The 56,933-nt window shown below is 72.6% G+C and carries 51 protein-coding genes and 1 pseudogene (2 of these 52 only partly in view); 32 read left to right on the plus strand and 20 right to left on the minus strand.

The annotated features are described in order from the left end of the window. The 4 genes and pseudogenes from uvrB to ACN267_RS02605 all read left to right on the plus strand — a co-directional run. Nucleotides 1-1,614 carry the 3' portion of an excinuclease ABC subunit UvrB gene (gene uvrB, locus ACN267_RS02590; RefSeq protein ID WP_204959181.1) on the plus strand. It extends 495 nt beyond the left edge of the window, so only the last 1,614 of its 2,109 coding nucleotides appear in the window; its start codon lies beyond the left edge, outside the window; the stop codon is at nt 1,612-1,614. Then, complete coding sequence (locus ACN267_RS02595) at nt 1,611-2,528, plus strand: helix-turn-helix domain-containing protein (protein ID WP_421487827.1); 918 nt, start codon at nt 1,611-1,613, stop codon at nt 2,526-2,528. Before uvrB ends, ACN267_RS02595 begins: the two co-directional genes overlap by 4 nt. A gap of 23 nt (nt 2,529-2,551) precedes the next feature. Further along, complete coding sequence (locus tag ACN267_RS02600) at nt 2,552-2,920, plus strand: VOC family protein (RefSeq protein WP_281895737.1); 369 nt, start codon at nt 2,552-2,554, stop codon at nt 2,918-2,920. A gap of 161 nt (nt 2,921-3,081) precedes the next feature. Beyond that, nucleotides 3,082-3,939 (plus strand): annotated as a pseudogene (locus ACN267_RS02605) (helix-turn-helix domain-containing protein); the annotation flags it as partial. Between the two features lie 108 nt (nt 3,940-4,047). On the opposite strand, the gene ACN267_RS02610 reads toward ACN267_RS02605, so the two are convergent. Further along, on the minus strand, nt 4,048-4,809 hold the full coding sequence (locus tag ACN267_RS02610) for an SDR family oxidoreductase (protein ID WP_204959178.1): 762 nt from the start codon (nt 4,807-4,809) through the stop codon (nt 4,048-4,050). Between the two features lie 497 nt (nt 4,810-5,306). Next, the gene (locus ACN267_RS02615) at nt 5,307-5,600 is read right to left on the minus strand and encodes an antibiotic biosynthesis monooxygenase family protein (protein ID WP_204959177.1); all 294 of its coding nucleotides are present in this window, start codon (nt 5,598-5,600) and stop codon (nt 5,307-5,309) included. Nucleotides 5,601-6,067: 467 nt separating this feature from the next. On the opposite strand from ACN267_RS02615, the gene ACN267_RS02620 reads away from it, so the two are divergent. Beyond that, nucleotides 6,068-7,066 carry a TerC family protein gene (locus tag ACN267_RS02620; RefSeq protein WP_421487828.1) on the plus strand — a complete coding sequence of 333 codons (999 nt, stop codon included), beginning with the start codon at nt 6,068-6,070 and terminating at the stop codon, nt 7,064-7,066. 52 nt (nt 7,067-7,118) lie between these two features. Here ACN267_RS02620 and ACN267_RS02625 read toward each other — a convergent pair whose 3' ends face one another. Both ACN267_RS02625 and ACN267_RS02630 read right to left on the minus strand, forming a co-directional pair. Continuing rightward, complete coding sequence (locus tag ACN267_RS02625) at nt 7,119-8,027, minus strand: C40 family peptidase (RefSeq protein WP_204959175.1); 909 nt, start codon at nt 8,025-8,027, stop codon at nt 7,119-7,121. Nucleotides 8,028-8,088: 61 nt separating this feature from the next. Next, nucleotides 8,089-9,201: a mandelate racemase/muconate lactonizing enzyme family protein gene (locus ACN267_RS02630; RefSeq protein ID WP_421487829.1), complete on the minus strand. Its 1,113-nt coding sequence runs from the start codon at nt 9,199-9,201 to the stop codon at nt 8,089-8,091. Between the two features lie 44 nt (nt 9,202-9,245). Between ACN267_RS02630 and ACN267_RS02635 the strand changes: the two genes are divergently transcribed. Beyond that, on the plus strand, nt 9,246-10,043 hold the full coding sequence (locus ACN267_RS02635; protein ID WP_281895747.1) for a tyrosine-protein phosphatase: 798 nt from the start codon (nt 9,246-9,248) through the stop codon (nt 10,041-10,043). A 7-nt stretch (nt 10,044-10,050) separates the two neighbouring features. Here the strand turns inward: ACN267_RS02635 and ACN267_RS02640 are convergent, their stop codons facing one another. The 3 genes from ACN267_RS02640 to ACN267_RS02650 all read right to left on the minus strand — a co-directional run bounded on the left by ACN267_RS02640 (nt 10,051) and on the right by ACN267_RS02650 (nt 15,488). After that, nucleotides 10,051-10,902 carry a serine hydrolase gene (locus ACN267_RS02640; protein WP_421487830.1) on the minus strand — a complete coding sequence of 284 codons (852 nt, stop codon included), beginning with the start codon at nt 10,900-10,902 and terminating at the stop codon, nt 10,051-10,053. A gap of 194 nt (nt 10,903-11,096) precedes the next feature. Continuing rightward, nucleotides 11,097-12,965, minus strand: coding sequence for a translational GTPase TypA (gene typA / locus ACN267_RS02645; protein WP_421487831.1), 1,869 nt, complete (start codon nt 12,963-12,965; stop codon nt 11,097-11,099). Between the two features lie 390 nt (nt 12,966-13,355). Further along, nucleotides 13,356-15,488 carry an MMPL family transporter gene (locus tag ACN267_RS02650; RefSeq protein WP_421487832.1) on the minus strand — a complete coding sequence of 711 codons (2,133 nt, stop codon included), beginning with the start codon at nt 15,486-15,488 and terminating at the stop codon, nt 13,356-13,358. 148 nt (nt 15,489-15,636) lie between these two features. Between ACN267_RS02650 and ACN267_RS02655 the strand changes: the two genes are divergently transcribed. The 3 genes from ACN267_RS02655 (at nt 15,637) to ACN267_RS02665 (ending at nt 18,872) form a co-directional block, all read left to right on the plus strand. Then, complete coding sequence (locus ACN267_RS02655) at nt 15,637-16,152, plus strand: MarR family winged helix-turn-helix transcriptional regulator (RefSeq protein ID WP_204959622.1); 516 nt, start codon at nt 15,637-15,639, stop codon at nt 16,150-16,152. 5 nt (nt 16,153-16,157) lie between these two features. Next, entirely contained in the window at nt 16,158-17,819 is a 1,662-nt protein-coding gene (locus ACN267_RS02660; protein WP_421487833.1) for a CocE/NonD family hydrolase, read from the plus strand. Nucleotides 17,820-18,014: 195 nt separating this feature from the next. Then, nucleotides 18,015-18,872 carry a hypothetical protein gene (locus ACN267_RS02665; RefSeq protein ID WP_204959169.1) on the plus strand — a complete coding sequence of 286 codons (858 nt, stop codon included), beginning with the start codon at nt 18,015-18,017 and terminating at the stop codon, nt 18,870-18,872. 100 nt (nt 18,873-18,972) lie between these two features. On the opposite strand, the gene ACN267_RS02670 is transcribed toward ACN267_RS02665, so the two are convergent. Continuing rightward, on the minus strand, nt 18,973-19,272 hold the full coding sequence (locus tag ACN267_RS02670) for a flavin reductase (RefSeq protein WP_281895756.1): 300 nt from the start codon (nt 19,270-19,272) through the stop codon (nt 18,973-18,975). A 237-nt stretch (nt 19,273-19,509) separates the two neighbouring features. On the opposite strand from ACN267_RS02670, the gene ACN267_RS02675 reads away from it, so the two are divergent. Next, nucleotides 19,510-20,088, plus strand: coding sequence for a DUF5753 domain-containing protein (locus ACN267_RS02675; RefSeq protein WP_421487834.1), 579 nt, complete (start codon nt 19,510-19,512; stop codon nt 20,086-20,088). Further along, nucleotides 20,079-20,267 (plus strand): DUF397 domain-containing protein, encoded by a 189-nt coding sequence (locus ACN267_RS02680; protein ID WP_281895757.1) that lies wholly within the window; start codon nt 20,079-20,081, stop codon nt 20,265-20,267. Before ACN267_RS02675 ends, ACN267_RS02680 begins: the two co-directional genes overlap by 10 nt. Before the next feature lie 188 nt (nt 20,268-20,455). Here the strand turns inward: ACN267_RS02680 and ACN267_RS02685 are convergent, their stop codons facing one another. Beyond that, nucleotides 20,456-20,659 (minus strand): cold-shock protein, encoded by a 204-nt coding sequence (locus ACN267_RS02685; protein ID WP_067314937.1) that lies wholly within the window; start codon nt 20,657-20,659, stop codon nt 20,456-20,458. Nucleotides 20,660-20,839: 180 nt separating this feature from the next. On the opposite strand from ACN267_RS02685, the gene ACN267_RS02690 reads away from it, so the two are divergent. Continuing rightward, nucleotides 20,840-21,523 carry a class I SAM-dependent methyltransferase gene (locus ACN267_RS02690; RefSeq protein WP_421487835.1) on the plus strand — a complete coding sequence of 228 codons (684 nt, stop codon included), beginning with the start codon at nt 20,840-20,842 and terminating at the stop codon, nt 21,521-21,523. A 127-nt stretch (nt 21,524-21,650) separates the two neighbouring features. Further along, nucleotides 21,651-22,268: a DedA family protein gene (locus ACN267_RS02695; protein WP_204959166.1), complete on the plus strand. Its 618-nt coding sequence runs from the start codon at nt 21,651-21,653 to the stop codon at nt 22,266-22,268. A gap of 36 nt (nt 22,269-22,304) precedes the next feature. Here the strand turns inward: ACN267_RS02695 and ACN267_RS02700 are convergent, their stop codons facing one another. Then, nucleotides 22,305-22,958, minus strand: coding sequence for an MBL fold metallo-hydrolase (locus ACN267_RS02700; RefSeq protein WP_281895762.1), 654 nt, complete (start codon nt 22,956-22,958; stop codon nt 22,305-22,307). A gap of 7 nt (nt 22,959-22,965) precedes the next feature. Beyond that, nucleotides 22,966-23,685, minus strand: coding sequence for a maleylpyruvate isomerase family mycothiol-dependent enzyme (locus tag ACN267_RS02705; protein ID WP_281895765.1), 720 nt, complete (start codon nt 23,683-23,685; stop codon nt 22,966-22,968). Between the two features lie 177 nt (nt 23,686-23,862). Between ACN267_RS02705 and rsgA the strand changes: the two genes are divergently transcribed. The 3 genes from rsgA to ACN267_RS02720 all read left to right on the plus strand — a co-directional run bounded on the left by rsgA (nt 23,863) and on the right by ACN267_RS02720 (nt 28,772). Beyond that, the gene (gene rsgA / locus ACN267_RS02710; protein ID WP_421487836.1) at nt 23,863-24,942 is read left to right on the plus strand and encodes a ribosome small subunit-dependent GTPase A; all 1,080 of its coding nucleotides are present in this window, start codon (nt 23,863-23,865) and stop codon (nt 24,940-24,942) included. A 223-nt stretch (nt 24,943-25,165) separates the two neighbouring features. Continuing rightward, nucleotides 25,166-28,111, plus strand: a complete 2,946-nt coding sequence (uvrA, locus tag ACN267_RS02715; protein ID WP_204959162.1) for an excinuclease ABC subunit UvrA — start codon at nt 25,166-25,168, stop codon at nt 28,109-28,111. A gap of 199 nt (nt 28,112-28,310) precedes the next feature. After that, nucleotides 28,311-28,772 carry a Rieske (2Fe-2S) protein gene (locus ACN267_RS02720; protein ID WP_421487837.1) on the plus strand — a complete coding sequence of 154 codons (462 nt, stop codon included), beginning with the start codon at nt 28,311-28,313 and terminating at the stop codon, nt 28,770-28,772. A 48-nt stretch (nt 28,773-28,820) separates the two neighbouring features. Here the strand turns inward: ACN267_RS02720 and ACN267_RS02725 are convergent, their stop codons facing one another. Beyond that, on the minus strand, nt 28,821-32,063 hold the full coding sequence (locus ACN267_RS02725) for a penicillin acylase family protein (protein WP_421487838.1): 3,243 nt from the start codon (nt 32,061-32,063) through the stop codon (nt 28,821-28,823). 134 nt (nt 32,064-32,197) lie between these two features. Between ACN267_RS02725 and ACN267_RS02730 the strand changes: the two genes are divergently transcribed. Together ACN267_RS02730 and uvrC are read left to right on the plus strand one after the other, a co-directional pair. Further along, nucleotides 32,198-33,547: a jacalin-like lectin gene (locus tag ACN267_RS02730; RefSeq protein WP_204959159.1), complete on the plus strand. Its 1,350-nt coding sequence runs from the start codon at nt 32,198-32,200 to the stop codon at nt 33,545-33,547. Between the two features lie 10 nt (nt 33,548-33,557). Beyond that, nucleotides 33,558-35,507 carry an excinuclease ABC subunit UvrC gene (uvrC, locus tag ACN267_RS02735; protein ID WP_421487839.1) on the plus strand — a complete coding sequence of 650 codons (1,950 nt, stop codon included), beginning with the start codon at nt 33,558-33,560 and terminating at the stop codon, nt 35,505-35,507. Nucleotides 35,508-35,513: 6 nt separating this feature from the next. Here the strand turns inward: uvrC and recQ are convergent, their stop codons facing one another. Then, on the minus strand, nt 35,514-37,358 hold the full coding sequence (recQ, locus tag ACN267_RS02740; RefSeq protein WP_281895776.1) for a DNA helicase RecQ: 1,845 nt from the start codon (nt 37,356-37,358) through the stop codon (nt 35,514-35,516). 140 nt (nt 37,359-37,498) lie between these two features. Beyond that, a complete protein-coding gene (locus ACN267_RS02745; protein WP_281895778.1) occupies nt 37,499-38,011 on the minus strand; it encodes a hypothetical protein in 513 nt (170 codons plus the stop codon). A gap of 142 nt (nt 38,012-38,153) precedes the next feature. Between ACN267_RS02745 and ACN267_RS02750 the strand changes: the two genes are divergently transcribed. The 11 genes from ACN267_RS02750 (at nt 38,154) to ACN267_RS02800 (ending at nt 47,100) form a co-directional block, all read left to right on the plus strand. Then, nucleotides 38,154-39,002, plus strand: coding sequence for a DUF5753 domain-containing protein (locus ACN267_RS02750; protein WP_421490377.1), 849 nt, complete (start codon nt 38,154-38,156; stop codon nt 39,000-39,002). Nucleotides 39,003-39,024: 22 nt separating this feature from the next. After that, nucleotides 39,025-39,228 carry a DUF397 domain-containing protein gene (locus ACN267_RS02755; RefSeq protein ID WP_281895781.1) on the plus strand — a complete coding sequence of 68 codons (204 nt, stop codon included), beginning with the start codon at nt 39,025-39,027 and terminating at the stop codon, nt 39,226-39,228. 59 nt (nt 39,229-39,287) lie between these two features. Next, a complete protein-coding gene (locus ACN267_RS02760) occupies nt 39,288-39,773 on the plus strand; it encodes a hypothetical protein (protein ID WP_421487840.1) in 486 nt (161 codons plus the stop codon). 267 nt (nt 39,774-40,040) lie between these two features. Continuing rightward, entirely contained in the window at nt 40,041-40,952 is a 912-nt protein-coding gene (rapZ, locus tag ACN267_RS02765; RefSeq protein WP_204959154.1) for an RNase adapter RapZ, read from the plus strand. Continuing rightward, on the plus strand, nt 40,949-41,911 hold the full coding sequence (locus tag ACN267_RS02770; protein ID WP_281895784.1) for a gluconeogenesis factor YvcK family protein: 963 nt from the start codon (nt 40,949-40,951) through the stop codon (nt 41,909-41,911). The genes rapZ and ACN267_RS02770 overlap by 4 nt, the downstream gene beginning before the upstream one ends. Nucleotides 41,912-41,965: 54 nt before the next feature. Then, nucleotides 41,966-42,946 carry a DNA-binding protein WhiA gene (gene whiA / locus ACN267_RS02775; RefSeq protein ID WP_067304387.1) on the plus strand — a complete coding sequence of 327 codons (981 nt, stop codon included), beginning with the start codon at nt 41,966-41,968 and terminating at the stop codon, nt 42,944-42,946. 339 nt (nt 42,947-43,285) lie between these two features. Continuing rightward, the gene (gene gap / locus ACN267_RS02780) at nt 43,286-44,290 is read left to right on the plus strand and encodes a type I glyceraldehyde-3-phosphate dehydrogenase (protein WP_204959152.1); all 1,005 of its coding nucleotides are present in this window, start codon (nt 43,286-43,288) and stop codon (nt 44,288-44,290) included. Further along, nucleotides 44,287-45,486 (plus strand): phosphoglycerate kinase, encoded by a 1,200-nt coding sequence (locus tag ACN267_RS02785; RefSeq protein ID WP_421487841.1) that lies wholly within the window; start codon nt 44,287-44,289, stop codon nt 45,484-45,486. Before gap ends, ACN267_RS02785 begins: the two co-directional genes overlap by 4 nt. Further along, nucleotides 45,486-46,277 carry a triose-phosphate isomerase gene (gene tpiA, locus ACN267_RS02790; RefSeq protein WP_204959150.1) on the plus strand — a complete coding sequence of 264 codons (792 nt, stop codon included), beginning with the start codon at nt 45,486-45,488 and terminating at the stop codon, nt 46,275-46,277. The genes ACN267_RS02785 and tpiA overlap by 1 nt, the downstream gene beginning before the upstream one ends. Before the next feature lie 95 nt (nt 46,278-46,372). Continuing rightward, nucleotides 46,373-46,633 carry a preprotein translocase subunit SecG gene (gene secG, locus ACN267_RS02795; RefSeq protein ID WP_204959149.1) on the plus strand — a complete coding sequence of 87 codons (261 nt, stop codon included), beginning with the start codon at nt 46,373-46,375 and terminating at the stop codon, nt 46,631-46,633. A gap of 122 nt (nt 46,634-46,755) precedes the next feature. Further along, the gene (locus ACN267_RS02800) at nt 46,756-47,100 is read left to right on the plus strand and encodes an RNA polymerase-binding protein RbpA (protein ID WP_204926087.1); all 345 of its coding nucleotides are present in this window, start codon (nt 46,756-46,758) and stop codon (nt 47,098-47,100) included. A gap of 89 nt (nt 47,101-47,189) precedes the next feature. Here ACN267_RS02800 and pgl read toward each other — a convergent pair whose 3' ends face one another. The 6 genes from pgl to tkt all read right to left on the minus strand — a co-directional run bounded on the left by pgl (nt 47,190) and on the right by tkt (nt 54,374). Next, entirely contained in the window at nt 47,190-47,960 is a 771-nt protein-coding gene (gene pgl, locus ACN267_RS02805) for a 6-phosphogluconolactonase (RefSeq protein WP_088645094.1), read from the minus strand. 169 nt (nt 47,961-48,129) lie between these two features. Then, the gene (locus ACN267_RS02810) at nt 48,130-49,146 is read right to left on the minus strand and encodes a glucose-6-phosphate dehydrogenase assembly protein OpcA (RefSeq protein WP_281895794.1); all 1,017 of its coding nucleotides are present in this window, start codon (nt 49,144-49,146) and stop codon (nt 48,130-48,132) included. A 46-nt stretch (nt 49,147-49,192) separates the two neighbouring features. Continuing rightward, nucleotides 49,193-50,734, minus strand: coding sequence for a glucose-6-phosphate dehydrogenase (gene zwf, locus ACN267_RS02815; RefSeq protein ID WP_281902961.1), 1,542 nt, complete (start codon nt 50,732-50,734; stop codon nt 49,193-49,195). A gap of 11 nt (nt 50,735-50,745) precedes the next feature. Next, complete coding sequence (locus ACN267_RS02820; RefSeq protein ID WP_421487842.1) at nt 50,746-50,973, minus strand: hypothetical protein; 228 nt, start codon at nt 50,971-50,973, stop codon at nt 50,746-50,748. Nucleotides 50,974-51,049: 76 nt separating this feature from the next. Further along, the gene (gene tal / locus ACN267_RS02825) at nt 51,050-52,228 is read right to left on the minus strand and encodes a transaldolase (RefSeq protein WP_204959145.1); all 1,179 of its coding nucleotides are present in this window, start codon (nt 52,226-52,228) and stop codon (nt 51,050-51,052) included. 16 nt (nt 52,229-52,244) lie between these two features. Next, on the minus strand, nt 52,245-54,374 hold the full coding sequence (gene tkt, locus ACN267_RS02830; protein ID WP_421487843.1) for a transketolase: 2,130 nt from the start codon (nt 54,372-54,374) through the stop codon (nt 52,245-52,247). A 264-nt stretch (nt 54,375-54,638) separates the two neighbouring features. Here tkt and ACN267_RS02835 point away from each other — a divergent pair, with 264 nt between their 5' ends. The 3 genes from ACN267_RS02835 to ACN267_RS02845 form a co-directional block, all read left to right on the plus strand. Further along, nucleotides 54,639-55,598 carry a heme o synthase gene (locus tag ACN267_RS02835; RefSeq protein ID WP_204959143.1) on the plus strand — a complete coding sequence of 320 codons (960 nt, stop codon included), beginning with the start codon at nt 54,639-54,641 and terminating at the stop codon, nt 55,596-55,598. Between the two features lie 300 nt (nt 55,599-55,898). After that, nucleotides 55,899-56,231, plus strand: a complete 333-nt coding sequence (locus ACN267_RS02840; RefSeq protein ID WP_204959142.1) for a hypothetical protein — start codon at nt 55,899-55,901, stop codon at nt 56,229-56,231. 28 nt (nt 56,232-56,259) lie between these two features. Continuing rightward, a protein-coding gene (locus ACN267_RS02845) for an ATP-grasp domain-containing protein (protein WP_204959141.1) crosses the window boundary here: on the plus strand, nt 56,260-56,933 show its 5' portion. The gene runs 241 nt beyond the window's last position; 674 of the gene's 915 nt are visible here — the first part of the coding sequence; its start codon is at nt 56,260-56,262; its stop codon lies beyond the right edge, outside the window.

Genomic DNA, 56,933 nt, shown 5'->3' on the forward strand with positions numbered 1-56,933 from the left:
GTGCGGGTCGTCGTCGGGCAGGAACTCGACCGCGACCAGTTGCTGCGCCGCCTGGTCGACATCCAGTACACCCGCAACGACATGGCCTTCCAGCGGGGCACGTTCCGGGTCCGGGGCGACACCTTGGAGATCATCCCGGCATACGAGGAGCTGGCCGTCCGGATCGAGCTGTTCGGCGACGAGGTGGAGAAGCTCTACTACCTCAACCCGCTCACCGGGGACGTGGTCAGGGAGGTCGACAATCTGCTGATCTTCCCGGCCACCCACTACGCGGCCGGCCCGCAGCGGATGGAGCGGGCCACCCGGGACATCGAGGCCGAGCTGGCCGACCGGCTGGCCGAGCTGGAACGGCAGGGCAAGCTGCTGGAGGCGCAGCGGCTGCGGATGCGCACCACCTACGACCTGGAGATGATGCGGCAGGTCGGCTTCTGCTCAGGCATCGAGAACTACTCGATGCACATCGACGGCCGGTTGCCCGGCAGCCCGCCGCACTGCCTGCTCGACTACTTCCCCGACGACTTCCTCACCGTGGTCGACGAGTCGCACGTCACCATCCCGCAGATCGGCGGCATGTTCGAGGGCGACGCCTCGCGCAAGCGGATGCTCATCGACCACGGCTTCCGGCTGCCCAGTGCCGCCGACAACCGGCCGCTGCGCTTCGACGAGTTCCTGGAGCGGGTCGGCCAGTTGGTCTTCCTCTCCGCCACCCCCGGCCCGTGGGAGTTGGAGCAGGCCCAGGGCGAGTTCGTCGAGCAGGTCATCCGCCCCACCGGTCTGATCGACCCGGAGGTCGTGATCAAACCGACCAAGGGGCAGATCGACGACCTGATGCACGAGATCAAGCTGCGCACCGAGCGCGACGAGCGGGTGCTGGTCACCACGCTGACCAAGAAGATGGCCGAGGACCTGTCCGACTACCTGCTGGAGAACGGCATCCGGGTGCGTTACCTGCACTCCGAGGTCGACACCCTGCGCCGGGTGGAGCTGCTGCGCGAGCTGCGCAAGGGCGACTACGACGTGCTGGTCGGCATCAACCTGCTGCGGGAGGGTCTCGACCTGCCCGAGGTCTCCCTGGTGGCGATCCTCGACGCCGACAAGGAGGGCTTCCTGCGCAGCGGCCGGTCGCTGATCCAGACCATCGGCCGGGCCGCCCGTAACGTCTCCGGCCAGGTCCACATGTACGCCGACAAGATCACCCCCTCGATGGCGTCGGCGATCGACGAGACCAACCGTCGCCGGGCCAAGCAGATCGCGCACAACGAGGCGCACGGGATCAGCCCCGAGCCGCTGCGCAAGAAGATCCACGACATCCTCGACGACATCTACCGGGAGGCGGAGGACACCGAGAGCGCCCGGGTCGGCGGTGCCGCGCGGCAGCTGTCCCGGGGCAAGGCCCCGGTCAAGGAGACCCGCAGCCGCAGTCGGGCCACCGCCGGCACGCCGTCGCGGGAGGGGATGGCCCGCGCCGACCTGGCCCAGCTCATCCAGGAGCTCAACGACCAGATGCTCGCCGCCGCCCGGGAGTTGCAGTTCGAGTTGGCCGCGCGGATCCGTGACGAGGTCGCCGATCTCAAGAAGGAGCTGCGGGGGATGGACGCCGCCGGGGTGAAGTGACGGACGGGCCGGTGCTGGACGAGGTGCGTGTCGGCCTGCCGGCGGCACGGCTGCGTCCCGTCGTGGGCCGGTACCTGGGCTACCGGGAGGGTGCTCCGGTGGGCGTGGCGTCGGGGCGGGACGCGCCGGCACTGGTACGGCACGAGGCGGCCGGCGCGTTCGTGGTCCTCATCCTCGGCTGGGGCGCCCCGCTCGACGTGCTGAACCCGCGCTCGGCGGCGCACAGCGCGTACCGGGTGGACTCGTTCGTGGCCGGGCCGTACGACGGCTACTGCACGACCTCGACGGCCGGTGCCGGGGCGGGGGTGCAGTTGCTGCTCACCCCGCCGGCGGCCCGCCGGGTCCTCGGGGTGCCGTTGGGGGAGTTGACCAACCGGGCGGTGGCGCTCGACGGGTTGCCCGACCCGTGGCTTCACCGGTTGCGGGCCCGGCTGGCCGGGGCACCGGACTGGCCACACCGGTTCGCCCTGCTCGACGCGGCGCTCGACGCCCGGCTGGCGGACGCCGACCCGGTCGATCCGCATCTCGACCGGGCCTGGGAACTGCTCACCGGCTCGGCCGGCCGGATCGGCATCGGCGGGTTGGCCGACGAGTTGGGGTGGAGCCGCCGGCACCTGGCCGCGCGGTTCCGCCGGGAACTGGGGCTGGGCCCGAAGACGACCGCCCGGCTGCTGCGTTTCCAGCGGGCGTACGCGGCGCTGGGCCGGCAGGACGCGGTCTCCGCCGGGCCCGCCCCACCTGAGGGTCCCGGGTCGGTGGACGGCCGGACGGGGCCAATGGACGGCTGGGCCGGGCTGGCGGCACGCTGGGGGTACTACGACCAGTCGCACCTGATCCGGGAGTTCCGGGAGTTCACCGGGACGACCCCGGCGGCGCTGGGCCGGCCGGGTTCCCATTCGTCCAATCCGGGCTGACCGGTGGCCGGCACACTCGGCGCATGACGAACATCTACCCGACCTTCCGGTACCCCGACGCGCGGGCGGCGATCGACTGGCTCTGCGCCGCGTTCGGGTTCCGGGTCCACGCGGTGCACGACGGTCCGGACGGCACGGTGGCGCACGCCGAACTGGCGCTCGGCGACGGCATCGTCATGCTCGGCACCGGCCGGGGTCGACCGGACCGGCCGGCCGACGACGACTACGCCGTCTACGTGGCGGTCGACGACCCGGACGCCCACCACGACCGCGCGCGGGCGGCCGGGGCGGAGATCATCCGCGAGCCGTTCGACACCGACTACGGTTCCCGGGACTATGCGGCCCGGGACCTCGCCGGCAACGTCTGGTCGTTCGGCACCTACCGGCCCTGACCGGGTGCCCCGAACGGCAGCGGTGGAGAACGGGGGGCTGCCGTTCGGGACCGGACGACGACGGCGTCATCCGAGGACGACTCAGATAGGCGTTGCGGTGTGCAAGCAAAATGTTGCCCTGGGTGATGATCCTGCGTACCCTCCCTCGTGGGGAGGCTGGGATGCCATTGTCATCGAGTCCTGTCATTCGACGCGCGAGGCTCGGCGCCGAGCTGCGCCAGTTGCGCAGACGGGAGGCGCTGACCCTGGAACAGGTCTGCGCCCGGCTGGGCTGGGCCTCCACTTCCAAGTTGTCCCGCATCGAGCTGGGGCAGAGTCGACCCGACCTGGCCGACGTGCTCGACCTGCTCGACATCTACGAGGTTCCGTCGCCGCAGCGTGAGGCGCTGATCGTCATCGCCCGCGACGCGGCGACCGGGCGCGGCTGGTGGAAGGCGCTCGGCGAGATGAGCGAGCGGCAGCGCACCTACGCCGAGCTGGAGGCGGGCGCGGCGACCATCGTGGAGTACCAGCCGACGGTGCTGCCCGGCCTGCTCCAGGCACCCGGCTACGCCAGGTTGCGGATCACGGCCGGCCGGCTGCTGCACCCGGACGTCGACGTCGAGGCCGACCTGCGTGCCCGGCTCACCAGGCAGGGGCTGTTGCGTCGCCCCGAACCGCCGCACTACACCGCCCTGCTCGACGAGCGGGTCTGCGACCCGGCCGGCCTGCCCGCCGACGTCTGGCACGAGCAGTTGGAGCACCTGCTGGCCCTCGCCGAGCTGCCGCACGTCACCATCCGGGTGGTGCCGGGGACGGCGGCCCCGCGCGGTGGGGCGTACCCGTTGACCGCCTTCTCCTGTTATTCGTTCCCCGACCCGGCCGATCCGCGCACGGTGATGCTGGAGGCGTTGACCACCGACGTACGGCTGGCCTCCGACGTGGACGTCGGTCGTTACGACCGGATGACCGGCTGGCTGTCCGCCGCCGCGCTCAGCACGGCGGAGACGGTGGAACTGTTCCGCCGCCGGGTCGCCGCCCTGACCGCCGGGCCGGCGGTGGACGACGCGAGCGGCGGCGACGGTCGGGAGGCCCTCGGGACTGCGCCCCCGAGCCTGGACGGCGGTGGCCGGGCGGCCGGTCCGGGCTCACCGGTAGCGGTTGAAGCCACCCTCGGAGTCGATGACCTGGCCGGTGATCCAGTCCGCCTCCCGTGAGCAGAGGAACCGCACCAACCGGGCGGCCTCCTGCGGGGTGCCCCAACGCCCGGACGGGAAGAGTGCCGCCACCGCGGCGTGCGCCTCGGGCGGGGCGTAGCCGGTGTCGGTCGGCCCGGGGTTGAGGCAGTTGACGGTGATCCCCCGGGGCATCAACACCGGGGCGAGTTGCGTGGCGAGGTTCTCCACCCCGGCCTTGCTGGCCGCGTAGGCCAACTCGTCGGGCATCGGGCCGAGGCGCTGGCCGCTGGACAGGAGCACCAACCGGCCGCCCGACCCGGCGGTGAAGGCGGTGGCGAACGCGTCGGCCAGGAGCAGGGTGGCCCGCACGTTCACCAGCAGGTGCCTGTCGATCTCGGTGGCGTCCAACCCGCCCAGGCTGGTGCGGGTGGAGTAGGCGTGTGCCGCCACCACGCCGTCGAGCCGGCCGTGCCGGCGTACCGCCTCGGCGACCAGCGCGGCCGGGGCGGCCGGGTCGAGCAGGTCGGCGGCGGTGTGGGCGGCGGCGTCGCCCAGTTCGGCCAGCAGCGCCGGTACGCCCTGCGGATCACCGCCGTAGGGCTGCGCCTCGTCGTAGCCGGGTAGCCCGGTCAGCAACAGCCGGTGCCCGTCGGCGGCGAGGGTGCGGGCGACTGCCGCGCCGATGCCGACCCGTCGGCTCACCCCGGTCACCAGGAACACCCGTGCGGTCATCCGGGCAGTCAACCGGACGGTCGGTCCCGACGCCACGGATTAACCCCGCACGGCGGCCTCCGACCGCCCATCCCGCGTACGTCTCCGCAGGTCTGTCGCCCCGTGCGCCATCGGGCGGGGCATCGCTGGTGAGCCGCTCGTGGGGCGGCGTCGGCGGTGCGCCTGGGGGCGGACCTGCGGCGACTCCCCGCCGTGTGTGCCACTCCCGTCGGCGCACCGCCGGGGGTGGCCGACGGTGGCGCGCGACGGGGTCGGGCCGGTGGCCGGACCGTCGGAGGTGGGCCGGGCAGCCGGCGGCCAGGGGGCTTCGCCGCGCGACCACCGGACCCGGCACCCCCGAACGTGTCAGGGCCGGTTGCCGCGCGTGCGCCGCACGGTAACCCGGGGGTACGACAGAATCTGATCGACCAAGGTGGATTTTTTCGGGAAGTTGCCGGACGGCCGCCGGAACGCCGACGCAAGGCTGCCCGGCGGCGGGGACGCGCTCCCGGGCCGGCTCAGGCCGGTACGTCGAGGAAGTGCTCGACCCGGGGCGGGCCGGCGAAGTACGGGCCGATCAGCGCCCGCCACCTGTCGAACGCCTCGGTGGCCCGGAAGTTGTCCTCGTGGGCCTGTACCGAGTCCCACTCGACCAGCAGCACGAACCGGGAGGGGGACTCGATGCCCCGGGTCATCCGGACCGAGCGGCATCCCTCGGCGGCGACGATGATGGCGTGCGCCTGCGCGTAGGCGGCGGCGAAATCGTCCTCGTGTCCGGGCAGTACGTCGATGAGCGCGACCTCAAGCACCATGCTGACAGCCTGCCACGGAGCGGCGCGTCGGTGGTGTGCCGGGGCGACCGGTCACCCACCCGCCTACACCTAGCCTCCTAGGACGCCTTGCGCGGTGTGGCACGGCGCGCGGCGGTCCGGCACACCAAACACCGGGAGCAGGCAAAAAGCGGAACGGACGACCCGGCCCGGGGTGTCGGCCTGGCGTCGGAACGTGATGCTGCCGGCAATGCACGCCGCAGGAGATGCGCCCGCAGCCCTCGATGGTGAACAATGGCGGCCGAGGAGGGGAGTATTCCCCCGCGACGGAGTCGTCAGCACGGTCGAGCGTCCCCCGACAGCTCGACCCGGCTCCGCCGGTCAGCGCCCCGCCTGCGGGTCGCTGGCGGAAGAGACCTCCGACAGTCACCAGTGTGTGCGTCGTCGCCCACCTCGCCGTCACGCGGCGTACGGTGTGCCCGACGCCGCGTGTCTGCCGGAGGAATGGATTGAACGTGTCCGGAATGGTGTGGGCGGGAACCCTCGTCGCACTGACGGCGGTGCTCCTCGCCGACCTCTTCATCATCGGTCGTCGGCCGCACGAGCCCAGCGTCCGTGAGTCGAGCCTCTGGGTCAGCTTCTACGTCGGCCTGGCGCTGCTGTTCGGCGCGGGGCTGTGGGTCACCGCCGGTGGCGACGTGGCCGGCCAGTTCTACACCGGCTGGCTCACCGAGTACAGCCTCTCGGTGGACAACCTCTTCGTCTTCGTGATCATCATGGCCCGGTTCCGGGTGCCCCGGAAATACCAGCAGAAGGTGCTGCTCATCGGCATCGTGCTGGCCCTGGTCATGCGGGGTGGTTTCATCGCCGCCGGTGCGGCCCTGATCTCCCAGTTCTCCTGGGTGTTCTACATCTTCGGCGCGTTCCTCATCTACACGGCGATCAACCTGGCCCGGCAGGGCGAGCCGGAGGAGGACGAGTTCAAGGAGAACGTCCTGATCCGGTGGAGCCGCAAGGCGCTGCCGCTGTCCCGGGACTACGACGGCGCGAAGCTCACCACCCACGAGGCGGGCCGGCGGCTGTTCACCCCGATGCTGGTGGTGATGATCGCGATCGGCACCACCGACCTGATCTTCGCGCTGGACTCGATCCCGGCGATCTTCGGGATCACCAAGGAGCCGTACCTGGTCTTCACCGCGAACGTCTTCGCGCTGATGGGCCTGCGTCAGCTCTACTTCCTGGTGGGTGGGCTGCTCGACCGGCTGATCTACCTCAGCTACGGCCTGGCCGTGGTGCTCGGCTTCATCGGCGTCAAGCTGGTGCTGGAGGCGCTGGCCGACAACAACCTGCCGTTCCTCAACGACGGTGAGCCGATCGGCTGGGCCCCGCACATCCCGATCTGGCTGTCGTTGACGGTCATCATCGGCTGTCTCGCCGTGGCGACGGTGGCCAGCCTGGTCAAGTCGTCCCGGGACCGACGGCGCGAGCTGACCGAGGCGCGTCGCTGACCGTAGTGCCACCGACGGGCGTCACCGCACTGCCGGTGACGCCCGTCGCCGCTCAGACCCGGTGCGCGCCGACCAGGGTGGCGACCCGGTCGGGTGGCAGCGGCTCGGCCAGCACCCGCCGCTGCCGGTAGCAGGCGTGCAGCATCCGTGGCCCCCGGCCGGCGGTCACCAGGCCGACGTGGTGGATGCCCCGCCCGGGTCGGGCGAAGAAGTACAGGTCGCCCGGGCGTTCCTCACCGGCCGGCACGGGGGTGGTGGCCGCCGCCTGGTCGTCGGCGTCGCGGGGCAGCGTCACGCCGAGCCGTCGCCACACCAGGTGGACCAGGCCGGAACAGTCGATCCCGTGCCCGGAGAGCCCACCCCAGACGTACGCGACGTCGCGCAGCCGGGTGGCGACGGCGAGCACGTCGTCGGCGGTCGGCGGGGTGGCCGGAAGGTCGGTGACGTCCGCCTCGGGGACCCACAGCGGATCGGGCCGCCCGGGTACCCGTACCGGCCGCCACCCGTCGACGGCGGGACCGGCCGGGTGCAGCCGGGTGCCGAGGACGACCCCCGGCAGGGCCACCGGGCCGGCGGGGGCGACCCGTAGGCCGGTGCTGACGGCGTCGACGACGAGCGGGCCGGCCGGGCCGCCGTCGGGGGTGGCCGGGGCGAGCTGGGCGGCGGGCAGCCAGCCGGGGTAGCCGCGCGGGTCGAGCCGGGGCGCGGCCTGCTGCACGGCGACGACCCGGGCCCAGCCGTCGGGGTGCAGCGCGGTCACCAGCACCCGTTCGCCGAGCAGCAGTTGGCTGAGCACGCAGTCACCGACCCGCTGGTTGGCGTCCATTCCGGTGATCCAGCCGTCGGTGTCCGAGGGCACCGCCAGGGCGGGCCGGTCGACCGGGCGGGTCGCGCCGGGGTCGGTCCAGAGGGTGGCGACGGCCACCCGGACGAGGGCCTCGCGGCCCGGCTCCAACTTCACGTCGACCTCCGGCTCACGTGTCGGTGCCCCATCCGGACCATAGGAAGAAAATCTGCGATCATCAACCTCGGTGCTGAATCTTAGTTTCGTTCTCCGGGGTTGCGGTCACCGCGGTGACGCCGAGCCCCGGCGCGTCCGGCAGCACCACCGTGGCGCCCTCGTACCGCAGCCCGCCGTGCACCGGTGACCAGGCCAGCCACCAGGCGGCGTCCAGGTCGGACACGACGCTGGTCCGGTAGGCGGCGGCCAGGCTGGCCGCCGCGCCGACCCCGACCTGAGTCTCCATCATGGACCCGACGAGGGTGCCCAGCCCGTGTTCCCGGGCGAGTTCCAGCAGGGTCCGGGCCTGGCGCAGACCGCCGCACTTGGCGAGCTTGACGTTGACCAGGTCGGCCGCCCGCCGCCGGATCACCGCGACCAGGTCCCGTACCCCGAACACCGCCTCGTCGGCGAGGATCGGCACGTCCACCCGGTCGGCGACCCAGGCCATGCCGTCCAGGTCCCACCGGGCCACCGGCTGCTCGACCAGCTCCACGTCGAGGCCGGCGTCCTCGACGCCCCGGATCACCCGGACCGCCTCCCGGGGCGTCCACCCCTGGTTGGCGTCCAACCGCAGGCGCACCTGCGGGCCGACGGCCGCCCGGACCGCGCGGACCCGTTCCAGGTCGCCCGCCGGGTCGGTGCCGACCTTGAGCTTCAGCACGTCGAAGCCCTCGTCGCGCCGCTGCCGGGCGGCCACCGCCAGGTCCGCGCCGGCCCCGGCGGCCAGCGTCACGTCCGTCGGCACCCGCAGCGCCGTCCCACCGAGCAACCGCACCAGGGGTACGCCGAGCCGCCGTGCCGCCAGGTCGTGCAGCGCCACGTCCAGCGCGCCCCGGGCCGCCTCGTTGCCGGCCACCGCCGCCGCGACCTCGGCGCAGCGGGCCAGCACGTCGTCGGCGTCCCGGCCGACCACCGCCGGGGCGAGCACGTCCCGGACGCAGGACTCCGCGCCGGCCACCGACGCCCCGGTGACCTGCCACACCTGCGGGGCCTCGCCGAAGCCGGACCGCCCGTCGGTATCGGTCACCTCCACCACCAGGGTCTCCACGGTGGTGGTACGCCGCAGCGCGGTGACGAACGGGGTGTGCAGCGGCGCGGACAGCCGGTGGGTGCGTACCACGGCGATCGTCATGTGCGGCACCCTATACGCACGTCGTCACCGAAGGAGTCGCGCCGATGACTGTGGCAAGCTGGACGTTGGTGGGTGCGCCGAACGCCCGTGACCTGGGCGGACTCCCCACCCGTGACGGTCGGCGGGTGCGCCCCGGCCGGCTGATCCGCACCCCGGCGCTGGGCCGGTTGACCGAGACCGACCTGACGGTGCTGGGCCGGCTCGCCCCGGCCTGCGTGGTGGACCTGCGCGACGACGCCGAGATGGCGTCCGCCCCGCCGAACCGGCTGGTCGGGGACCCCTACCTGGTCCGATTGCCGGTGCTCGACCCGGCGCACCCGGGGTTCGGCTACCTGTCGGCGGTGCTGCTCGGTCACGACCTCACCGGTCACGACGAGGCGGCCCGGCGGGGTGCGGCGGTGGCGATGGGGGAGCTGTACCGGTGGTTCGTCAGCGGCGCGGTGGCCCGGGAGGGGTTCGCCCGTGCGGTGCGGCTGGCGGCCGACCCGGTCAACCTGCCGCTGCTGTTCCACTGTTCGGCGGGCAAGGACCGCACCGGGTGGCTGGCGGTGGTGCTGCTCACCGCGCTCGGCGTCGACGAGGAGGCGGTCCGGGCCGACTACCTGCGGCACAACGCGTTGACGGTGGAGCTGCGCGGGGAGGCGTTGGCGGCGATGCTGCGGCGGCGGCCGGAGCTGGACCCGGAGACGGCCCGGGCGGTGCTGGAGGTACGCCCCGAGTACCTGGACGCCGGCTACGACGAGGTGCGCCGCCGGCACGGGTCGTTCGACGCGTACCTGGCCGACGGGTTGGGGGTGACCCCGCAGCTCCGGGATGCCCTGCGGACCCACCTGCTGGACTGAGCGCCGGTCAGCCGGTGAGGTCGTGCCGGGCGGCCCAGGCCGTCGCGGAGACCTCCGCCAGCAGCCGGCAGGCGTCGGCGTCGTCGGGCGCGGTGGCGGGGTCGGTGGTGGCGCAGACGGCGATCACGTAGGCGGGGGCGTCGTCGGGCAGGACCACGCCGGCGCTGTGCCGTACGCCGCGTACCCAGCCGTTCTTGTGGGCGATCCGGGTGCCGGCGGGCAGCCCGGCGGCGAGGTCCTCGCGGTGGCGCTGGTCCAGCAGCACGTCGACCATGGCGGCGCAGGCCGCCGGGGTGGCCAGCGGGCCGGGCCGGTGCACGCCGAGGGCCAGCCCGCCGAGCAGGGCGGCCAGGTCGGCGGGGGTGACCAGGTTGGTGGTGCCGGCCTCCCGGGCGGCGGCGTCCTCGATGCCCCGGCCGGTGACGCTGTGCCGGGCCCCGGCGAGCCGCCAGGCTTCGGCGACGGCGGGCAGGCCGAGGAGTTCGATGATCAGGTTGGTGGCGAGGTTGCTGGACCGGGTGATCATCCGGTCGGCGAGCCAGCGCGGGGTGGCCCGCCCGCCGAGCCGCTGCCAGACGGCGTCGTCGTTGTCGTAGGCCCGGACGCAGGCGAACCGGGGTGCGTCCGGTCGGGCCGAGGTGAAGTCGTTGACCACCGGCACCGGGTCGTCCAGGTCGAGGAGGTCGGCTTCGGCGGCCCGGTGCAGGGCCAGCAGCACCGCCACCTTCATGGTGCTGGCCGCGTAGTGGGTGGCGTCGGGGGTGCGGGTCCAGGTGGGTGGGGCGTCGAGCCGACCCAGGTACGCCGAGACGGTGCCGGGCACCCGGTCCAGCCGGGCGTCGAGGTCATCCCAGGTCATGCCCGTGACGCTAGCCGAATCCGGCCCGCCGGGAGGGCCCGGCGGCTCCCGGGGCAGGGTGCCGGGGCGGCCCGGCGGCCCCCGGGTGGAGTCGGCCGGGCCCGGGGCGGAGGACGGGCGGAGCCCCGGTCCGGGTGAGGCGGACCGGGGCTCCGGGTGAGGCGGGGTGTGGCAACGGGTGCGACCCGGGTGGGTCAGCCGGCGTGCTTGCGGCGGGCGGCCATCCGGCCGCGCTGGGTCTGGTCCAGCACCACCTTGCGGATGCGTACGGCGACCGGGGTCACCTCGACGCACTCGTCCTCGCGGCAGAACTCCAGCGCCTGCTCCAGGGAGAGCTTGCGCGGGGGGATCAGCTTCTCGGTCTCGTCGGAGGTCGAGGCCCGCATGTTGGTGAGCTTCTTCTCCTTGGTGATGTTGACGTCCATGTCGTCGGAGCGGGAGTTCTCCCCGACGATCATGCCCTCGTACACCTCGGTGGTGGGCTCGACGAAGAGCTGGCCGCGCTCCTGGAGGTTGATCATCGCGAACGGGGTGACCACGCCGGAGCGGTCGGCCACCAGCGACCCGTTGTTGCGGGTACGCAGCTCACCGAACCACGGCTCGTAGGACTCGAAGACGTGGTGCAGGATGCCGGTGCCCCGGGTGTCGGTGAGGAACTCGGTGCGGAAGCCGATCAGGCCCCGCGCCGGCACCAGCCACTCCATCCGGATCCAGCCGGTGCCGTGGTTGACCAGCTGCTCCATCCGGCCCTTTCGGGTGGCCAGGAGCTGGGTGATCGCGCCGAGGTACTCCTCCGGGGCGTCGATGGTCAGCCGCTCGACGGGCTCGCAGGTCTTGCCGTCGATCTCCTTGGTGACCACCTGCGGCTTGCCGACGGTCAGCTCGTAGGACTCGCGGCGCATCTGCTCGACCAGGATGGCCAGGGCCAGTTCGCCTCGGCCCTGCACCTCCCAGGCGTCCGGCCGCTCGGTGGGCAGGACCCGCAGCGACACGTTGCCGATCAGCTCCTTGTCGAGCCGGTCCTTGACCATCCGGGCGGTGACCTTGGCGCCCTTGACCCGGCCGACCAGCGGCGAGGTGTTGGTGCCGATGGTCATCGAGATGGCCGGCTCGTCCACGGTGATCAGCGGCAGCGGGACCGGGTTCTCGGCGTCGGCCAGGGTCTCCCCGATCATGATCTCGGGGATGCCGGCGACGGCGATGATGTCGCCGGGCCCGGCCGAGTCGGCCGGCTTGCGCTCCAGCCCCTCGGTCATCAGCAGCTCGGAGATGCGGACCCGCTGGGTGCTGCCGTCGGTGCGGCACCAGGCCACCGTCTGGCCCTTGGCGATGGTGCCCTGACGCACCCGGCACAGCGCCAACCGGCCGAGGAACGGCGAGGCGTCCAGGTTGGTGACGTGCGCCTGCAGCGGGGCGCCGTCGTCGTAGGAGGGCGGCGGGATGGTGTCGAGCAGGGTCCGGAACAGCGGCTCCAGGCTGGTGCTGTCGTCGGGCACCGAGCCGTCGGCGGGCTGGGTCAGCGAGGCGATGCCGTCGCGGGCGCAGGCGTAGACGATCGGGAAGTCGATCTGCTCCTCGTCGGCGTCCAGGTCGAGGAAGAGTTCGTAGGTGTCGTCCACGACCTCCTTGATCCGGGCGTCCGGCCGGTCCACCTTGTTGATCACCAGGATGATCGGCATCCGCGCCTTGAGCGCCTTGCGGAGCACGAACCGGGTCTGCGGCAGCGGGCCCTCGCTGGCGTCGACCAGCAGCACCACCCCGTCGACCATGGTCAGGCCCCGCTCGACCTCGCCGCCGAAGTCGGCGTGGCCGGGGGTGTCGATGATGTTGATGGTGACCGGGTCGGAGCCGTCGGCCGGGAGGTAGCGCACGCCGGTGTTCTTGGCCAGGATGGTGATGCCCTTTTCCCGTTCGAGATCCATCGAGTCCATGACGCGCTCGGTGTTCTCACCACGGGCCCCGTAGGCGCCGGCCTGCCGCAACATGGCGTCGACCAGGGTCGTCTTGCCGTGGTCTACGTGGGCGATGATGGCGACATTGCGGAGGTCGGTGCGAAGCTGCATACCCTCCATACTCCTGTCTGCGGTTGCCGGGGCAGATGTCGGGGTCGTCCCGTCACCGCCCGGATCTGTGCCGGAACTGCTGTTCCGGCCGTGCCAGCGGCGGGTCTGCCGAGCCCACCGGCGGGCCGGCCGACCCGGGGGCGGCCGGGCACCTGGTCGTCGCGACGGTCACCGCGGACGAGGCCGCAGTGATCTTCGGTCTGTCGGTGCCGGGGGAGTCGACCCTGCTGGTCGGTCTCCTAAGCGTACGCGGGCCTGTGCGGGCCCGTCCGGGCACTGCTCCCGGTGGCCGGTGCGGCCGTGACGGGCGACACATCCACCCGGGTACGCCGACGGCCGGGGGTCCCCACTGGTGCAGGTGGGGACCCCCGACCGGGTCGGAGGGGCGGGTCAGTCCCGGGCGGCGACGGCCGGCGCGGCAGTGGCCGCCTCGGCGGCGTCGTCGGTCTCCCGGTCGATCCGGCCGGGCCACCAGAACCGGTCGCCGAGCAGGAACGCCAGCGCCGGCACCAGCACGGTGCGCACCAGCAGTGTGTCGAGCAGCACGCCGAGGCACACGATGATGCCGATCTGGGTGAGCAGGATCAGCGGCAGCACGCCGAGGACGGCGAAGACCGCGGCGAGCAGGATGCCGGCGCTGGTGATCACCCCGCCGGTGACCCGCAGGGCGGAGAGCATGCCGTCGCGGGTGCCGGCCCGGCGGGCGTCCTCGCGGGCCCGGGTGACCAGGAAGATGTTGTAGTCCACGCCGAGCGCGACGAGGAACACGAAGGCCAGTAGGAGCACCCCGCTGTCCAGCGCGGGGAAGTCCAGCACGTGGTCGAAGAGCAGCCAGGCCGCGCCGAGGCTGGCGAAGAAGGACGCGATCACGGTGAGCACCAGCAGCAGCGGGGCGAGCAGGCCGCGTAGCAGCGCCACCAGCACGGCGAAGACGAGCACCAGGATGATCGGCAGGATCAGCCGCAGGTCCCGGGTGTTGGCCTCGTCGGAGTCGTAGGTGGCCGCGACGGTGCCGCCGACGAGCGCCCCCTCAGCCGGTTCGGCACCGGCGACGGTCGGCGGCGCGGAGCCGGGCACGGCGGCCACCGCGTCACGCAGCGCCTCGACGGCACGGTCGGAGGCCGGGCTGCCCGGTTCGTCGGTGAGCACCACGTCGACCTGGGCGACGGCGGCGCCGGCCACACCGGGCCGGGCGGAGGCGACCCCGGGCACGGCGGCGGCGGTCCGGGTGACCTCGGCGGCGGCGGCCGGGTTGGTGAGCACCGCCACCGGCTGGGTGGTGCCGGCGGGGAAGGTGCGGGCCAGCGTCTCGGCTCCGGCGACCGCCTCGGGCTTGGCCCGGAACTGTTCGGTCTCGGACAGTCCGGTGCGCAGGGTGAGCCCGCCCAGGGCGAGGCCGGCGAGCAGCAGGGTGGACAGCACGGCGACCGGCAGCGGGCGGCGGACCACGGCGGCACCGAGCCGGCCCCACAGCCGGCCCTCCCGGGCCGGGCCGCCGACCTTCGGCACGAACGGCCAGAACAGTCCCCGGCCGAAGATGACCAGCACGGCGGGCAGCACGAACAGCGCGGAGAGCATGGCGAACACGACGCCGGTGGCGCAGGCCACGGCGAGCGCCCGGTTGGTCTCCTGCTCGGACAGCAGCAGGGTGAGCACGCCGAGCACGACGGTGCCGCCGCTGGCGAGGATGGGTTCGGCGGTCCGGCGTACGGCGGCCCGCATGGCGGCGAACCGGTCCTCGTCGCGGCGCAGTTCCTCCCGGTAGCGGGCGATGAGCAGCAGGGCGTAGTCGGTGGCGGCGCCGAAGACCAGCACGCTGGCGATGCCGGTGACCGCGCCTTCCTGGAGGTTGATGCCGACGGCGGGGACGATGGTGTCGACGGCCCGCAGGGTGAGCTGTTCGGTGGCGGCGACGACGATCAGCGGCACGATCCACAGGAACGGGCTGCGGTAGGTGACCAGCAGCAGCAGGGCGACCACGCCGGCGGTGACGGCGAGCAGGGTGAGGTCGGCACCCTCGAAGACCTTGGTCAGGTCGGCGGTGAACGCGGGTGCGCCGGTGACCGCGGCGGTGAGCCCGGCGGGCAGGCCGCCGACGGCGTCGCGGACCTTCGCCACCTCGTCGGCGACGGCCTGCTGACCGCCGGCGGTGTCCAGCGGGACGGCGAGCAGCGCGACGGTGCCGTCGGGGGAGACCTGCGGTGGGCTGACCTGGCCGCCGACGGCGAGCCGGCCCAGCGCGCCTGCGCGGTCGGTGACGGCTGCCCGGTCGGTGTCGGTCAGCGGGCTGCCGTCGTCCCGGCTGACCACGACGATCGCCGGTTGGACGTCGTTGTCGGGTAGCTGGTCCTGGAGGCGTTCCACCTGGGTCGACTGCCACTGCACGGACAGGCCGGTGGCCGAGACGGGGGCGGGGTTGTCGGGCCTCGGGAGCCCGAAGACGACCGCGCCGACGACGATCGCGGCGGCCACGGTGAGCCAGGCGGCGAGCCGGCTGCGGGCGACGCGGGTGAACAGAGACATCGGTGGCCCTCGTGGTCTGTCGGTGGAAACGCCGACGGGGAGATAGCCCGCCGTTCGAGTATCTTGATGACCGAGATTATCCGCCGCTGTTCTATGCTGCAACCGGGCGCAGCGACAGGGGGCAACGGCGGGCGTGGCAACGCACGGGATGTATCGGCGGCGGGACGACCCGCGCGGGCGGATGGTGGCCGACATCACCAACGACCTGCGGCGGTACTCGGTCGACGCGCAGCACATCGGGCACGCGTTCGCCAACCTGCACGGGCTCAACCCGACCGACCTGCACGCCCTGATCGCCGTCATGGACGCCGAACTGCTCGGCGACCCGATCACCCCCGGCCGGCTCGGCGAACAGCTCAACCTCTCCTCCGGGTCGGTGACCGCGCTGATCGACCGGCTGGAACGCGCCGGGCACATCCGCCGCGACCGCGACACCGCCGACCGGCGCAAGGTGTTCCTGCACTACGCCGACCAGGGGGCCGCCCTGGCGATGAGCTTCTTCGGCCCGCTCGGGCGGCGTACCGACGAGGTGATGGCCCGGTTCACCGACGACGAGTTGGCGGTCGTGCACCGGTTCCTGGCCACCATGGTCGCCTCGATGCGGGAGCACCGCGACGCGATGCGGGCCGCCCGCGCCGAACCGCCCCGCCGCCCGGCCGACTGACCGCCGTGCCGGACCTGTCGCTCGCCCGCCTCGCCGCCGCCGTGCTGCGTCTGCCGGCCGCCGCCACCCACCGGGTCGACGTCACCCGGGGCCTCACGGTCCGGGCCCGCGACGGGGCGCGGCTGCGCACCGACCACTACGCCCCCCGGCTGCCCGGCGCGCCGACCGTGCTGATCCGCACCCCGTACGGGCGGGGCGGGCCGATGCGGCTGCTCGGCCGGCTCGTCGCCGGTCGCGGTTTCCACCTGGTGATCCAGTCCTGCCGGGGCACCGACGGCTCCGACGGGCTGTTCGACCCGCTGGTGCACGAGCGCGACGACGGGCTGGACACCGTCGACTGGCTGCGCCGGCAGCCCTGGTACACCGGCCGGTTCGGCATGTTCGGGGCCAGCTACCAGGGTTTCGTCCAGTGGGCGCTGGCCGCCGACGCGGGCGACGAGCTGGCCGCGATGGTCGCGGTGGTCACCGCCTCGACCACCCGCGACTCGACGTACGCGGGGGAGTCCTTCGCCCTGGACACGGTGCTCACCTGGGCCGAGCTGCTCCAGGCGCAGACCGTGCCGTGGCTGGCCCGGCAGTGGGAACTCAAGCGCGGGCAGCCCCGGCTGGCCGCCGCCCTGGCCCACCTGCCGCTGGCCGAGGCCGACCGGGTGGCGACCGGGGTGACCGTGCCGTTCTTTCAGGAGTGGCTGCGCCACCACACCCCGGACGCCGACTACTGGCGGACCCGGGTCTTCGACGCGCGGATCACCGAGGTGCGCGCCCCGGTGACGATGGTCACCGGCTGGCAGGACATCTTCCTCCCCGCCCAGCTCGCCGACCATGCCGCGCTGCGGGCGGCGGGCGTACCCACCCGGCTCACCGTCGGCCCGTGGACGCACGGCAGCCCCGGCCTGCTGGCCGAGGCGCTGCGGGAGGGGTTGGGCTGGCTCGACGCCCACCTGAACGGCCGGCCGCCGTCGCCGCGCGCCCCGGTGCGGGTGCACGTCGGCGGGGACGGCGGCGGCTGGCGGGACCTGCCCGAGTGGCCGCCGCCGGCCACCGCGATTCCGTGGCACCTGCACGCCGGGGGCCGGCTCGCCCCGCAGCCGCCGGCCGCGTCGCCCCCCGACACCATCCGGTACGACCCGGCCGACCCCACCCCGTCGCTGGGCGGTCCGCTGCTGGTGGCCCAGCGCGCCGGCCCGGTCGACAACCGTCCCGTCGAGGCCCGGCCGGACGTGCTGGTCTACACCGGCGCGGTGCTGACCGACCCGGTCGAGGTGGTCGGCCCGGTGCACGCCGAGATCCACGTCCGCAGCGAACTGTCGTACCTGGACGTGTTCGTGCGGTTGTGCGACGTGGACCGGCGTGGCCGGTCCTGGAACATCTGCGACGGTCTGGTCCGGGTGGCCCCCGGCCGGTTCCCGGTCGACCCGGACGGGGTGACCCGGGTGCCGGTGCCGCTGTGGCCGGTGGCGCACCGGTTCGCGGCCGGGCACCGGCTGCGGGTGCAGGTGTCCGGGGGTGCCCATCCCCGCTACGCGCGCAATCCCGGCACCGGTGAGCCGCTCGGCGAGGCGATCACGCTCCGCGCTGGGGTCCGGCAGATCCTGCATGATCCATCGCATCCGTCGCGGCTCGTGCTGCCGGTGGTCCCAGCCGGTTCCCAGCTTCCACCTATCTGAAGACAACCCCTTTGAGCTGGGGTTTTTCTCCCAACTGGGACTATCGTCTGTCGCAACGCTCGATGACGTGCACCAGCGGTCGGTTCGGCTTCCCCGGTGGGTGATCCATACGCGGAGTAGCGAAAATTCCCCGGCCCTGGCCTGTTGCTGAAGCAGTCGGTGCCTCCCGGTTCCGGCTGCGGAGAGGGGGGCGTCATGACGACGGCTCCGGCCAATCTGCTGGCGGTCCGCCGGCTCCTGCTCGACACGATCAAGGGACTCGATCCCGCCGCGGTGGGGATCGTCGGTGATCCGGCCCACCGGGGTGGTTACCACTGCGGCTCCGACCGGGTGGTCACCAACGACTACTCGGTGGTGGAGTCGCCCCGGGACTCAGGCGGCCTCACCCTCTACGCCTCCGGGCTGGACGTGGGCACGTTCAGCGTCCGCTCCGGGGGTGCCACCCACAATCTCCAGACGTTCTCCACCTGGTGCGTCGCCCAGTGCCGGGCGAACACGGTGGACAGCCGCGACCTGCGGGAGATCATCTATTCGCCCGACGGCAAGGTCGTCAGGCGGTGGGACCGGCTGGGCAAGCGCAGCTCCGGCGACGACTCGCACCTGTGGCACACCCATTTCAGCTTCTTCCGCGACTCGACCAAGGCCGGACGGGACCAGACCCCGCTGTTCCGGCGCTACCTGACCGGCATCGGACTACTGGAGGACACCGACATGACACCCGAAGAGCACGCCTGGCTGGAGACCGTCCACAAGAACCTGACCGTCCTCGACGGCCGCAACCCGGTGGGTCAGATCTACACCCGGATGGCGATGGGGGAGGACCACACCAACCCCGACTTCGTCGTCACCCACCCGACCCTGAAGTCGCTCGGTGCGCAACTGACCTCGTTGCAGACCGCGTTGACCGCCCTGGCCAACAAGGACTTCACCGACGAGCAGGCGATCATCGCCGGGGTCCTGGCCGGGCTCACCCCGGAGAAGATCGCCGCCGCCATCCCGCCCACCATCGCCAAGCAGGTCGCCGACGAGCTGGCCAAGCGGCTGGTGGCCTGACGGCACCGTGCACGCCGGCCTGCCCGGAGGCGGCCGAGGACCCCGTGGGCACCCCTTCCGCCCCGCCTCCTGCGGAAGGGGTGCCCACGGCTGTCGGCGGTCATCCCCGGGCCCTGGCCCAGGTGAGGAAACGGTCGGTCAGTTCCGGGCGTCGCCCGGGGTGGAGCTGGCCGAGCTGGTGGTCGGCCTCGGTCATCAGGGCGGCGAGATAGCCGAGCAGGGCGGTCCGGTCGTCCCGGTACTCGACCAGCAGGCCCAGCCGGGCCGGCTGGCAGGGCCACTCCGCGCCGCAGTTGCGGCAGCGCCACAGGGGACGCATGGCGACGTGCGGGACCACCCGGCGGGCCGACGTCGGGAGCGCGCCGCGACGCCGTGCCGTGTCGTCGTCGACGCCGGTCACCGGTGACCGGCGGTCGGCCGGCGGGTGCGGTGCGTCCTGGCGGGCACGGGTTACCTCCTCGGGTCTGGAGGGGCCGCCCCCAGGGGGACGGGGGCGGCCCGGCGGAGTCGGCCCGAGCCCCTCCGGCGTCGGGCAGGTCCGCCACAGGTGACAGTCTGGTGAGGTTGCCGTTACCGTCGGAAGGCATTCGCGCTGCACCGCAGTGACGGCCTGTTGGCCCGGATCAGGGACGCCCAGGTGCGCGAGAGCCTGATGCCCTGGTTCCGCGAGTGGGTCACCATCGAGCAGCAGGCGACCGCGCTGTGTTCGTTCCAGCCATTGGTGGTGCCCGGCCGTTTCCAGACCGAGGACTACGCTCGCGCGCTGCACGAGGGGGCGAGCCAGCTCATCGGCGACGAGATGGAGCAGCAGGTCGCGGCGCGACTGGCCCGACAGGAGATCCTGCACCGGGCGTCCCCGCCGCTGTTCGTGGCGGTGCTCGACCACTCCGTGCTGGAACGCCCGGTCGGCGGGCCGAAGGTGATGCGGGAGCAGTTGCTGCACCTGCGGCAGCTCGGCGACCGGCCGCGGGTGCACCTGCACCTGGTGCCGAGGGACACCGGCGCCTACCCCGGGCTCAACGGCGCGTTCGTGATCGCCACACCGCCGGAGGGCGACGACGTCGCCTACCTCGACAACCAGCTACAGGGAACGCTCGTCGAACGGACGGCGGACGTACAATCGCTGCGGCGATGCTGGGAGTCGGTGCGCGCGGAGGCGCTGTCCCACGGGGCCACCATCAAGCTGATCTCGGAGGCGGCAGACTCATGGACCTGACCGGCGCGATCTGGCACAAGAGCACCCGCAGCAGCGGCAACTCCGGCGACTGCGTGGAGGTGGCGGCCAACCTGCCCGGCGTCGTCGGCGTCCGCGACAGCAAGGACCGCTCCGGCCCGGTGCTCACCTTCGCGCCGGCCGCCTGGCGGGCGTTCCTGCGCCACGCCAAGCGGGGCTGACCGGGGCGGACACACGCCCACCGGCGACCCGACACCCACCGCAGCACGGCGGCCTGCCGGTCGACGGCAGGTGGCCCGGTCCGGGAACACCCGGCCGGGCTTGAGTCAGTGGACCCGGCAGCGGAGTCGACCGCTACCGGCAGCGCTCGGTGGCGGCGGCCCCGGGCCGCCGCCACCGGCACGGAGACTTACAGCGGGCGGACGTTCTCCGCCTGCGGACCCTTCTGCCCCTGGGTCACATCGAACTCGACCTTCTGGGCCTCCTGCAGTTCCCGGTAGCCGCTGGTGGCGATCGCCGAGTAGTGAACGAAGACGTCAGGGCCTCCGCCGTCCTGCTCGATGAAGCCGAAGCCCTTTTCCGAGTTGAACCACTTGACCGTGCCGGTTGCCATGCATCTCTCCCTGTTTACAACGGGTGACCCCGCCGTCGCGGCGGATGATCGCCCTGTACTGCCCCGACAGTAGCCGGCCGATCCGGTTTTTGCCGGCTGAAAAGCCGCAGGATGCGGACGGAAACTCGCAGGTGGCCGGAATGTCGCCCCGGAAGGGGGCCGCTGCGGCACACTCGACCGGTGAACCGACCGCGCGTCGACGCGTTGACCGAGCTGGAACGCGAGATCGACGCGCCGGGTGACGGGCTGGACCGGCTGCGGCTGGTGCCCACCCCCTTCGTGCCCGAGGTGCGACTGCACCTCGCCGAGGACGCGATCGTCTGGTGGGCCCGGATGGAGGCCAGCGCCGGGCACACCCTGCCCCCGCCGTTCTGGGCGTCCGCCTGGGCCGGCGGCCAGGCCCTCGCCCGCCACCTGCTCGACCACCCCGAACTGGCCGCCGGCCGGCGGGTGCTCGACCTGGCCGCCGGCTCCGGACTCGTCGCCATCGCCGCCGCGCTGGCCGGCGCCACCCAGGTCGTGGCCAACGACGTCGACCCGTACGCGGTGGCGGCGGTCACCGTCAACGCGCGGGCCAACCGGGTCCGCGTGCAGGCCAGCCACCAGGACCTGCTCGACGACGACGGCACCCAGGCCGACCTGCTCGTCGCCGGGGACGTCCTCTACGACCGCGACCTCGCCGGACGGGTGCTGCCGTACCTGCGGCGGGCCGCCGACGGCGGGGCGCAGGTGCTGGTCGGCGACCCGGACCGGGGACACCTGCCGCCGGACGTGCTGGAGGTGGTGGCCAGCTACCCGGTGCCCACCACCGAACCCTCGGTCGACTCCCCGGTCCGCCGGGTCCAGGTGCTCCGCCCCCGCTGAAGCACCCCCACCGGCACGTCCCCCGTCGCGTCGTGGCCCCACCTCGGGGAGCCCGCCGAAAAACTCGGGGAGTGATCAGGGTCGCGACCCGATGCGCCGGGACGCCCGATGGTCGTAGCGTCATCTCGTGCTCGACGAATTGGCCCAGCTCGGAGACCTGCCGACCGCCCTGTTGATGGCGGCGCTCGGGCTGGTGATGCTCGCCGACGCCGTACCGCTGCTCGGGGTGCTCGTCCCCGGCGACGTGGCGATCCTCGCGGCGGTGGGGGTGGGCCGGCCGGTCGCCGGCGTGGCGACCATCGTCGCCGTGGTCGCTGGCTGCCTCACCGGCTGGTCCCTGAGCTTCCTCGCCGGGCGGATCTTCGGCGAGCGGCTGCGGCACAGCCGGGTCGGCGACTGGATCGGCGAGGGCCGCTGGTCGGCCGCCGAGCAGCTGCTGCGCTCCGGGGGTGGGCGGATGGTGCTCGTCGCGCCCTTCCTGCCGGTGTTCAACACGCTGCTGCCGTTGGCGGCCGGGAGCCTGCGGATGTCGTACCGCCGGTTCGTCGTCTGCGCCGCGCTCGGCGCGGCGGCCTGGGCCGGCCTCTACCTGGCCCTCGGCGCGGCGTCGCGGGCCCTGGCCGGGCTGTTGCCCGGCAACCCGCTGCTGGTCACCATGGCGGTCGGCCTGCTGCTGGCCGGCCTGGTGCTGCTGGGCACCCGGCGTCGGCTGCGCGCGCTGACCGGCGTCGGCCAGCCGGGCTGACCGACGCCTGACGGTCACCGTCGGGCCGTCACCGGCTCACCAGCCGCGCGCCCGCCACTGCGGCAGCGAGGCCCGTTCCGCGCCGAGCGTGCTGTCCGCGCCGTGCCCCGGATAGAACCAGGTGTCGTCGGGCAGCCGGTCGAACAGCTTGTGCTCGACGTCGTCGATGAGCTGGCCGAACCGCTCCGGGTCCCGGTCGGTGTTGCCCACCCCGCCGGGGAACAGCGAGTCGCCGGTGAACAGGTGCGGGGTGCCGGCCGGGTCGCGGTAGAGCAGCGCGATCGACCCCGGGGTGTGCCCCTTGACGTGGATCACCTCCAGCGTCTGGTCGCCCACCGCGACGGTGTCGCCGTCGGTCAGGGGCTGCGCCGCGATCGGCAGCCCCTCGGCGTCGTCGGCGTGCACCAGGGCCGACGCGCCGGTCGTGGCCACCACCTCCTCCAGGGCGACCCAGTGGTCCATGTGCCGGTGGGTGGTGACCACCGAGGTCAGCCCGGCGTCGCCGATCAGGTCGAGCAGCCGGGGCGCCTCGTTCGCGGCGTCGACGAGCACCTGCGCGCCGGTGTCGCGGCAACGCAGCAGGTAGGCGTTGTTGTCCATCGGGCCGACCGACACCTTGGTGACGGTGAGCCGGTCCAGTTCCCGGACGGCGGGTGGGCCGCCGGGGGTGACGTCTCCGGTGTAGCTCATGTGTGGTCTATATCCATTCCGGTGGGGTCGGCAGGGCACCGTCGGGGGTGACGGTCAGCCCGTCGCCGCTGCTGCGGCCGATCAACCAGGCGGCCAGCGCGGCGCAGCTGCCGGCGACCTGCGGGGCGTCCTGTGTGTCGCGCACCACCAGCTCCGGCCGGTTGCCGTCGGTGGGCCGCAGCACCAGCGCGGGCGCGTCGGGCCGCTCGGCGAGCCCACCGGCCACCTCGTGCAGCAGGTGCGGGGCGAACGCGGCCGGCCAGTCCGCCGGCCGGTAGCCGGCGGCCAGGTCGACGTGGTGCACCTCCAACTCGCGCCACCGGGCCCAGGGGACCAGGGCGGCCGGCCACGGGCCACGTCGGGCCTGCACGGTGGCGCTCCACGCCGACGCCGTCATCGCGGCCACCGCCTCGGCGAACCGGTCGGTGCTGCGGCGCAGGTCGGCCAGCAGCTCGGCGGGTGGGCGGCCGGCACCGGCGGCGATGTCGGCGTCGCGGGCGGCGACGCTTTCGTACATCGGGATGTCCTCGCCGGTGCGGGCGGCGGTGAGCAGGTTGACGAGCCCGTCGGCGTTGCGGGCCAGGTGGGTCAGCACGTGGCCCCGGGACCAGCCGGGCAACAGGCTGGGGGCGGCGACGGCCGCCGCGTCGAGCCCGGCGGCGGTGTCCAGCAGGCGGGCGGCCGAGTCGACCACCTCACCGGTAAACATCAGTGGGTCCGTCGTCACGCCACGACCCTAACGGTCCGGACAGCGTTGCGCCGCCGGGGAATTCGCTTTCGGCCTGTCGGCCGGCGGCCTACCGTCGGCCTGACACGGTACCGGGACGACGGACGGGGGTGGTGGTCATGCCGGTCGCAGTACGCGTGTTGCGCCACGACCAGTTCCGACCCCGGTGAGGATGACATGACCATCGATCTGACCGCCCTCGGCCTCGACGCCGAACGGGCGGCGTACGCGCGGCGGCGTCCGGACCGCCGGCCCGGCCGGGTGGCCCGGGTCGACCGGGGGGTGTGCACCGTGCTCGGCGCGGACGGACCGGTCCGGGCCAGCCTGGGCCCGGCGGTGCTGGCCGCCGCCGCCCGTGACCTGACCGCCCTGCCCTGCGCCGGTGACTGGGTGCTGCTGGCCCGCTGGCCGGACGGCCCGGTGACCGTCGACGCGGTGCTGCCCCGGCGGACCGCGCTGGTCCGCCGCACCGCCGGCAAGGACGCCAGCGGCCAGGTGCTCGCCGCCAACCTCGACACCGCCGCGGTGATCGAGCCGGTGCACCCGGAGCCGGACGCCGCCCGGATCGAACGGCTGCTCGCCCTGGCCCACGAGTCGGGGGCCACCCCGCTGGTGGTGCTCACCAAGGCCGACCTGGCCGCCGACCCGCAGGCGGTGGCCCGGCAGCTCGCCGCCGTCGCCCCCGGGGTGCCGGTGCTGCCGGTCAGCGCCGAGCGGGGCACCGGCCTGACGCCGCTGCGTCCGCTGGTCGCGGCGGGGCGCACGCTGGCCCTGCTCGGCCCGTCCGGGGCGGGTAAGTCGAGCCTGGTCAACGCGCTGGTCGGGGCGGAGGTCATGCCGACCCAGGCGATCCGCCGGGTCGACGGCAAGGGGCGGCACACCACCACCTGGCGGGCGCTGGTCCCGGTGCCCGGCGGCGGCGCGGTGCTGGACACCCCCGGGGTCCGGGCGGTGGGCCTGCTGGACGGGCACACCGGGCTGGACCGGGCGTTCACCGACATCGCCGAGCTGGCCACCGGCTGCCGGTACGCCGACTGCGGGCACACCGCCGAGCCGGCGTGTGCGGTGCGCGAGGCGGTGGAGGCCGGGGAGTTGCCGGGCCGGCGCTTCGAGAGCTGGCGTCGGCTCCAGCGGGAGCTGGCGTACGAGAGCGGTCGCCGGCAGAGCCGGTTGGCGGCCGAGCGGCGGGGCGGCTGGCGGGGTGGCCGTCGGCGGCCGGCCCGGCCGCCGACGCCGCCCCTGCCCGGCGGGTTCTGACCCGCTCCGGCCCGGCCGGTCCCGACCGGCCGGGCCGGGTGCGGTGGTGTGCCCGGCGGGTCGGCCGACCGGTGTGAGCTGGGGGAATGTTGGCGTGCGGGAAGTTGTCGTAGCCCGGGGCTAGAGTTGCGCAGGCGTTCCTTCTGCGCCCCGTAAAACCGCTCAGATCCCACTCGGAGCGGACAGATCCGCCTCATATTCTTCTTCCGGGAGCACCCGCACCGTGGCCGACCGTCTGATCATCCGTGGCGCGCGCGAGCACAACCTGCGTGACGTCAGTCTCGACCTGCCCCGGGACGCCCTCATCGTCTTCACCGGGCTCTCCGGCTCCGGCAAGTCGAGCCTGGCCTTCGACACCATTTTCGCCGAGGGGCAGCGCCGCTACGTCGAGTCGCTGTCGTCGTACGCCCGGCAGTTCCTCGGCCAGATGGACAAGCCCGACGTCGACTTCATCGAGGGCCTGAGCCCCGCCGTCTCCATCGACCAGAAGTCCACCTCGCGCAACCCGCGTTCCACCGTCGGCACCATCACCGAGGTCTACGACTACCTGCGGCTGCTCTTCGCCCGTATCGGCGAGCCGCACTGCCCGGTCTGCGGCGAGCGGATCTCCCGGCAGAGCCCGCAGCAGATCGTCGACCGGGTCCTCGCGATGGCCGAGGGCACCCGGTTCATGGTGCTCGCCCCGGTGGTCCGGGGCCGCAAGGGCGAGTACGTCGACCTCTTCGCCGAACTCCAGGCCAAGGGCTACGCCCGCGCCCGGGTCGACGGGGTGGTGCACCCGCTGACCGAGCCGCCGAAGCTCAAGAAGCAGGAGAAGCACACCATCGAGGTGGTGATCGACCGGCTCAGCGTCAAGCCGGGCGCCAAGCAGCGGCTGACCGACTCGGTCGAGGCCGCGCTCGGCCTCTCCGACGGCCTGGTGCTGCTCGACTTCGTCGACCTGCCCGAGAACGACCCGGCCCGGGAGCGCCGCTACTCCGAGCACCTGGCCTGCCCCAACGACCACCCGTTGGCGATCGAGGACCTGGAACCCCGGGTGTTCTCGTTCAACGCGCCCTACGGGGCCTGCCCGGAGTGCACCGGCCTGGGCACCAAGAAGGAGGTCGACCCGGAGCTGGTCGTCCCCGACCCGGAGCGCACCCTTCGCGAGGGCGCGTTGCAGCCCTGGGCCACCGGGCACAACCTGGAATACTTCCTGCGCCTGCTGGAGGCGCTGGGCGAGAGCCAGCACTTCGACGTCGACACCCCCTGGCGGGCGTTGCCGGCCCGGGCCCAGAAGATCATCCTGCACGGCTCCGACGACCAGGTGCACGTGCGCTACCGCAACAAGTACGGCCGCGAGCGCTCCTACTACACCGGCTTCGAGGGCGTGGTGCAGTGGATCGAGCGGCGGCACACCGACACCGAGAGCGAGTGGTCGCGCGACAAGTACGAGGGCTACATGCGTGACGTGCCCTGTGCGGCCTGCGGCGGCACCCGGCTCAAGCCCGAGGTGCTGGCGGTCACCATCGCCGGCAGGAGCATCGCCGAGGTGTGCAACCTGTCGGTGGGCGAGGCGGCCGAGCTGCTCGCCGGCATCACGTTGACCGACCGGCAGAAGATGATCGCCGAGCGGGTGCTCAAGGAGATCAACGCCCGGCTGCGGTTCCTGCTCGACGTCGGCCTGGACTACCTCTCCCTGGACCGGGCGGCCGGCACCCTGTCCGGTGGCGAGGCGCAGCGCATCCGGCTGGCCACCCAGATCGGCTCCGGCCTGGTCGGCGTGCTCTACGTGCTCGACGAGCCGTCGATCGGCCTGCACCAGCGGGACAACCACCGGCTGATCGAGACCCTGCTGCGGCTGCGTGGCCTGGGCAACACGCTGATCGTGGTCGAGCACGACGAGGACACCATCCGGGTGGCCGACTGGATCGTCGACATCGGCCCCGGCGCGGGCGAGCACGGCGGCAAGATCGTGCACAGCGGGTCGGTGCCGGAGTTGCTGGACAATCCCGAGTCGGTGACCGGGGCGTACCTGTCGGGCCGGCGGGAGATCCCGACGCCGCGGCAGCGCCGGCCGCAGACGCCGGAACGGGAGCTGGTGGTGCACGGGGCGCGCGAACACAACCTGCGCAACCTCACCGTGCCGTTCCCGCTGGGGCAGCTGATCGCGGTCACCGGGGTCTCCGGTTCGGGCAAGTCGACGCTGGTCAACGACATCCTGTACGCGGTGCTGGCCAACCAGATCAACGGCGCGCGGCTGGTGCCGGGCCGGCACACCCGGGTCTCCGGGCTGGAGCACGTCGACAAGGTGGTCGGCGTCGACCAGTCGCCGATCGGCCGTACCCCGCGCTCCAACCCGGCCACCTACACCGGGGTCTGGGACCACGTCCGCAAGCTGTTCGCCGAGACCACCGAGGCCAAGGTCCGGGGGTACGGCCCCGGCCGGTTCTCGTTCAACGTCAAGGGTGGCCGCTGCGAGGCGTGCTCCGGCGACGGCACCATCAAGATCGAGATGAACTTCCTGCCGGACGTCTACGTCCCGTGCGAGGTGTGCAAGGGCGCCCGGTACAACCGGGAGACCCTGGAGGTGCACTACAAGGGCAAGACCGTCTCCGACGTGCTGGAGATGCCGATCGAGGAGGCGGCCGAGTTCTTCTCCGCCATCCCGGCCATCCACCGGCACCTGCGCACGCTCAACGACGTGGGCCTGGGCTACGTCCGGCTGGGCCAGCCCGCGCCGACGCTGTCCGGCGGTGAGGCGCAGCGGGTCAAGCTGGCCTCCGAGCTGCAGAAGCGTTCCACCGGCCGGACGGTCTACGTGCTCGACGAGCCCACCACCGGCCTGCACTTCGAGGACATCCGCAAGCTGCTGATGGTGCTGGAGGGCCTGGTCGACAAGGGCAACACGGTGATCACCATCGAGCACAACCTCGACGTGATCAAGACGGCCGACTGGCTGATCGACATGGGCCCCGAGGGCGGTCACCGGGGCGGCACCGTGCTCGCCACCGGCACCCCGGAAGAGGTCGCCGAGGTCGCCGAGAGCCACACCGGGCAGTTCCTGCGTTCCGTGCTCAAGCTCGACGGCCAGGCCCGGGGCGCGAAGGCGGCGGTGACCCGGGCGGCCCGCGCCAACGGCACGACGCCGAAGGCGCGTACCCGTAAGGTGCCCGCCGGGGCCCGCTGACCCGGCGGCCCGCCGCCCGGCCCGCACGCCCCCGCCGCCGGGCCTGTCCACGCCCGGCGGCGGGGCGCGGTGGCGCGTCGGCCCGCTGCGCAGGGCGTTCCCGGGCGGCCGGGATGAACCGTCGGGCACAGTGGTGCGTGTGCTCCAGTGAGCCGCGCGGGTCGACGACCGGCGGCAGTAGTCGAGAGAAAGGCCGGAGATGACAGACGACCAGGTGCCGACCGTGCCCGGTGTGCAGACCCGACGTGCCCTGCTGGCCGGGGCCGGCGCGGTGGGGGCGGCGGTCCTCCTGACCGCCTGCGGTGACGACTCCGGTGACGAGCCGGCCACCCCGGCCACCGGCGGACCGGCCGCGACCACCGGCGGGTCGGGTGCCGCCGCGATCGCCAGGACGGGTGACATCCCGGTCGGCGGCGGCCAGGTCTACGCCGCGCAGGGTGTGGTGATCACCCAGCCGACGGCGGGGGAGTTCAAGGGGTTCGACCCGATCTGCACCCACCAGGGCTGCCCGGTGTCGAACGTCGACGGCGGGACGATCAACTGCACCTGCCACAACAGCAAGTTCGCCATCACCGACGGCGCGGTCAAGCAGGGCCCGGCGACCCAGCCGCTGGCGGCGAAGGAACTCAAGGTCGACGGCGACCAGATCACGCTGGCCTGACCGACACCGGCCGGCCCGCAGGACGTCCTGCGGGCCGGCCGGTCGGGGTCACTGCGCGTAGACCGCCATCTCCCAGATCGAGTAACCGTACGTGGTGGCCCGGGTCACCCCGTGCATCCGCACGTACCGGGCGGTCGTGGTGGGGAAGGCCGCCACGTCGGTGCCGCCGTCGCCGGCCGTGGTCGACCACACCGTCCGCCAGCTCAACCCGTCGGTCGACACCTCGATCCGGTACGACCTGGCGTACGCCGACTCCCAGGCCAGCGTCACCCGGCCCACCTGCCGGGCCGACCCGAGGTCGACGCTGAGCCACTGGTCGTCGGCCCAACTGCTCGCCCAGCGGGTGCCGAGGTCGGAGTCGACGGCCTTGCCCGCCCCGAAGAACAGCTCACTGCCGGACGCGGTCGCCGTCCGGCCGGCGGCCAGGTTGGTCAGGTCGTCGCCACGCCGAGACGGGAACGACACCGTCTGCTGGAAGGTGGGCCGGTTCTGCCAGGCGATGGTGGCGTGCTTGATCCCACCCAGCGGCGACTGGATGATCGCGTCCGCGCACCACTGGTCACCGGCGGCGCAGCTCGCGTCCCCGGGGTACACCTGGGCCGCCGGGGTGGCCGCCGCCGTGCGCAACGTGTCCAGCAGCACCTGCCGGCAGCCGGCCAGGTTCCCCGCGCCGCAGAAGCCCCGGCCCAGCCCGCCGCGCACCGGGTCGCCGAGCACCGCGCGCAGGTCCTTGTCGACGTAACCCCACCAGCCGTACTGGAAGGACGAGCCCTTGTGCGCCTGGGCCTCGTTGGCCGAGGTCGGCAGGTTGGACTTGTCGCCCTGCTGGTACCCGGAGGGGGACTCGTTGATCTGGATCGCGTTGATCAGCGACTGGTAGAGGTCCGGGCCGAGCTGGTCGCGGAACATCCCCCGCACCAGCAGCGGCCACCAGGCGTCGAAGGTGCGGATCGCATCGGCGTGCCGGTAGACCTTCGACCCCTTCGCCGTCTCCACCCGCAGCGCGCCGTCCTGCCGCCACGCCTTGAGCCGGCTGATCTCGGTGGCCAGCGCGGCGTCGGCGACGGGCTGGCTCTCCAGCACCCGGATCAGCTCGTCGAGCACCTCGGCCCCGCGCAGGTCGGTCACGCCGGCCTGCTCCACCAGCGCGGTTAGCGAGCCCCGGTCGTACTTCCGGCCGGCGACCAGGCCCGCCTTGAGCGGGCGGTCCAGCAGGTCGGCCCGGTGCACCGCGCCGAAGCTGTAGTTGCCGTCCGCGCCGCCGAAGTCCTTGGCCTGCTTGTTGTTCCAACTGACGTAGTAGTCCTGGTTGACCGACCGGGGGTGGGCGGCCAGCGGGGCGTAGCTTGCGGTGTTCGTCGCCGGGTCGAAGCCCTGCCACTCGTAGGCCGGCTCGGCCTTCATCGGCAGGTTCGGGTTGGACCCGGCGGCCCGCACCGGGTTCAGCCCGGAGTTGAAGTACGCCGACTCGGTGGAGTTGACGTAGAACCAGTTGAAGGCGTACTCGACGTTGTTGGCCGAGGCGACGAAGGCGTCCGCCGAGCCCATCTGGGCCGGGTCGTTGAACATCTGGAAGCCGATCGCCGAGTCGGCCTCGTGCCGGTAGGTGGAGCGCAGCTGGGTGAACGCGTGCGGTTTGCCGCCCACCGTGCCCCGCCACGACACCAGGCCGAGCTTCGTCCGCCAGGCCACCAGCTTGTACGACCCCTTGGCGGTGCCGTCGGCGAGGGTCGGCGTCCACTTGTTGACGTGGGCGAGCTCCTCCATCGCCACGCACTGGCCCCGGTAGAGGTAGTGGTCGGCGGCGAGGGTGGGGGTGCTGCCGTCGGTGGTGCACAGCGGCACCGCGTAGGTGTCGGTGATGTCGTGGATCGACGAGGTGGCGCTCCACGCGTAGTCCTGGCCCCGGCCGAGCAGCACGTAGAGGTTGAGCCCGGCGAACGCCGCGCCCCGGGCGCTGATCCCCGGCCCCTGCAACTCCTGGATCATCAGCAGTTGCGGCGAGAAGTAGCCGGTCTGCGGGCCGAAGACCGCGACCGGGTGCCCGGTGGCCGAGTTCGCGGCCGAGACCACCGCCGCGTTGGACATGCCCCGGTGCGCCGGGCTGATGGTCAGCCCGGACAGCGCGGCGGCCAGCTCACCGGACGCGCTGTTGCCGGTGGTGCGGGCCGGGGCGGCGGTGCTGCCGGCGGAGCCGGTCGGGTCGGTGAAGATCGGCTCGACCCGGGCCGAGCCGGCGTCGGGCAGCGCCACGCTCGCCGCGTCGGGGGAGGCGTCGCCGTACGGGAAGCTCTGCCCGTCGTGCAGGGTCAGCACGGTCTCCGGATCGTTCTGGTTGCGGAACGCCGTCCACACCTTGTCGCCCTCGGTGGCCCCGTACTTGGCGCGGGCGGCGATACGGACCAGCGCGGACTGCATCTCGGTGCCGCCCCCGCCGCCGAACAGCCCGCCGACCACGCCGGCGATGGCGATCAGGTCGGTGAGCTGGAACGGCTCCGGGCCACCGGCGTTGGTGACCGCGTCCAGGTGGCCGGTGAGCACGTACTCGCCGGGGCAGTTGCGGGCACCCATGCAGACGCCGATGTAGGCGTTGATGCCGGCGATGTACTCCTGCACGTCGGCGTAGAGCTGCTGGCCGCGCGGCCCCTTCGTGCGCAGCGCCTCGACCTGCGCCTGGAGGTCCGCCTCGGTGTACGGCGAGTTGCGCCAGACGCTCTGCTCCAGGGCCCGGTTGCCGGGTGCGCCCCCGGCGAACGAGGTGAGGGTGCCCCGGCCGACGTGCCGCAGCAGGTCCATGGTGAACAGCCGGTCCTCGGCTCCGGCGTAGCCGGCGCCGTACATGGTGCCGCCCCGGGTGGTGCCGGTGACGTGCGGGACGCCGGTCGCCTTGTCCCGCAGGATGCGGACGTCGGCGCGGGGCGAGTAGTCGCGTTCGACCTGCCCCTGCGGGACGCCGAAGGAGGCGTCGTTGAAGAACGAGCCGATCTGTTCCTCGCGTAGCCCGGCGTAGCCGTAGACCAGGTCGGCGTAGCGGCCGAGCTGGTCGGCGGAGTGCCGGGGCAGGGTGCCGAGGGTCTGGTTGCCCAGCACCTCGACCAGTGTGGCGTTGCCGTTCTGGCCGGGCGGCAGGATGTCGCCGCACTCGCCGAGGCAGTAGTCCTCGGGGGTGAAGGCGGCACGTGGCGCGGCGGCCTCGGCGGGTGCGGCGGGTGTCGTGGTGAGCAGGGCGGCGACGCTGATGCCGGCGGTCAGGCCGGCGAGCAGGCGACGGACGGTGGGGGGACGGGGCATGGCGATCCTCCGATGAGGATGGGATCTTTACGTGAATAACATTCGGTTACCGGATGGTAATCTCCGTCCGTCGATATCGGAAGACGTCCATCGACCGGCGTCCGCCGGTCCTTCCGCTCCAGATTGGATCGTCGATGAAGGTCGTCCGTCTGCTCGCGTCCGCGACGCTGCTCGCGGTCGCGCTCACCCCGTCCGGGCCGGCCGCCGCCTCGGCCGCCCCCGCCCCTGCCCCCGCCGGGGTCGCCGCCCCCACCTCGGGGGCGTTCTCCGTGCTCACCTACAACGTCGCCGGGCTGCCCGACATCATCTCCAGCGGCGACCCGGCGACGAACACCAGGCCGATCGGCGAACGGCTCGGCGGGTACGACATCGTGCACGTCCAGGAGGACTTCAACTACCACGCCGACCTGTACGCCACCGACCAGCACCCGTACCGGACGCCCACCAGCGGGGGCGTGCCGTTCGGCAGCGGCCTCAACACGCTGTCGAACTACCCGTACAGCGACTTCGCTCGGGTAAAGTGGAACTCCTGCAACGGCACCGACTGCCTGACCCCGAAGGGCTTCACCGCCAGCCGCATCCGGCTCGCCGAGGGCGTCTACGTCGACTTCTACAACGCCCACCCCAACGCCGGCACCACCGACGCCGACCTGGCCGCCCGGCGGTCCAACCTCAGCCAGCTCTCCGCGTACGTCGCCGCCAACTCGGCAGGCAACGCGGTGGTGCTGATGGGGGACCTGAACGTCCGCTACACCCGTACCGGTGACAACATCCGCGACCTGGTGGCGGCCAACGGCCTCACCGACGTCTGGGTGCAGCAGGAGCGGGGCGGCCAGCCGCCGGCCGCCGGTGACCCGGCGCTGGTCTGCGACGAGGCCAACGTGACCGACGCCTGCGAGGTGGTCGACAAGATCCTCTACCGGGGCAACAGGCTGGTCGACCTCACCCTGAACCGCTACCACAACGAGCACGCCCGGTTCCTCACCCCGACCGGCGGCCCGCTGTCCGACCACTACCCGCATGCCGCCTGGTTCGACTGGACCCTCGACCCGACGCTGCGGGCCAGCGACACCTGGGGCGGCCCGCACGGCACGCCGTTCACCGACGCCGACCGGGTCGGCCCGGCGGTCACCCGGGTCACCCTGCGCGGCGGCTCCCGGCTCGACGCCGTCGGCGTCGACCTCGCCGACGGCGGCCAGCTGCGCCACGGCGGCACCGGCGGGACGGAGAGCAGCCTCACCCTGGCCCCCGGCGAGCGGATCACCCAGGTCACCCTCACCCAGGGGCAGAAGGACGGCCGGACCAGGATCTTCTCGGCCCGGCTCAGCACCGACCAGGGCCGCACCCTCACCGCCGGTACGCCCACCTCGGCGGCGGTCACCTTCACCGCACCCGAGGGGGGCCGGCTGGCCGGCTTCTTCGGCCGCAGCGGCACCGAGGTCGACCAGCTCGGCGTGATCTGGAGTGTCGGGGGCAACGGATAGTCTCGGTGCCGTGGCTGATCCCTCGACCTACCGCCCCGCGACCGGCACGATCCCCGAGTCCCCCGGGGTCTACCGGTTCCGCGACGGCACCGGCCGGGTGATCTACGTCGGCAAGGCCAAGAGCCTGCGCAGCAGGCTCAACTCCTACTTCGCCGACCCGTGGGGGCTGCACGAGCGCACCCGGCAGATGGTCACCACGGCCGAGTCGGTCGACTGGGTCACCGTCGGCACCGAGGTCGAGGCGCTCCAGCTCGAATACACCTGGATCAAGCAGTACGACCCCCGGTTCAACGTCCGGTACCGCGACGACAAGTCGTATCCGTACCTGGCGGTGACCCTCGACGAGGAATACCCGCGGTTGCAGGTCATGCGGGGCGCGAAGCGTAAGGGCGTGCGGTACTTCGGGCCGTACTCGCACGCCTGGGCGATCCGCGAGACGCTCGACCTGCTGCTGCGGGTCTTCCCCGCCCGCACCTGCTCCGCCGGGGTGTTCAAGCGGGCCGGGCAGGTCGGCCGGCCCTGCCTGCTCGGCTACATCGGCAAGTGCTCCGCGCCCTGCGTCGGCACCGTCTCCGCCGAGGCGCACCGGGCGATCGTCGACAACTTCTGCGAGTTCATGGCCGGCCGCACCGACACCATGGTGCGTCGCCTCGAACGCGAGATGACCGAGGCCAGCGAGCAGTTGGAGTTCGAGCGGGCGGCCCGGCTGCGCGACGACGTGGCCGCCCTGCGCCGGGCGATGGAGAAGCAGACAGTGGTGCTCGGCGACGGCACCGACGCCGACGTGGTCGCCTTCGCCGACGACCCCCTCGAAGCCGCCGTGCAGGTCTTCCACGTCCGCGACGGTCGGGTACGCGGCCAGCGCGGCTGGGTGGTGGAGAAGACCGAGGAGCTGACCACCGGCGACCTGGTGCACCACTTCTGCACCCAGGTCTACGGCGGTGAGCAGGGCGAGGCAGACGTCCCCCGGGAGTTGCTCGTCCCCGAGCTGCCGGGCGACGCCGAGGCGCTCGCCGACTGGCTCAGCGCCCGCCGGGGCAGCCGGGTGTCGCTGCGGGTGCCCCAGCGCGGCGACAAGAAGACCCTGCTGGAGACGGTGGGCCGCAACGCGAAGGACGCGCTGGCCCGGCACAAGCTCAAGCGGGCCGGTGACCTGACCACCCGCAGCAAGGCGCTCGACGAGATCAGCGAGGCGCTCGGCATGCGTACCTCGCCGCTGCGCATCGAGTGCTTCGACGTCTCCCAGATCCAGGGCACCGATGTGGTGGCCAGCATGGTCGTCTTCGAGGACGGGCTGCCCCGCAAGAGCGAGTACCGCCGGTTCATCGTCCGGGGCGCCACCGACGACCTGTCGGCGATGTCCGAGGTGCTGCGTCGCCGCTTCGCCCGCTACCTCGACGCCCGCGCCGAGACCGGCGAGCTGGGCGAGGAGACCGCGTCCGATCCCGACCGCCCCGGCATCGATCCGACCACCGGCCGGCCGCGTAAGTTCGCCTACCCGCCGCAGCTGGTGGTGGTCGACGGTGGCGCCCCGCAGGTGGCGGCGGCGGCCCAGGCCCTGGCCGAGCTGGGCATCGACGACGTGGCGCTGTGCGGGCTGGCCAAGCGGCTGGAGGAGGTCTGGCTCCCCGACGACGCTTACCCGGTCATCCTGCCGCGCACCTCCGAGGGGCTCTACCTGCTGCAACGCGTCCGCGACGAGGCGCACCGGTTCGCCATCACGTTCCACCGGCAGCGGCGCTCCAAGCGGATGACCGAATCGGCCCTGGACACCGTCCCCGGGCTGGGCGAGGTACGCCGCAAGGCGCTGCTGCACCACTTCGGCTCGCTCAAACGGCTCTCCGCCGCCACCGTCGAGGAGATTGTCGAGGTGCCCGGGGTGGGCCGGCGCACCGCCGAGGCGATCCTCGCCGCCCTCGACGGTGACCCGAAGACCACCGCCCCCACCCCGACCGACTGACGGCGGTCAGGGCTGGTCGGCGAGGACGGCGAGGAGGGAATCGCCGTACTTGGCGAGCTTGTTCTCGCCGACACCGCTGATCCTCGACAGCTCGGCCAGCGAGGTGGGGACGTCGGTGGCGATCTGCCGCAACGTCGCGTCGTGGAAGATCACGTACGCGGGGACACCCTGTTCCTTGGCGGTGGCTCCCCGCCAGGCCCGCAGCCGCTCGAACAGCGACCCGGCCGCCGGGGACAGCTCGGCGACCACGGTGGCCGCGCCACGTGGCTTCGCCGACCGGGCCGAGGCGACCTTCTCCGGCTCCCGGCGCATGGTCACGGTGCGGCGGCGCCCCAGCACCTCCGTGCTGGCCTCGGTGAGCGCCAGCGTGCCGTAGTCGCCCTCGACCGCCAACAGCCCCTCGGCGAGCAGCTGCCGCACCACCCCGCGCCACTCCGCCTCGCGCAGCTCGGTGCCGATGCCGAAGGTGCTCAGCGCGTCGTGGCCGTACTGGCTGATCTTGTCGTTCTGCTTGCCGAGCAGGATGTCGACGCAGTGCCCGGCACCGAAGCGCTGGTTGCGTTCCCGGTCGAGCCGGTAGACGGTGGACAGCAGCTTCTGCGCGGCCACCGTGCCGTCCCAGGTCTCCGGCGGGGTCAGGCAGGTGTCGCAGTTGCCGCAGTCGCCGGTGCCGGGCTGGCCGAAGTATTCGAGCAGTTGCACCCGGCGGCAGCGGACCGTCTCGCAGAGCGCCAGCATGGCGTCGAGGTGGGTGGCGAGGTTGCGCCGGTGGGCCAGGTCGCCGTCCGACGTCTCGATCATCTTGCGCTGCTGCACCACGTCCTGCAGGCCGTAGGCGAGCCAGGCGGTCGACGGCAGCCCGTCCCGGCCGGCCCGGCCGGTCTCCTGGTAGTAGCCCTCCACCGACTTGGGCAGGTCGAGGTGGGCCACGAACCGGACGTCCGGCTTGTCGATGCCCATCCCGAAGGCGATCGTGGCGACCATGACCAGGCCGTCCTCACGCAGGAACCGCTGCTGGTTGGCGGCGCGGGTGCCCGCGTCCAGGCCGGCATGGTAGGGCAGTGCGGCGATCCCGTTGGCGACCAGGAACTCGGCGGTCTTGTCCACCGAGGCGCGGGACAGGCAATAGACGATGCCGGCATCGCCCGGGTGCTCGTCGCGCAGCAGGGCCAGCAGCTGCTTGCGCGGTTCCTTCTTGGGCACGATCCGGTACTGGATGTTGGGCCGGTCGAAGCTCGCCACGAAGTGCTTCGCCTCGGTGAGCTGGAGCCGGGTGGCGATCTCGGCCCGGGTGGCGCTGGTGGCGGTCGCGGTCAACGCGATCCGGGGCACCGCCGGCCACCGTTCGTGCAGCATCGACAGGGCCAGGTAGTCGGGGCGGAAGTCGTGCCCCCACTGGGACACGCAGTGCGCCTCGTCGATGGCGAACAGACCGATCCGGCCCCGGTCGAGCAACTGCTGCACTCCCCGGGTGCCCAGCGCCTCCGGGGCGAGGTAGAGCAGGTCCAGCTCGCCGGCGACGAACGCCTGCTCGACCGCGCGCCGGGCCGCGTAGTCCTGCGTCGAGTTGAGGAAGCCGGCGCGGACGCCGACCGCCGTCAACGCGTCGACCTGGTCCTGCATGAGGGCGATCAGCGGGGAGACGACCACCGCGACACCGTCACGGACCAGGGCCGGGACCTGGTAGCACAGCGACTTGCCGCCACCTGTGGGCATCAGCACCAGGGCGTCCCCGCCGGCCACCACGTGGTCGATGACCTCCTGCTGGAAGCCCCGGAAGGCGTCGTAGCCGAAGACCCGGCGGAGCACGTCGAGGGCGTCGGAGGCACGCAGCTCGGTGGGGGAGGCCATCCGGAGAGTCTACGAGCCGGCCCCGACACCGCCGTCCACGACGCCCCCGGCCCCGCCCCGACCCGCACCGCTTCCCACGGCACCCCACGTCCTCGGCGGTGCCCCCGCCGGAGCCGGCGGGTGTCCGGCACGGCGGGCCGTCACCCGGAGCTGTCCCCGTCACCCCAGCAGAGGCCGCCGATGCCGGCGGCGCTGTGGAAGCCGGGATGGCCGGTGATGTCCATGCAGACCTCGTTGTCGGGGCCGGTCCGGCCGCAGAACACCGGCTCGACGTGGTTCCAGCCGTCCGCCCGGGACAGCAGCGCGGCGCTCGCCGGCAGCTCGGGGCGCAGGATGGTGAGCCCCTCGGTGTAGACGACCGCCTGCTCCCGGGCCTCCCGCAGGTCGACCGCGCGGTAGGTCAGGTGCAGCGTCCACCGGCGGGGAAGCCGGTAGGCCGAGCTGGGCGGTCTGTTGCGGCCCGCCTGCCGCTCGCGCTCGGTCGCATACCGACCGACCAACGAGTTGTCGTACGAGGTGACGGCGTCCGGCGTGGTCAGTGCATGGGCGATGGCGGCCCGGACCCGCTCGGACACGTCGGCCCCGTCGAGGATGGCGGCCAGGTCATCCTGGAATTCGGCCGGTTTCCCCTGCGTCGGTTGATTCTCGGTCACCAGGGCGTTCCTCTCCGTAGTAGCCACTCCAGATTGAGGTCTTGCAACCAAAAATGCAACATCACATTTTTCTGAACAGGTGGTTGATTTTGCGTCACCCGCAGACAAGAATCGACTACTCATGGTGGAGGTGATGCTGGCGATGGCACAGGTGCCGAGTCCCACGATCAGAGCCCGTCGCCTGCGGCGTGAGTTGCGTCGTCTGCGGGACCGCACCGGCCGCACCGCGGAGGAGGTGGCGAAGGTCCTGGGCTGGCACCGCACCAAGGTCATCCGTTTCGAGCTCGGGCACTCCCGGGTCATGCCGAAGGATCTCCCGCCCCTGCTCGACTTCTACGAGGTCTCCGAGCAGGAGCGGGAGTCGCTGACCGGATTGCTCCGGCAGGCACGCCAGAAGGGCTGGTGGAGCGCGTACGGCGACGTGCTGCCGGATGACTACGTCGGCTTCGAGGCCGAGGCGACCTCGATCAGCACCTTCGAGAGCCTCTACGTGCCGGGCCTGTTGCAGACGGAGGAGTACGTCCGGGCGATCGTGCGGGCCGGACGCAGCACCGCCGACCAGGATGAGATCGACCGACGGGTGGCAGCCCGCCTGGGCCGCAAGGTACTGCTCTCCCGAGACATGCCGCCGAGACTGTGGATGGTCCTCGACGAGGCGGCCATCCGTCGCGTCGTGGGCGGTCCAGTGGTGATGCGAGCGCAACTCGCTCGACTGATCGAGGCGTGTGAGCTGCCCACCGTCGAGATCCAGATCCTGCCCTTTGCCGCTGGTGCGCACGCAGCGATGGGTGGCCCCTTCACCCTTCTCGGGTATGCCGATCCAGCCCTGGACCCCACGGTCGTCTATCTCGACAACGACTCCAGCACGCTGCTTCTGGAGGAGGATCGGCACGTCGCCCGATATAGACTCATGTTCGACCACCTCATGGCCAAGGCGCTCGGCCCTGACGAGTCGGCCGGTTTCCTGGCCCGGGTGGCCGACGAATACTGACTCGGACAGAGGGGCCTGACCAATGACCGCTGCGGATCTTCACGCGACCGGGTGGCGGAGGAGTAGCCGGAGCAGCGCGAGCGGTTCGAACTGTGTCGAGGTGGCTGAGGTGTCCGGTGGGCTGGCGGTGCGGGACTCCAAGGACCAGGGCGGGCCGGTGCTCCACTTCGGCCGGGACGCCTGGTCGTCGTTCCTCGGTGGCCTGCGGCACCGCCTGCGCGGTTGACCCCGTAGGGTCGCCGACCTGCTGTCGAGGGCCCCGACGCCGTGCGGTTGGATGGCCGGATGGCGGTACGCATCGATATCGACGCACTCCGGGACGCGGCCGGGGTCGAGGTCTGCGCAGCGGCGGACAGGCTGACGGCCTCCGGCCAACCGGCGGAGGTCGTCCCGGTCGGCGGCGGAGCATCCGGGTTGGTCCACGAGGTGGGTCGGCCGCCGTACGAGGTCTGGGTGGGGGTCACGGCGGACGGCTTCACCGCCGAGTGTGACTGCACCACCGAAACCGACCTGTGTGCGCCCGCGGTGGCCCTCACCGCCGCCGCCCTGGCCGACGGCCTCGCGTGGTCGTCGACGGCCACCCCGCAGGCGGATCCGGCGGTCGACCCCCGGGTCGCGGAGCTGACCGTACTCGCGCGTGGTCTGCCCGCTCGCCGGCTGGCGGCGCTGGTCGCCGAGTGGGCGGCCACGGACCCGGTATGGGAGGGCGCGCTACGGGCGCAGGCCGGCCAGCCCGCGCCCCTCACCGCCACCGAACCGGACGGCAACTAGGGCGATCGGGCCGCGACCGGCGCGGTGCGGAGGTGCCGGCACTTCTCCCGTCGAGCGGTATGCCTGTCCGTCATAAATATGACGGACAGGCATACCGCTCTGCGCCAGGCGATGCTCCGGACGCCTGTCGAACGCCGGGCCGACCCCGCCGGCAACCCGCCGCCGGGCATGCCGGGATCGACGCCGCCCGCCGGGATAGAGTCGTCGACTGACCCTGTGCGGTACGCGGCCCTCCGGGGCCCGCCGCCACGAAGCGGGAGCGGTGGGATGGTCGAGGCGCGGACAACCGGCGGGTACGTCGAGGGCGGCACGGCGGAGTCGGACACCACGCTGGTGGTGGTCACCGGCCTGTCCGGCGGTGGCCGTAGCACCGTCGCCCGCGCCCTGGAGAACGTCGGCTACTACGTGGTGGACAACCTGCCGCAGGCGCTGATGCTGGACATGGCCGAGCTGGCGATGAAGGCCGGCGGGGCGGCCCGGCGTACCGCGATGGTGCTGGACGTGCGGTCGCGGGCCTTCTCCACCGACCTGGCCGGGGCGATCCGGGAGCTCAAGGAACGCGGTTTCTCGCCCCGGGTGGTCTTCGTCGACGCCGACGACGAGGTGCTGATCAGGCGGTTCGAGAGCGTCCGCCGCTCGCACCCGTTGCAGGGCGAGGGGCGACTGGCCGACGGGATCGCCGTCGAGCGGGAGCTGCTGGAGGAGGCCCGGGACCAGGCCGATGTGATCATCGACACCAGCCACCTCAACGTCAACCAGCTCCGTCGCCGGGTCGAGGAGCTGTTCGGCGGGGAGGACGCCCGTCGGCTGCGGCTCACCGTGCTCTCCTTCGGCTTCAAGTACGGCCTGCCGCCGGACGCCGATTTCGTGCTCGACGCCCGGTTCCTGCCGAACCCGTACTGGGTGCCCGAGCTGCGGGAGCACACCGGGCGGGAGGCGGCGGTCAGCGCGTACGTGCTCGGCCAGGAGGGCGCGGACGCCTTCGTCGCCTCGTACGCCGACCTGGTCAACGCCACCACCGCCGGCTTCGAACGCGAGGGCAAGCGGTACCTGACGGTCGCCGTCGGCTGCACCGGCGGCAAGCACCGCAGTGTGGCGATCGCCGAGGAGTTGGCCGAGCGGCTGCGCCAGTCGGGATTGGCCGCCAACGCGCAGCACCGGGACCTGGGGCGGGAATGACGGCGATGTCGGTGGTCGCCTTCGGCGGGGGGCACGGTCTGTCCGCCTCGCTGCGGGCACTGCGGCACTGCGCCGGGGAACTCGAACTGGACATCACCGCCGTGGTCACCGTCGGCGACGACGGCGGCTCCAGCGGCCGGCTGCGCGCCGAGCGGGGCGGCCTGCCCCCGGGGGACCTGCGGCAGGCCCTGGTGGCGCTGGCCGGCGACCATCCGGCCACCCGCCGCAGCGCCGGGCTGTTCCAGCACCGGTTCGCCGGCGACCCCCGCGACGGGCTGGCCGGTCACGCGGTGGGCAACCTGGTGCTCTGCGGCCTGATGGAGCAGCTCGGCGACCCGGTGGCCGCGCTCGCGCACGCCGGGGCGATGCTCGGCGCGGTCGGCCGGGTGCTGCCGATGTCCGCCGAACCGGTGGACATCGAGGCCCAGGTTCGCGGGGTGGACCCGACCCGCCCCGACGAGGTGCGCACCGTGCGTGGCCAGCACCAGGTGGCGGTGACCACGGGCACGGTGGAGGCGCTGCGGATCACCCCGGACGCCCCGGTGGCCTGCGCGGAGGCGGTGGCCGCGGTCGGCGGGGCGGACTGGTTGATCTTCGGTCCGGGGAGCTGGTACACCAGCGTCCTGCCGCACCTGCTGGTGCCGGGGCTGGCCGAGGCGATCGTGACCAGCCCGGCCCGGCGGCTGGTCACCCTCAACCTGGCGGCCGAGCAGGAGACCCTGGGTCTGTCGGTGGCCGACCACCTGGCGGCCCTGCGCTGGTACCTCCCGCAGCTCACCGTGGACTACGTGGTGGCCGACTCCAAGGCGGTGGGTGATCCCGAACCGGTCGGGCGTGCGGCAGAATCGCTTGGTGCCCGGTTGGTCCTCGCCCCGGTCGCCGTCGACGACGGCACACCCCGCCACGATCCGGCCGCCCTGGCTGCGGCACTGGTGCCTGTCCTGGGCGCCGATCGTTAAGCACGTACGTAATCACCGGCGACACGCCGGTACCGGTCCGTGAGGGGGCGCACAATGGCGATGACGGCTGCGGTCAAGGACGAGCTGAGCCGGGTCGACGTGCCCAAGCCCTGCTGCCGGCGGGCGGAGATGGCCGCGCTGCTGCGGTTCGCCGGTGGGCTGCACATCGTCTCCGGTCGGGTGGTGGTGGAGGCCGAGCTGGACACCGGGGCGGTGGCCCGTCGGCTGCGCCGGGAGATCGCCGAGGTGTACGGCTATCCCAGCGAGATCCACGTGCTCGCCTCGGGTGGGCTGCGCAAGGGCAGCCACTTCATCGTCCGGGTGGTCAAGGACGGCGAGGCGCTGGCCCGGCAGACCGGCCTGCTCGACGTCCGGGGCCGCCCGGTGCGTGGCCTGCCGCCACACGTGGTGGCGGCGAACGTGTGCTGCGCGGTGTCGGCCTGGCGGGGCGCGTTCATGGCGCACGGCTCGTTGACCGAGCCGGGCCGCTCCAGCGCGCTGGAGATCACCTGCCCCGGCCCGGAGTCGGCGTTGGCCCTGGTCGGCGCGGCCCGTCGGATCGGCATCACCGCCAAGAACCGGGAGGTGCGCGGGGTGGACCGGGTGGTGGTCAAGGACGGTGACGCGATCGCCGCGCTGCTCACCCGGATCGGCGCGCACTCCAGCGTGCTGGCCTGGGAGGAGCGTCGGGTCCGCCGCGAGGTGCGGGCCACCGCCAACCGGCTGGCGAACTTCGACGACGCCAACCTGCGCCGCTCGGCGCGGGCCGCGGTGGCCGCCGCCGCCCGGGTCACCCGGGCGCTGGAGATCCTCGCCGACGACGCCCCGAACCATCTCACCTCGGCCGGTCAGCTGCGGTTGGAGCACCGGCAGGCGTCGCTGGAGGAGTTGGGGGCGCTGGCCGACCCGCCGTTGACCAAGGACGCGATCGCCGGCCGGATCCGCCGGCTGCTGGCGCTCGCCGACAAACGGGCCCGTGACCTGGGCATCCCGGATACCGAAGCGGCCGTCACGCCCGACATGCTCGTGGTCTGATAGGACGGTGGGCCGCCATCCCGCAGGCGCGTGCGAGGCACGGGCCGGCGGGCGTGACGTGCCCCGGGTCGGGTGGGTGGGGCGTGCCGTGCCGTCGACCCGACGGGGTCACCACCCGCCGCATGGCGGCGGGGCACGCTCGGATAGGGTCGATGGGTACGGCAAGGGGGCCGGCACAGGCACTCCTCGCCGTGCACGCCGCCTCGGGCGGTCAGGTCCTCCCAGACCGTGGCGGGGTGGCCGAGACGAATCGTCAACGGCCGGCTCACCGGCCGGCGCACACACCTCCGCCGGCCCGGTTCTGACGTCGGCGGACCAGAACGCGAGGAGATGGGACCTGTGACCATCCGGGTTGGCATCAACGGCTTCGGCCGCATCGGCCGTAACTTCTTCCGGGCCGTGCTGGCGTCCGGCGCCGACATCGAGGTCGTCGCCGTGAACGACCTGACCGACAACGCGACGCTCGCCCACCTGCTCAAGTACGACAGCATCCTCGGTCGCCTGCCGCACGAGGTCAAGGCCACCGCCGACGAGATCACCGTCGGTGGCAAGACCATCAAGGCGTTCGCCGAGAAGGACCCGTCGAAGCTGGCGTGGGGCGACGCCGGCGCGGACGTCGTCATCGAGTCCACCGGTTTCTTCACCGACGGCACCAAGGCCAAGGCGCACATCGACGGCGGGGCCAAGAAGGTCATCATCTCCGCTCCGGCGAAGAACGAGGACGTCACGGTCGTCATGGGCGTCAACCACGACCAGTACGACCCGGCCAAGCACACCATCATCTCCAACGCGTCGTGCACCACGAACTGCCTGGCCCCGATGGCGAAGGTCCTCCAGGACACCTTCGGTATCGAGAAGGGCCTGATGACCACGATCCACGCGTACACCCAGGACCAGAACCTCCAGGACGCGCCGCACAAGGACCTGCGTCGGGCCCGCGCCGCCGCGCTGAACATCGTCCCCACCTCGACCGGTGCCGCCAAGGCGATCGGGCTGGTGCTGCCGGTGCTCAAGGGCAAGCTGGACGGTTACGCGCTGCGGGTGCCGATCCCGACCGGCTCGGCCACCGACCTGACCGTCGAGGTCGGCCGGGAGACCAGCGTGGACGAGGTCAACGCCGCGATCAAGGCCGCCGCGGACGGCCCGCTCAAGGGCATCCTGGTCTACAACGAGGACCCGATCGTCTCCGCCGACATCGTCACCGACCCGGCGTCGTGCATCTTCGACGCGCCGCTGACCAAGGTCATCGGCAACCAGGTCAAGGTCGTCGGCTGGTACGACAACGAGTGGGGCTACTCCAACCGGCTCGTCGACCTGGTCAAGCTGGTGGGTTCCTCGCTGTGAGCATCCGCAACCTCGACGACCTGCTCGCCGAGGGGGTGTCGGGTCGGCGCGTGCTGGTGCGCGCCGACCTGAACGTCCCGCTCGACAAGCAGACCGGGGAGATCACCGACGACGGCCGCATCCGGGCCGTCCTGCCCACCCTGGGCGCGCTCGTGCAGGCCGGGGCGAAGGTCGTGGTCTGCTCGCACCTGGGTCGCCCGAAGGGTGCCCCGGACCCGCAATACAGCCTCCGCCCGGTCGCCGGGCGGCTCGGTGAGCTGCTCGACGCGCCCGTGCACTTCGCCACCGACACCGTCGGCGAGTCCGCCCGCGCCACCGTGGACGCGCTGGCCGACGGCCAGCTGGCCCTGCTGGAGAACCTCCGCTTCAACAAGGGGGAGACCAGCAAGGACGACACCGAGCGGGGCGCCTTCGCCGACCAGCTCGCCGCGTTCGGCGAGGCGTACGTGGACGACGCGTTCGGCGCGGTGCACCGCAAGCACGCCAGCGTCCACGACGTACCGGCCCGGCTGCCGCACGTCGCCGGCCGGCTGGTGCTGCGTGAGGTGGAGGTGCTGTCCCGGCTGACCGGCGAGCCGGAGCGCCCCTACGTGGTGGTGCTCGGCGGTTCCAAGGTCTCCGACAAGCTGGCGGTCATCGAGGCGCTGCTGCCGACGGTCGACCGGCTGCTCATCGGCGGCGGGATGTGCTTCACCTTCCTCAAGGCCCAGGGCCACGAGGTGGGCACCTCGCTGCTGGAGGAGGAGATGGTCGAGACCTGCGGCAACCTCCTGGCCCGCGCCGACGGCAAGATCCTGCTCCCGGTCGACGTGGTGGCGGCCGATGCCTTCGCCCCGGACGCCGCGCACGACACGGTGCCCGCCGACGGCATCCCCAGCCACCGGCTCGGCCTGGACATCGGCCCGGAGACGGTGGCCGGCTTCACCGCCGCGCTGTCCGGCGCGAAGATGGTCTTCTGGAACGGCCCGATGGGCGTGTTCGAGATGCCGGCGTTCGCGAACGGCACCCGGGGGGTGGCCGAGGCGATCACCAAGACCGACGCGTTCACCGTGGTCGGTGGCGGGGACTCCGCTGCGGCCGTGCGGGCGCTCGGGCTGGACGAGTCGTCGTTCGGGCACATCTCCACCGGTGGCGGCGCCTCCCTGGAGTACCTGGAGGGCAAGACCCTCCCCGGCATCGCGGCCCTGGAGAACTGATGGCGAGCGTCACCCGCCGGCCGCTGATGGCCGGCAACTGGAAGATGAACCTCAACCACCTCGAAGCCAACCTGCTGGTGCAGAAGCTGGCCGCGAGCCTCACCGAGCAGCAGCTCACCGCCGTCGAGACGGTGGTCCTGCCGCCCTTCACCGACCTGCGCACCGTGCAGACCGCGGTGGACGGCGACAAGCTGCTCATCGGCTACGGCGGGCAGGACCTCTCGCCGTACCAGTCCGGCGCGTACACCGGGGACATCTCCGGGGCGATGCTGGCCAAGCTGGGCTGCACCTACGTCACGGTCGGGCACTCGGAGCGGCGGCAGTACCACTACGAGGACGACGCGATCGTCAACGCGAAGGTGGCCGCCGCGCTGGCCAACGGGCTCACCCCGATCCTCTGCATCGGTGAGGGCCTGGAGATCCGCGAGCAGTTGCGGCACGTCCCGCACTGCTGCGACCAGCTCGACGGCGCCCTCAAGGGGCTCACCGCCGAGCAGGTCACCAAGGTCGTGGTCGCGTACGAGCCGGTCTGGGCGATCGGCACCGGCAAGACGGCCACCCCCGAGGACGCCCAGGAGGTCTGCGGAGAGGTCCGCAAGCGGCTGGTCGAGACCTACGACCAGGGCACCGCCGACCAGGTCCGGATCCTCTACGGCGGCTCGGTGAAGTCGTCCAACGTCGCATCGATCATGTCCCAGCCGGACGTGGACGGGGCGCTGGTGGGCGGGGCCAGCCTCGACGCCGAGGAGTTCGCGAAGATCTGCCGCTTCCCGGAGCACACGGTCGCCTGATCGCTCGCTATTCTTGACTCCGCCCGTCCACCGGTCGGTGCCGCCGTGCCCGATCTGTCCGGGCGAGGATCGTAACGAGAGGACTGACCCCAGCCATGCCGATCTGGTTCGCATACACGTTGATCGTGTTGCTGGTCATCACGAGCGTTCTGCTCACCATGCTCATCCTGCTGCACCGGGGTAAGGGCGGCGGGCTGTCGAGCATGTTCGGCGGTGGGGTCAGCTCCAGCCTGGCCGGCTCGTCGGTGGCCGAGAAGAACCTGGACCGCTACACCGTCCTGGTGAGCATCGTCTGGTTCGCCTGCATCATCGGGCTCGGCCTCTGGCTCCGGCTCCAGCTCAACAGCGGATCCTGAGCGACTCGATCAGGTCGTACAATCTGCGCGCGGTCCGTCACGGACCGCGCGCAGTTTTTTTCTCCGCCACGTCGTCCACCGCCCGCCTCAGGCGGTGGTCCCCTCCGACGACAGGAGCGAGTGTGCCCAGTGGCAACGTCATCCGTGGTTCCCGCATCGGCTCGGGGCCGGAACGCCCCACCGAACGGTACGAGCCGGCTCCCCGCCGCGCGGTCACCTACTGGTGCCGCAACGACCACGCCACCGAGATCCGGTTGGCGTTGGACGCCGAGCAGCCGGCCGTCTGGGACTGTCCGCGCTGCGGCCTACCCGCCGGCCAGGACGCGCAGAACCCGCCGGGACGTACCCGTCCCGAGCCCTACAAGACCCACCTGGCGTACGTGAAGGAACGGCGTACCCCGGAGGAGGGGGAGGCGCTGCTGGCCGAGGCGCTGGCCGCACTGCGCCGCCGCCGCGGCCGGGAGTGACCGCCGCGGCGGCGACGCTGCGGCCGGGAGCGGACACCCCGGCAGCGGTGACGTGAGCTGACCCGGCTCGCGGCCGGACCGCCCAGCGCTCAGCGCAGGCTGCGCAGCCGGGCCGGCACGTCGGCCGCCGCCGCCCGGTCGAGCAGCCAGAGGGTCCGTGAGACGCCCTGCACCCCGGCCGCCGGCAGCTGCTTCGGGCCGGCCCCGGCCAGCGCCATCCCCACCGCCCGCGCCTTGTCGGCCCCGCTGGCGACCAGCCAGACCTCCTCGGCGGTGTTGATCGCCGGCAGGGTGAGGGTGGTCCGCACCGGCGGCGGCTTCGGGCTGCCCCGCACCGCGCTGACCGGCCGGGTGTCGTGGTGCACCGGGTGCTCGGGGAAGACCGACGCCACGTGCCCGTCCTCACCGACGCCCAGCATCAGCACGTCGAAGTGGGGCAGCGCGGCATGGCCGGGCCGGGCGGCCCGCGCCAGCTCCTCGGCGTACGCGGCGGCACCTGCCTCCGGGTCGTCGCCGGTGGGGCCGTCGGTGGCCGGCATCGGGTGCACCCGGGCCGGGTCCAGCGGCATCGCGTCCAGCAGCGCGGCGCGGGCCTGCGTCTCGTTGCGTTCCGGGTCGCCCGCCGGCAGGAAACGCTCGTCACCCCACCAGACGTCCACCCGGGACCAGTCGACGGCGTCGTGGGCGGGTAGCGCGCCCACCGCCCGGTAGACCGCGGCGGCGATCCGGCCCCCGGTCAGCACGATCGACGCCGCACCCCGCTCCGCCTGCGCGTCGAGCAGCTTCACCACCAGCCGGGCCGCCACCGCCTGCGCCAGCAGGTCGGCGTCGGCGTGCACGGCGACACTCGCCTCACTCATGTTGGCCTTTCCTGACCGCGCGACGCGGTCCTGCTCGTCGTGGCGGAAACCGGTAGGCCCGCCGGGTGCCGGTGTCACCGGGGATCTCGTCGTGCCGGGCCGCCGCCGGGGCGGGCCGGCACCGCAACGGCCGGTGGGCGGCCCGGAAGGACCGCCCACCGGCGTACGGTCAGGATGCCGTGCTGGTGTCGGCGTGCGCGCTGACGCCCGCCTCAGCCCGCCGTGCGGTGGCCGGGTCCTTCCAGACGTGCACCCGCTGCGCTGGCCGCTGCTCCAGGCCGGACAGGCCGGCCGCCGCGCCCAACGCCTCGGCGTACACCTGGTCGGTGTCGAGCCGGCGCAGCTCCTCGGCCAGCTCGTCGCCGAGCGGCCGACGCACCAACGGCAGCACCCGGTCGTCCTGGCCGGTACGCCGGAACGTCGCCAGGCTGTCGTCCCGGGTCAGCGTCAGCTCGTCGCCGTTTTCGCAGCGCAGCTGCACCTGACGCATCCTCGGGTGGTCGTCGGTGTGCTGCCACTGCGGGTCGATGCCGAGCCGGGCGGCCAGCCAACCCCGCATCAGCGCCGCCGTCGGGTCCCGGCGCGGGGCCACCACGGTCGCCTCGGTGACCCGCGCCTCGGTGGTGTCGAACGCCCCGGCGACCAGCGTGCGCCACGGGGTGATCCGGGTCCACGCCAGGTCGGTGTCGCCGGGGGCGTAGTCCCGGGCCCGTTCCCGCAGCGCCTCGATCGGGTCGGCGGCCTGCGCGGAGTCGGTGATCCGCCGGTCGGCGACCACCCCGAGGAAGTCGGTGGCGATCTCCGCCGGTGGTTCGCCGTGCCACCAGGTGACCACCGGCACGTCCGGCACCAGCAGCGGCATCACCACCGACTCGGCGTGCAGGGCGAGCCGGCCGTACATCCGGGTCACCACCGCCTCGCACGGGCCCAGCCGGCCGCCGACGACGATCTCCGCGTCCAACCGGTTGCGTTCCCGCTCCACGTCGGCGCGCACGACGACCAGCAGCCGGCACGGATGGGCGGCGGCGGCGATGGTGGCCGCCGCCTCCGCCTCGCGGACCCGCTTCTCGTCGACCACGACGATCAGGGTGAGCGCCATCCCGCTGGCCACCCCGCCCGCGCTGCGCCGTTCGGCGGCGAGCGCCTTGACCACCTCGTTGCCGGTGGTGTCCCACAGCCCGATCACTGGTGCCTCCCGGTCCGCCCGCTGTGCCTGTTTCCTTCGTGCCCGTTCACGCCCGCCGCCAGGCGCGGCCCTCGCGGGCCAGCATCTCGTCGGCGGCCCGGGGACCCCACTCGCCGGAGCGGTACGGTTCCGGCTTGGTGCCCTCCCAGGCGTGCTCCAGCGGGTCCACCACCGCCCAGCTCTGCTCCACCTCGGCGGCGTCCGGGAAGAGCGTCCGGTCGCCGATCAGCACGTCCAGCACCAGCCGCTCGTACGCCTCGGGGCTGGACTCGGTGAACGCCTCGCCGTATTGGAAGTCCATCGCGATGTCGCGGACCTCCATCGTGGTGCCCGGCACCTTGGAACCGAACTTGAGCACCACGCCCTCGTCCGGCTGCACCCGGATGACGAGTTGGTTGGGGCCGAGGGACTCCATGTCGGCGGCGTTGAACGGCAGGTGCGGCGCCTTCTTGAACATGATGGCGACCTCGGTGACCCGCCGGGGCAGCCGCTTGCCCGCCCGGATGTAGAACGGCACCCCCGCCCAGCGCCGGTTCTGGATGCCCAGCTCCACGGCGACGTACGTCTCGGTGTTCGAGTCGGCGGGTACGCCCTCCTCGTCGAGGTAGCCGACGGCCCGCTGGCCACCCACCCAGCCGGGCAGGTACTGGCCGCGTACGGTGCCCCGGGCCACGTCCCTGGGCAGGGTGATCGCCTTGAGCACCTTGAGCTTCTCGGCCCGGATCTCGTCGGCGTCGAAGCTGGTGGGCTCCTCCATGGCGACCAGGGCGAGCAGTTGGAGCAGGTGGTTCTGGAGCACGTCGCGGGCGGTGCCGACCGAGTCGTAGAAGCCGGCCCGGGTGCCGATGCCGACGTCCTCGGCCATGGTGATCTGCACCGAGTCGACGTACTTGGAGTTCCACAGCGGCTCGAACAGGTTGTTGGCGAACCGCAGGGCGAGGATGTTCTGGACCGTCTCCTTGCCGAGGTAGTGGTCGATCCGGAAGACGTCCTGACTGGTGAACACGTCGTCGACCAGGTCGTTGAGTTCCTTCGCCGAGGGCAGGTCGTTGCCGAACGGCTTCTCCACCACCACCCGTCGCCAGCCGCCGCACTTCTCGTTGTCGGCCATCCCGGTGCGGGCCAGTTGCTTGAGCACCACCGGGAAGGCCGTCGGGGGGATCGAGAAGTAGAACGCGGCGTTGCCGTGGATGCCGTGGCTGTCGCGCAGCTGGTTCAGCGTCGCGGCGAGCCTGTCGAAGGCGGCGTCGTCGTCGAACGAGCCACCGACGAACTTGATGTTGCCGGCCAGCCGGCCCCACACCTCCTCGCGCCACGGTGTCCGGGCGTGCTGCTTGGCCGACTCGTGGGCCAGCGCCTCGAATTCGCCGTCGCCCCAGTCGCGGCGGGCGAAGCCCAGCACCACGAAACCGGGGGGCAGCAGCCCCCGGTTGGCCAGGTCGTAAACCGCCGGCAGCAGCTTCTTGCGCGCCAGGTCACCGGTCACCCCGAAGATCACCAGGGCGCACGGCTCCGGGATCCGGGGGAGTCGTCGGTCCTGCGCGTCGCGCAGCGGATTCACGCCGCCTCCTCGCTCCGTGTGGTCCATGTCGTCCATCGTCACGCCCGCCATCGTCCGATCGCATCCAGCAGCCGGGCCGGCCCGGCCGGCCCGTCGGTCAGGTGCGGCGGTGGCACCGGCCCGGGTCGGCCGGCCGACGCCACCGGGCCGCCCCGCGGATGCGGAACGGCCCGTACGGCGGCGGGCGCGGTCGATGCGACCGCGTCCGCCCCGTGCACCGCGGGACCGGCGGCGGCATCGGCCGGGCCGGTCAACAGGTCACTCACCCTCGACACCCCGTCGGGGTGCCGGCGGCGTGGGGCGTCGCGGGGACCGGCCCCGCGACGCGTCCGACGCCGTTCGTCACGCGTTCCCGCCGGCCCGCCGGGCCGCCTCGGCGTTGCCCTTGGCGGCCTCGTTCGGGGCGTCGGCACCCTGCGCCGCGGCGGCCAGCGACGTGCGGACGCCGTCGAGTAGCTCGCTCCAGCTCGCCTCGAACTTCTCCACGCCCTCGCGCTCCAGGGTGGCGATCACGTCGTCCATGTCGATGCCGACGGCGGCCAGGTCGGCGAAGACCTGCCGGGCGGCGGCGTAGGAGCCGGTGATGGTGTCGCCCCGGGTCTCGCCGTGCTCGGCGTACGCCGTCACGACCGACTCCGGCATGGTGTTGACGGTGCCCGGCGCGATCAGCTCCTCGACGTAGATCACGTCGCGGTAGTCCGGGTTCTTGGTCGAGGTGGACGCCCACAGCGGGCGCTGCGGGTGGGCGCCGGCGTCGGCCAGGGCCTGCCACCGGTCGGAGGAGAACACCTCGGTGTAGCGCTCGTAGGCGAGCTGGGCGTTGGCCACGGCGGCCTTGCCGCGCAGCGCCTTGGCCTCCTCGGAGCCGATCTTGTCGAGCTGCTTGTCGATCTCGGAGTCGACCCGGGAGACGAAGAACGAGGCCACCGAACCGATGGTGGACAGGTCGTGGCCGTTGGCCTTCGCCTGCTCCAGGCCGGCGAGGAAGGCCTCCATCACCGCCGAGTAGCGGTCCAGCCCGAAGATCAGCGTGACGTTGACGCTGATCCCCTCGGCCAGGGTCGCGGTGATCGCCGCCAGCCCCTCCTCGGTCGCCGGGATCTTGATGTACAGGTTCGGCCGGTCCACCAGCCACCACAGCGCCTTGGCCTCGGCGACCGTCTTGTCCGTGTCGTGGGCGACCCGGGGGTCGACCTCGATGGAGACCCGCCCGTCGACCCCGGCGCTGCCGTCGTACGACGGGCGCATCACGTCGCACGCCCAGCGCACGTCGTAGGTGGTGAGCATCCGGACGGCCTCTTCGACCTCGATGCCCCGGGTGGCGAGGTCCTTGAGCTGCCAGTTGTACTCGTCGGCGTCGCTGAGCGCCTTGGCGAAGATGGTCGGGTTGGTGGTCACCCCGGCCACGTGCTGCTCGCGGCGGAGCCGGTCCAGCCCGCCGGAGCTCAGTCGTACCCGGGAAAGGTCGTCGAGCCAGACCGCCACTCCGGCGGCGGTGAGGTCACCCAGTCTGTCCGTCATGTCGTCCACGCTCCCCTCAGTTGCCGGTCGTGAAACCGGTGATGTCGCCCACCCGGGTCAGCGCCGCGTGTGCGGCGGCGACGATCCGGTCGGGGGTGAAGCCGAACTGCTCGAACAGCACGGTGTGCGGGGCGCTGGCGCCGTAGTGCTCCAGGCTGACGCTCTCGCCCAGGTCGCCGACGATGCCCCGCCAGGACATCCCGATCCCGGCCTCGACGCTCACCCGGGCCTGCACCCCGCGCGGCAGCACCGACTCACGGTATGCCTCGTCCTGCTCGTAGAACCATTCCTGGCAGGGCATCGAGACGACCCGGGTGGGGGTGCCGTCGGCCTCCAGCCGCTCCCGCGCGGTGAGGCAGAGCTGCACCTCGGAACCGGTGCCCACGATGATCACCTGCGGCTTGCCGTTGGACGCCTCGGCCAGCACGTAGCCGCCCTTGGCGGTGCCCTCCGCGCCCGCGTACGTCTCCCGGTCCAGGGTCGGCAGCGGCTGCCGGCTCAGCGCCAGCGCGGTCGGCCGGTCGGTGTGCTCCAGCGCCTGCCGCCACGCCCAGGCGGTCTCGTTGGCGTCGGCCGGGCGGACCACGTCCAGGCCGGGGATGGCACGCAGCGCGGTCAGGTGCTCCACCGGCTGGTGGGTCGGGCCGTCCTCGCCGAGACCGATCGAGTCGTGCGTCCAGACGTACGTCACCGGCAGCTTCATCAGGGCGGCGAGCCGTACCGACGGGCGCATGTAGTCGCTGAACACCAGGAAGGTGCCGCCGTACGGGCGGGTGCCGCCGTGCAGGGCGATGCCGTTGAGGATCGCGCCCATGGCGTGCTCACGGATGCCGAAGTGCAGCGTGCGGCCGTACTCGTGGCCGGGGAAGTCCTTGGTGGCGTGGGCGGCCGGGATGAACGACGGCTCGCCCTTCATGGTGGTGTTGTTGCTCTCGGCCAGGTCGGCCGAGCCGCCCCACAGCTCCGGCAGCACCGGGGCGAGCGCCTCCAGCACCTTGCCGGAGGCGGCCCGGGTGGCCACGCCCTTGGCGTCGGCGGGGAAGACCGGCAGCGCGTCCGTCCAGCCCTGCGGCAGCACCCGGTCGGCGATCCGGTCGTAGAGCGCCTTGCGCTCCGGGTTGGCCTGCGCCCAGCCGTCGAACTCGCCGGTCCACGCCTGCTCGTCCTCGCCGCCGCGGGTCAGCACCCCCCGGGCGTGCGCGAGCACCTCCTCGTCGACCTGGAAGGTCTGCTGCGGGTCGAAGCCGAGGATCTCCTTGGTGGCCTTCACCTCGTCGACGCCGAGCGCCGAGCCGTGGATCTTGCCGGTGTTCTTCTTGTTGGGCGCGGGCCAGCCGATGATGGTGCGCAGCGCGATGAACGAGGGCCGGCCGGTCTCGGCCTTCGCCGCCAGCAGCGCCTGGTAGAGCGCCTCGACGTCCTCGTGGTAGTCGCCCTGGTCGGCGTCGCCGGCCCGCCAGTCGACGGTCTGCACGTGCCAGCCGTACGCCGCGTAGCGGGCCGCCACGTCCTCGCTCTTGGCGATGCGGGTGTCGTCCTCGATGGAGATCTCGTTGTCGTCGTAGATCAGCGTGAGGTTGCCCAGCTGCTGGTGGCCGGCCAGGGCGCTCGCCTCGTGGCTGATGCCCTCCTCGATGTCGCCGTCGGAGGCGATGCACCAGATCTGGTGGTCGAAGACCGACTGCCCCGGCTCGCTCTCGGGATCGAACAGGCCCCGCTCGCGGCGGGCCGCCATCGCCATCCCGACCGCGTTGCCCAGGCCCTGCCCGAGCGGGCCGGTGGTGGTCTCGACACCGGGGGTGTGGCCGTGCTCCGGGTGGCCCGGGGTGAGCGAGCCCCACTGCCGCAGCGACTTCAGGTCGTCCAGGCTCAGCGGGTAGCCGGACAGGAAGAGCTGGATGTAGAGCGTGAGGCTGGAGTGCCCGGCGGACAGGACGAACCGGTCCCGGCCGGGCCAGTTCGGGTCGGCCGGATTGTGCCGCATCACCCGGTTGAACAGCAGGTACGCCGCGGGCGCGAGGCTCATCGCGGTGCCGGGGTGGCCGTTGCCGGATTTCTCCACGGCATCCATGGCCAGGACGCGGACGGTGTCGACGGCCCGGCGGTCGAGGTCGGTCCAGTTGAGTGCGGGTCGGTTGGCAGCCACTATGGTTGTGCTCCTCGGCAGATGGGCGGAACCCTCACTGGTGACCCTATCGAGCGGGTCTAAACGTCCGCCCGGGGATCTCAGCAGGCAGTTACGTGCGGGCCGGCCGGATCGTTCGGTCATCCGCCAGGTGTGACGGCCCGCACCGTTGTCGGGTCGCCCGGGCAGCGAAAACGACGACGCGTAGTGTGTGGTTCGGTGTGTGGACCCCGACGGGGTCCCGCCGAACCGACTTCCCCTGCCGACGCCGGAAGGTGGCAATCCGTGAGCATGATCACCGAGCGCCCCGTCAGCAACCCTGCCGGGCAGCCGCCGGTGCGCACGGTGGACGGGCGGCCGACTGCCCGTCGGCGGGACGTCCGGGCGGTGGTGTCGGCGTACGTGACCCTCACCAAGCCGCGCATCGTGGAGCTGCTGCTGGTGACCACGGTGCCGGCGATGATGCTCGCCGACGGTGGCCTGCCGTCGCTGTGGCTGATGGCCGTGGTGCTGGTCGGCGGTTCCCTGGCCGCCGGTGCGGCGAGCGTGCTGAACTGCTACATCGACCGGGACATCGACCAGTTGATGCGGCGCACCAAGCGGCGTCCGCTGCCGGCGCACACCGTCTCGCCCCGCAGCGCCCTGGTCTTCGGGCTGGTGCTGGCGGCGGTCTCGGTCGCGCTGATGGCGACGTTCACCAACCTGCTGGCCACCGCGCTGACGCTGGCCGCGATCGTCTACTACGACCTGGTCTACACGCTCTGGCTCAAGCGCACCACGACGGCGAACACCTTCTGGGGCGGGGCCTGCGGGGCGGCGCCGGTGCTGATCGGCTGGGCGGCGGTGACCGGGTCGCTGGCCCCGGCGGCCTGGGTGCTGTTCGCGGTGGTCTTCTTCTGGCAGATGCCGCACTTCTACCCGCTGGCGATGAAATACAAGGACGACTATGCCCGCGCCGGCATCCCGATGCTGCCGGTGGTGGCCTCGCCCCGGCGGGTGAACGCCGAGATCCTGATCTTCGCCTGGCTGACGGTGGCGACCTCGCTGGCGCTGTGGCCGCTGGGCATGAGCGCGGTCTACGGGGTGCCGACCGCCGTGGTGGGCGCGGTCTTCCTGGTCGAGGCGCACAAGCTCTGCCGGCGGGTGACCCGGGGTGAGCCGGTCAAGCCGATGCGGCTGTTCCACTGGTCGACGACCTACCTGACCATCGTGTTCGTCGCGGTGGCCCTCGACGCCCTGCTCTGACCTCCGCCGCGCCCGCCGGGTGTCCCGGGGGCGGTGCGGCGGGCCCGGTACGCCCGGCGGGCGGTCGCGACACGCCGGTTCCGGTTCGGCCCCCTGTCCGGATGATGAGATTATTCCGGGTCCGATGAGTGCCACAAGATGGACACATCGGGTCGATCTCACCTGGTCGTTATGCGTACCCTTATCCGGACATAACCAGGCAATGCGCATTGGTCTTCCGATAAACCCTCGGGTAATTGGTATCACAAATAGTTCATGATTCTCGCGCGCAGGTGCACAAGTCTGCTTAGGCTTCGCGTCATGGCAGAAGGTTCCGATACGACGATGACGGCCGAGCAGACCGCCGGAGCGGCCCCCACCGGGCTGGTCGCGGGGATCAGGTCCTTCGCGGCCTCCCACGGCGGCGCGAAGGCGGTCATCGAGTACGTCGGCAAGCGTGGTGCCCGGATCGTCCTGGTCGGCACCGACGGTGCGTGGGGCGACCAGTTCGCCGAGGACACCGTGACCGCCCGGGAGGCGTGCGCCCAGGCGGGAGTCACCGTCGAGAACGCCTGGGAGCGTGAGCTGATGGACCAGATGCGGCCGAGCAACGACCTGTGGCGGTCGATGGCCCGGCGCACGATGGCCCGCTGACCCGGATGCCCCTTCGACCGACGACACCGTGACCCACCACCAGCCGACCCGGGGGAGACCCCGGGTCGCTCTCGTCACCTGCTCCCGTTTCGCCGACCTCTACCCCGACGACCGGCTCGTGCTCGCCCCGCTGGCGGCCCGGGGCGTCACCGTCGAGGCGGCCGTCTGGGACGACCCCCGCGTCGACTGGGCCGGCTACGACCTGGTGGTGCTCCGCTCACCCTGGGACTACGCCCCGCGCCGCGACGAGTTCGTCGCCTGGGCCGCGTCGGTGCCGACCCTGGTCAACCCCGGCGACGTGGTGCGGTGGAACACCGACAAGCGCTACCTCGGGGAACTCGCCGCCGCCGGGGTGCCCACCGTGCCGACCTCCTGGGTCGTGCCGGGCGACGACTGGGCCCCGCCCCCGACCCCCGGCCGGTACGTGGTCAAGCCGACGGTCAGCGCCGGCAGCCTCGACACCGGCCGCTACGACCCCGCCGACCCCGCCCACCGGGACCTGGCCGTGGCGCACGTACGCCGGCTGACGGCCGCCGGTCGGACCGCCATGGTCCAGCCGTACCTGGACGCGGTGGACACCGCCGGGGAGACCGCCCTGCTCTTCGTGGCCGGCCCGGACGGCCTGACGTTCAGCCACGCCATCCGTAAGGGCGCCATGCTCGACGGCCCGGATCTGGGCGTCGAGGGGCTGTACCGGCCGGA

The sequence above is a fragment of the Micromonospora sp. WMMD734 genome (genome assembly GCF_049178975.1).
Classification (GTDB): domain Bacteria; phylum Actinomycetota; class Actinomycetes; order Mycobacteriales; family Micromonosporaceae; genus Micromonospora; species Micromonospora wenchangensis.

Excerpts from the sequence above, each read along its gene's own strand:
- ACN267_RS02600 (WP_281895737.1), top strand. The coding sequence starts at position 2,552 with ATGACGAACATCTACCCGACCTTCCGGTACCCCGACGCGCGGGCGGCG.
- ACN267_RS02610 (WP_204959178.1), bottom strand. The coding sequence starts at position 4,809 with ATGACCGCACGGGTGTTCCTGGTGACCGGGGTGAGCCGACGGGTCGGC.
- ACN267_RS02615 (WP_204959177.1), bottom strand. The coding sequence starts at position 5,600 with ATGGTGCTTGAGGTCGCGCTCATCGACGTACTGCCCGGACACGAGGAC.
- ACN267_RS02630 (WP_421487829.1), bottom strand. The coding sequence starts at position 9,201 with ATGACGATCGCCGTGGTACGCACCCACCGGCTGTCCGCGCCGCTGCAC.
- ACN267_RS02635 (WP_281895747.1), top strand. The coding sequence starts at position 9,246 with ATGACTGTGGCAAGCTGGACGTTGGTGGGTGCGCCGAACGCCCGTGAC.
- ACN267_RS02640 (WP_421487830.1), bottom strand. The coding sequence starts at position 10,902 with ATGACCTGGGATGACCTCGACGCCCGGCTGGACCGGGTGCCCGGCACC.
- typA (WP_421487831.1), bottom strand. The coding sequence starts at position 12,965 with ATGCAGCTTCGCACCGACCTCCGCAATGTCGCCATCATCGCCCACGTA.
- ACN267_RS02650 (WP_421487832.1), bottom strand. The coding sequence starts at position 15,488 with ATGTCTCTGTTCACCCGCGTCGCCCGCAGCCGGCTCGCCGCCTGGCTC.
- ACN267_RS02655 (WP_204959622.1), top strand. The coding sequence starts at position 15,637 with ATGTATCGGCGGCGGGACGACCCGCGCGGGCGGATGGTGGCCGACATC.
- ACN267_RS02665 (WP_204959169.1), top strand. The coding sequence starts at position 18,015 with ATGACGACGGCTCCGGCCAATCTGCTGGCGGTCCGCCGGCTCCTGCTC.
- ACN267_RS02680 (WP_281895757.1), top strand. The coding sequence starts at position 20,079 with ATGGACCTGACCGGCGCGATCTGGCACAAGAGCACCCGCAGCAGCGGC.
- ACN267_RS02685 (WP_067314937.1), bottom strand. The coding sequence starts at position 20,659 with ATGGCAACCGGCACGGTCAAGTGGTTCAACTCGGAAAAGGGCTTCGGC.
- ACN267_RS02700 (WP_281895762.1), bottom strand. The coding sequence starts at position 22,958 with ATGAGCTACACCGGAGACGTCACCCCCGGCGGCCCACCCGCCGTCCGG.
- rsgA (WP_421487836.1), top strand. The coding sequence starts at position 23,863 with ATGACCATCGATCTGACCGCCCTCGGCCTCGACGCCGAACGGGCGGCG.
- ACN267_RS02720 (WP_421487837.1), top strand. The coding sequence starts at position 28,311 with ATGACAGACGACCAGGTGCCGACCGTGCCCGGTGTGCAGACCCGACGT.
- ACN267_RS02725 (WP_421487838.1), bottom strand. The coding sequence starts at position 32,063 with ATGCCCCGTCCCCCCACCGTCCGTCGCCTGCTCGCCGGCCTGACCGCC.
- ACN267_RS02730 (WP_204959159.1), top strand. The coding sequence starts at position 32,198 with ATGAAGGTCGTCCGTCTGCTCGCGTCCGCGACGCTGCTCGCGGTCGCG.
- recQ (WP_281895776.1), bottom strand. The coding sequence starts at position 37,358 with ATGGCCTCCCCCACCGAGCTGCGTGCCTCCGACGCCCTCGACGTGCTC.
- ACN267_RS02750 (WP_421490377.1), top strand. The coding sequence starts at position 38,154 with ATGGCACAGGTGCCGAGTCCCACGATCAGAGCCCGTCGCCTGCGGCGT.
- ACN267_RS02755 (WP_281895781.1), top strand. The coding sequence starts at position 39,025 with ATGACCGCTGCGGATCTTCACGCGACCGGGTGGCGGAGGAGTAGCCGG.
- ACN267_RS02760 (WP_421487840.1), top strand. The coding sequence starts at position 39,288 with ATGGCGGTACGCATCGATATCGACGCACTCCGGGACGCGGCCGGGGTC.
- rapZ (WP_204959154.1), top strand. The coding sequence starts at position 40,041 with ATGGTCGAGGCGCGGACAACCGGCGGGTACGTCGAGGGCGGCACGGCG.
- ACN267_RS02770 (WP_281895784.1), top strand. The coding sequence starts at position 40,949 with ATGACGGCGATGTCGGTGGTCGCCTTCGGCGGGGGGCACGGTCTGTCC.
- whiA (WP_067304387.1), top strand. The coding sequence starts at position 41,966 with ATGGCGATGACGGCTGCGGTCAAGGACGAGCTGAGCCGGGTCGACGTG.
- tpiA (WP_204959150.1), top strand. The coding sequence starts at position 45,486 with ATGGCGAGCGTCACCCGCCGGCCGCTGATGGCCGGCAACTGGAAGATG.
- secG (WP_204959149.1), top strand. The coding sequence starts at position 46,373 with ATGCCGATCTGGTTCGCATACACGTTGATCGTGTTGCTGGTCATCACG.
- pgl (WP_088645094.1), bottom strand. The coding sequence starts at position 47,960 with ATGAGTGAGGCGAGTGTCGCCGTGCACGCCGACGCCGACCTGCTGGCG.
- zwf (WP_281902961.1), bottom strand. The coding sequence starts at position 50,734 with ATGGACCACACGGAGCGAGGAGGCGGCGTGAATCCGCTGCGCGACGCG.
- tal (WP_204959145.1), bottom strand. The coding sequence starts at position 52,228 with ATGACGGACAGACTGGGTGACCTCACCGCCGCCGGAGTGGCGGTCTGG.
- ACN267_RS02840 (WP_204959142.1), top strand. The coding sequence starts at position 55,899 with ATGGCAGAAGGTTCCGATACGACGATGACGGCCGAGCAGACCGCCGGA.